Annotated in this window: 57 protein-coding genes (1 of these 57 only partly in view); 37 read left to right on the top strand and 20 right to left on the bottom strand. The window is 62.4% G+C overall.

The genetic code is table 11. The features are described 5' to 3' along the window. Positions 1 to 378: 378 nt before the first annotated feature. Entirely contained in the window at positions 379 to 2745 is a 2367-nt protein-coding gene (locus EET67_RS05920; RefSeq protein ID WP_128625295.1) for a hypothetical protein, read from the bottom strand. Positions 2746 to 2966: 221 nt separating this feature from the next. Between EET67_RS05920 and EET67_RS05915 the strand changes: the two genes are divergently transcribed. Beyond that, positions 2967 to 4148 (top strand): Fic family protein, encoded by a 1182-nt coding sequence (locus EET67_RS05915; protein WP_128625294.1) that lies wholly within the window; start codon positions 2967 to 2969, stop codon positions 4146 to 4148. Positions 4149 to 4685: 537 nt separating this feature from the next. Beyond that, a complete protein-coding gene (locus EET67_RS05910) occupies positions 4686 to 5567 on the top strand; it encodes an MBL fold metallo-hydrolase (RefSeq protein ID WP_128625293.1) in 882 nt (293 codons plus the stop codon). Positions 5568 to 5593: 26 nt separating this feature from the next. Here EET67_RS05910 and fdxA read toward each other — a convergent pair whose 3' ends face one another. Together fdxA and EET67_RS05900 are read right to left on the bottom strand one after the other, a co-directional pair. Next, positions 5594 to 5932: a ferredoxin FdxA gene (gene fdxA / locus EET67_RS05905; protein ID WP_128625292.1), complete on the bottom strand. Its 339-nt coding sequence runs from the start codon at positions 5930 to 5932 to the stop codon at positions 5594 to 5596. Beyond that, on the bottom strand, positions 5929 to 6363 hold the full coding sequence (locus EET67_RS05900; RefSeq protein WP_245450745.1) for a group III truncated hemoglobin: 435 nt from the start codon (positions 6361 to 6363) through the stop codon (positions 5929 to 5931). Before EET67_RS05900 ends, fdxA begins: the two co-directional genes overlap by 4 nt. A gap of 92 nt (positions 6364 to 6455) precedes the next feature. Here EET67_RS05900 and EET67_RS05895 point away from each other — a divergent pair, with 92 nt between their 5' ends. From EET67_RS05895 to sbmA, 3 genes are all read left to right on the top strand, one after another. After that, positions 6456 to 6935 carry an RrF2 family transcriptional regulator gene (locus tag EET67_RS05895; RefSeq protein ID WP_128625291.1) on the top strand — a complete coding sequence of 160 codons (480 nt, stop codon included), beginning with the start codon at positions 6456 to 6458 and terminating at the stop codon, positions 6933 to 6935. A 122-nt stretch (positions 6936 to 7057) separates the two neighbouring features. After that, entirely contained in the window at positions 7058 to 8224 is a 1167-nt protein-coding gene (locus tag EET67_RS05890; protein ID WP_128625290.1) for a YbfB/YjiJ family MFS transporter, read from the top strand. 119 nt (positions 8225 to 8343) lie between these two features. Further along, positions 8344 to 9606, top strand: a complete 1263-nt coding sequence (gene sbmA, locus EET67_RS05885; RefSeq protein WP_128625289.1) for a peptide antibiotic transporter SbmA — start codon at positions 8344 to 8346, stop codon at positions 9604 to 9606. A 60-nt stretch (positions 9607 to 9666) separates the two neighbouring features. Here the strand turns inward: sbmA and EET67_RS05880 are convergent, their stop codons facing one another. Both EET67_RS05880 and EET67_RS26580 read right to left on the bottom strand, forming a co-directional pair. Then, the gene (locus EET67_RS05880) at positions 9667 to 10674 is read right to left on the bottom strand and encodes a polysaccharide deacetylase family protein (protein ID WP_128625288.1); all 1008 of its coding nucleotides are present in this window, start codon (positions 10672 to 10674) and stop codon (positions 9667 to 9669) included. Positions 10675 to 10684: 10 nt separating this feature from the next. Then, a complete protein-coding gene (locus tag EET67_RS26580; protein ID WP_165899794.1) occupies positions 10685 to 10864 on the bottom strand; it encodes a hypothetical protein in 180 nt (59 codons plus the stop codon). A gap of 17 nt (positions 10865 to 10881) precedes the next feature. Here EET67_RS26580 and EET67_RS05870 point away from each other — a divergent pair, with 17 nt between their 5' ends. The 8 genes from EET67_RS05870 (at position 10882) to EET67_RS05835 (ending at position 17221) form a co-directional block, all read left to right on the top strand. Continuing rightward, positions 10882 to 11547, top strand: a complete 666-nt coding sequence (locus tag EET67_RS05870) for a tetratricopeptide repeat protein (RefSeq protein ID WP_128625287.1) — start codon at positions 10882 to 10884, stop codon at positions 11545 to 11547. A 9-nt stretch (positions 11548 to 11556) separates the two neighbouring features. After that, the gene (der, locus tag EET67_RS05865; protein ID WP_128625286.1) at positions 11557 to 12984 is read left to right on the top strand and encodes a ribosome biogenesis GTPase Der; all 1428 of its coding nucleotides are present in this window, start codon (positions 11557 to 11559) and stop codon (positions 12982 to 12984) included. 202 nt (positions 12985 to 13186) lie between these two features. Next, a complete protein-coding gene (locus EET67_RS05860) occupies positions 13187 to 14371 on the top strand; it encodes a cell wall hydrolase (RefSeq protein ID WP_425359506.1) in 1185 nt (394 codons plus the stop codon). 219 nt (positions 14372 to 14590) lie between these two features. Beyond that, the gene (locus tag EET67_RS05855) at positions 14591 to 15001 is read left to right on the top strand and encodes an AtpZ/AtpI family protein (RefSeq protein ID WP_128625285.1); all 411 of its coding nucleotides are present in this window, start codon (positions 14591 to 14593) and stop codon (positions 14999 to 15001) included. Between the two features lie 40 nt (positions 15002 to 15041). After that, positions 15042 to 15791 carry a F0F1 ATP synthase subunit A gene (locus EET67_RS05850; RefSeq protein WP_128625284.1) on the top strand — a complete coding sequence of 250 codons (750 nt, stop codon included), beginning with the start codon at positions 15042 to 15044 and terminating at the stop codon, positions 15789 to 15791. Between the two features lie 70 nt (positions 15792 to 15861). Further along, entirely contained in the window at positions 15862 to 16086 is a 225-nt protein-coding gene (locus EET67_RS05845; RefSeq protein WP_128625283.1) for a F0F1 ATP synthase subunit C, read from the top strand. A 65-nt stretch (positions 16087 to 16151) separates the two neighbouring features. Then, a complete protein-coding gene (locus EET67_RS05840; RefSeq protein WP_128625282.1) occupies positions 16152 to 16733 on the top strand; it encodes a F0F1 ATP synthase subunit B in 582 nt (193 codons plus the stop codon). A gap of 8 nt (positions 16734 to 16741) precedes the next feature. Continuing rightward, positions 16742 to 17221 (top strand): F0F1 ATP synthase subunit B, encoded by a 480-nt coding sequence (locus EET67_RS05835; RefSeq protein ID WP_128625281.1) that lies wholly within the window; start codon positions 16742 to 16744, stop codon positions 17219 to 17221. A 130-nt stretch (positions 17222 to 17351) separates the two neighbouring features. Here EET67_RS05835 and EET67_RS05830 read toward each other — a convergent pair whose 3' ends face one another. Next, positions 17352 to 18047 carry a ribonuclease HII gene (locus EET67_RS05830; protein WP_128625280.1) on the bottom strand — a complete coding sequence of 232 codons (696 nt, stop codon included), beginning with the start codon at positions 18045 to 18047 and terminating at the stop codon, positions 17352 to 17354. A gap of 208 nt (positions 18048 to 18255) precedes the next feature. Continuing rightward, positions 18256 to 19410 carry a PA0069 family radical SAM protein gene (locus EET67_RS05825; RefSeq protein ID WP_128625279.1) on the bottom strand — a complete coding sequence of 385 codons (1155 nt, stop codon included), beginning with the start codon at positions 19408 to 19410 and terminating at the stop codon, positions 18256 to 18258. A gap of 154 nt (positions 19411 to 19564) precedes the next feature. Between EET67_RS05825 and EET67_RS05820 the strand changes: the two genes are divergently transcribed. Then, a complete protein-coding gene (locus EET67_RS05820) occupies positions 19565 to 20071 on the top strand; it encodes a glycosyltransferase (protein ID WP_128625278.1) in 507 nt (168 codons plus the stop codon). Between the two features lies 1 nt (position 20072). Here EET67_RS05820 and moaB read toward each other — a convergent pair whose 3' ends face one another. The 7 genes from moaB to EET67_RS05785 form a co-directional block, all read right to left on the bottom strand. Beyond that, entirely contained in the window at positions 20073 to 20612 is a 540-nt protein-coding gene (gene moaB, locus EET67_RS05815) for a molybdenum cofactor biosynthesis protein B (protein ID WP_128625277.1), read from the bottom strand. 8 nt (positions 20613 to 20620) lie between these two features. Next, positions 20621 to 21511 (bottom strand): 4-(cytidine 5'-diphospho)-2-C-methyl-D-erythritol kinase, encoded by an 891-nt coding sequence (locus EET67_RS05810; protein ID WP_128625276.1) that lies wholly within the window; start codon positions 21509 to 21511, stop codon positions 20621 to 20623. Between the two features lie 9 nt (positions 21512 to 21520). After that, positions 21521 to 21706, bottom strand: a complete 186-nt coding sequence (locus tag EET67_RS05805) for a hypothetical protein (RefSeq protein ID WP_128625275.1) — start codon at positions 21704 to 21706, stop codon at positions 21521 to 21523. An 81-nt stretch (positions 21707 to 21787) separates the two neighbouring features. After that, positions 21788 to 22660: a S49 family peptidase gene (locus tag EET67_RS05800; protein WP_128625274.1), complete on the bottom strand. Its 873-nt coding sequence runs from the start codon at positions 22658 to 22660 to the stop codon at positions 21788 to 21790. A gap of 77 nt (positions 22661 to 22737) precedes the next feature. After that, complete coding sequence (locus EET67_RS05795) at positions 22738 to 23520, bottom strand: tRNA1(Val) (adenine(37)-N6)-methyltransferase (RefSeq protein WP_128625273.1); 783 nt, start codon at positions 23518 to 23520, stop codon at positions 22738 to 22740. Positions 23521 to 23523: 3 nt separating this feature from the next. Further along, entirely contained in the window at positions 23524 to 23748 is a 225-nt protein-coding gene (locus EET67_RS05790; RefSeq protein ID WP_128625272.1) for a putative signal transducing protein, read from the bottom strand. Between the two features lie 266 nt (positions 23749 to 24014). After that, positions 24015 to 25691: an alpha/beta hydrolase gene (locus tag EET67_RS05785; protein WP_128625271.1), complete on the bottom strand. Its 1677-nt coding sequence runs from the start codon at positions 25689 to 25691 to the stop codon at positions 24015 to 24017. Here EET67_RS05785 and EET67_RS05780 point away from each other — a divergent pair. From EET67_RS05780 to EET67_RS05745, 8 genes are all read left to right on the top strand, one after another. After that, positions 25679 to 26617, top strand: a complete 939-nt coding sequence (locus tag EET67_RS05780; protein ID WP_128625270.1) for a hypothetical protein — start codon at positions 25679 to 25681, stop codon at positions 26615 to 26617. The two genes, EET67_RS05785 and EET67_RS05780, sit on opposite strands and share 13 nt — an antisense overlap. 111 nt (positions 26618 to 26728) lie before the next feature. Beyond that, complete coding sequence (locus EET67_RS05775; RefSeq protein WP_128625269.1) at positions 26729 to 27745, top strand: polyprenyl synthetase family protein; 1017 nt, start codon at positions 26729 to 26731, stop codon at positions 27743 to 27745. A 146-nt stretch (positions 27746 to 27891) separates the two neighbouring features. Next, positions 27892 to 29895 carry a tetratricopeptide repeat protein gene (locus EET67_RS05770; protein ID WP_128625268.1) on the top strand — a complete coding sequence of 668 codons (2004 nt, stop codon included), beginning with the start codon at positions 27892 to 27894 and terminating at the stop codon, positions 29893 to 29895. A gap of 279 nt (positions 29896 to 30174) precedes the next feature. After that, positions 30175 to 31128: a glycine--tRNA ligase subunit alpha gene (locus EET67_RS05765; RefSeq protein WP_128625267.1), complete on the top strand. Its 954-nt coding sequence runs from the start codon at positions 30175 to 30177 to the stop codon at positions 31126 to 31128. Then, on the top strand, positions 31128 to 33335 hold the full coding sequence (gene glyS, locus EET67_RS05760; protein ID WP_128625266.1) for a glycine--tRNA ligase subunit beta: 2208 nt from the start codon (positions 31128 to 31130) through the stop codon (positions 33333 to 33335). Before EET67_RS05765 ends, glyS begins: the two co-directional genes overlap by 1 nt. A 50-nt stretch (positions 33336 to 33385) precedes the next feature. Then, entirely contained in the window at positions 33386 to 34369 is a 984-nt protein-coding gene (locus EET67_RS05755) for an L-threonylcarbamoyladenylate synthase (protein WP_128625265.1), read from the top strand. A 9-nt stretch (positions 34370 to 34378) separates the two neighbouring features. Continuing rightward, entirely contained in the window at positions 34379 to 35800 is a 1422-nt protein-coding gene (locus tag EET67_RS05750; protein WP_128625264.1) for an FAD-binding oxidoreductase, read from the top strand. Positions 35801 to 36149: 349 nt separating this feature from the next. Next, on the top strand, positions 36150 to 36716 hold the full coding sequence (locus tag EET67_RS05745) for a DUF6101 family protein (protein WP_128625263.1): 567 nt from the start codon (positions 36150 to 36152) through the stop codon (positions 36714 to 36716). Positions 36717 to 36996: 280 nt separating this feature from the next. Here the strand turns inward: EET67_RS05745 and ubiA are convergent, their stop codons facing one another. Beyond that, on the bottom strand, positions 36997 to 37980 hold the full coding sequence (gene ubiA, locus EET67_RS05740) for a 4-hydroxybenzoate octaprenyltransferase (RefSeq protein WP_128625262.1): 984 nt from the start codon (positions 37978 to 37980) through the stop codon (positions 36997 to 36999). Positions 37981 to 38120: 140 nt separating this feature from the next. Between ubiA and purD the strand changes: the two genes are divergently transcribed. Both purD and arsC read left to right on the top strand, forming a co-directional pair. After that, positions 38121 to 39395, top strand: a complete 1275-nt coding sequence (purD, locus tag EET67_RS05735) for a phosphoribosylamine--glycine ligase (RefSeq protein WP_128625261.1) — start codon at positions 38121 to 38123, stop codon at positions 39393 to 39395. Beyond that, positions 39392 to 39799, top strand: coding sequence for an arsenate reductase (glutaredoxin) (arsC, locus tag EET67_RS05730; RefSeq protein ID WP_128625260.1), 408 nt, complete (start codon positions 39392 to 39394; stop codon positions 39797 to 39799). Before purD ends, arsC begins: the two co-directional genes overlap by 4 nt. 162 nt (positions 39800 to 39961) lie before the next feature. On the opposite strand, the gene EET67_RS05725 is transcribed toward arsC, so the two are convergent. Next, entirely contained in the window at positions 39962 to 41077 is a 1116-nt protein-coding gene (locus EET67_RS05725) for a glycoside hydrolase family 25 protein (RefSeq protein WP_425359509.1), read from the bottom strand. 385 nt (positions 41078 to 41462) lie between these two features. On the opposite strand from EET67_RS05725, the gene EET67_RS05720 reads away from it, so the two are divergent. Together EET67_RS05720 and EET67_RS05715 are read left to right on the top strand one after the other, a co-directional pair. Next, positions 41463 to 43238 carry an acyl-CoA dehydrogenase family protein gene (locus EET67_RS05720; protein WP_128625258.1) on the top strand — a complete coding sequence of 592 codons (1776 nt, stop codon included), beginning with the start codon at positions 41463 to 41465 and terminating at the stop codon, positions 43236 to 43238. Between the two features lie 13 nt (positions 43239 to 43251). Further along, complete coding sequence (locus tag EET67_RS05715; RefSeq protein WP_128625257.1) at positions 43252 to 44001, top strand: crotonase/enoyl-CoA hydratase family protein; 750 nt, start codon at positions 43252 to 43254, stop codon at positions 43999 to 44001. Between the two features lie 65 nt (positions 44002 to 44066). Here EET67_RS05715 and EET67_RS05710 read toward each other — a convergent pair whose 3' ends face one another. Beyond that, positions 44067 to 44513, bottom strand: coding sequence for a BA14K family protein (locus EET67_RS05710; protein WP_128625256.1), 447 nt, complete (start codon positions 44511 to 44513; stop codon positions 44067 to 44069). Positions 44514 to 44632: 119 nt separating this feature from the next. Next, positions 44633 to 45250: a pyridoxamine 5'-phosphate oxidase gene (gene pdxH, locus EET67_RS05705; protein ID WP_128625255.1), complete on the bottom strand. Its 618-nt coding sequence runs from the start codon at positions 45248 to 45250 to the stop codon at positions 44633 to 44635. 41 nt (positions 45251 to 45291) lie between these two features. Between pdxH and EET67_RS05700 the strand changes: the two genes are divergently transcribed. The 4 genes from EET67_RS05700 (at position 45292) to EET67_RS05685 (ending at position 48325) form a co-directional block, all read left to right on the top strand. Continuing rightward, positions 45292 to 45765, top strand: a complete 474-nt coding sequence (locus EET67_RS05700; protein ID WP_245450744.1) for an RT0821/Lpp0805 family surface protein — start codon at positions 45292 to 45294, stop codon at positions 45763 to 45765. 97 nt (positions 45766 to 45862) lie between these two features. After that, positions 45863 to 46777, top strand: coding sequence for a DnaJ C-terminal domain-containing protein (locus EET67_RS05695; RefSeq protein ID WP_128625254.1), 915 nt, complete (start codon positions 45863 to 45865; stop codon positions 46775 to 46777). 111 nt (positions 46778 to 46888) lie between these two features. Beyond that, positions 46889 to 47707 (top strand): enoyl-ACP reductase FabI, encoded by an 819-nt coding sequence (gene fabI, locus EET67_RS05690; RefSeq protein ID WP_128625253.1) that lies wholly within the window; start codon positions 46889 to 46891, stop codon positions 47705 to 47707. 33 nt (positions 47708 to 47740) lie between these two features. Then, a complete protein-coding gene (locus EET67_RS05685) occupies positions 47741 to 48325 on the top strand; it encodes a histidine phosphatase family protein (RefSeq protein WP_128625252.1) in 585 nt (194 codons plus the stop codon). Between the two features lie 146 nt (positions 48326 to 48471). Here EET67_RS05685 and EET67_RS05680 read toward each other — a convergent pair whose 3' ends face one another. Both EET67_RS05680 and EET67_RS05675 read right to left on the bottom strand, forming a co-directional pair. Continuing rightward, a complete protein-coding gene (locus EET67_RS05680) occupies positions 48472 to 49605 on the bottom strand; it encodes a helix-turn-helix transcriptional regulator (protein WP_128625251.1) in 1134 nt (377 codons plus the stop codon). Positions 49606 to 49934: 329 nt separating this feature from the next. Continuing rightward, positions 49935 to 50183: a DUF1344 domain-containing protein gene (locus EET67_RS05675; protein WP_128625250.1), complete on the bottom strand. Its 249-nt coding sequence runs from the start codon at positions 50181 to 50183 to the stop codon at positions 49935 to 49937. Positions 50184 to 50366: 183 nt separating this feature from the next. Here EET67_RS05675 and aroC point away from each other — a divergent pair, with 183 nt between their 5' ends. From aroC to dxs, 7 genes are all read left to right on the top strand, one after another. Further along, complete coding sequence (aroC, locus tag EET67_RS05670) at positions 50367 to 51467, top strand: chorismate synthase (protein ID WP_128625249.1); 1101 nt, start codon at positions 50367 to 50369, stop codon at positions 51465 to 51467. Between the two features lie 144 nt (positions 51468 to 51611). Next, on the top strand, positions 51612 to 52706 hold the full coding sequence (gene ribB, locus EET67_RS05665; RefSeq protein WP_128625248.1) for a 3,4-dihydroxy-2-butanone-4-phosphate synthase: 1095 nt from the start codon (positions 51612 to 51614) through the stop codon (positions 52704 to 52706). Between the two features lie 94 nt (positions 52707 to 52800). Next, positions 52801 to 53727, top strand: coding sequence for a histone deacetylase family protein (locus tag EET67_RS05660; RefSeq protein ID WP_128625305.1), 927 nt, complete (start codon positions 52801 to 52803; stop codon positions 53725 to 53727). Positions 53728 to 53730: 3 nt separating this feature from the next. Further along, complete coding sequence (locus EET67_RS05655) at positions 53731 to 53991, top strand: exodeoxyribonuclease VII small subunit (protein ID WP_128625247.1); 261 nt, start codon at positions 53731 to 53733, stop codon at positions 53989 to 53991. Positions 53992 to 54053: 62 nt separating this feature from the next. Then, positions 54054 to 54326, top strand: coding sequence for a DUF2277 domain-containing protein (locus EET67_RS05650; protein WP_128625246.1), 273 nt, complete (start codon positions 54054 to 54056; stop codon positions 54324 to 54326). Positions 54327 to 54364: 38 nt separating this feature from the next. Next, positions 54365 to 55285 carry a pirin family protein gene (locus EET67_RS05645; protein ID WP_128625245.1) on the top strand — a complete coding sequence of 307 codons (921 nt, stop codon included), beginning with the start codon at positions 54365 to 54367 and terminating at the stop codon, positions 55283 to 55285. 96 nt (positions 55286 to 55381) lie between these two features. Continuing rightward, positions 55382 to 56816, top strand: the 5' portion of a protein-coding gene (dxs, locus tag EET67_RS05640) for a 1-deoxy-D-xylulose-5-phosphate synthase (protein ID WP_128625244.1). 479 nt of this gene lie beyond the right edge of the window; 1435 of the gene's 1914 nt are visible here — the first part of the coding sequence; it begins with the start codon at positions 55382 to 55384; the stop codon falls past the right edge of the window.

Raw genomic sequence — 56816 nt, 5'->3', positions numbered from 1 at the left:
CCGGCTCAAGCGCTTCAAACGCGTCGCCCTGCGCTGCGAAAAGACCGCACGGAACTTCCGCTCCATCGTAAGCTTCGCCGCCGGACTATGCTTGATCAAATTCGTCCACACGGCCTAGGAAAGCTTAACCTGTCCGGGCAACTACCCAGCCTGCGACCCGGGCAGAGCTAGGGTAAGTGCATCGCTGCGACAATGCCTGCTGATATGCACGGTCAATGGCTTCGCATCACCGCGCAGGCCCGGGAATCAGGTCTGCTCCGGTATTCAGCCGTGTCTGCTCAGGATGGACTTGGCCGATACTGGTACTCTATCGTCACTTCTCCCCAAAAGTAGTGGATCAAGAGGGACACGTGCTTCTAAATCCTCCTTGAAATCCGTCTACGCCGCTTCCCAGACCTGGTTCAGAATCCGCGCGGCGAGGGCCGCCTTGTCTTGCGGCAGGAAGCGGCCGTAGTGATGCGCGACCATGTCCGGTGTGTCCTGGATAGCGTAGCTCGCCTGCTCATAGGAACCGGTCCGCTTTAGGATATGTGTCGCCAGGACGTCGCGGACATTGTGTGGACCGTGAGGGAGGAGACCGGGAATCGCGCCCCGTTTTGTGTAGGGATTGTAGATCCCATATCGCTGGATCGTCAGACGCCAGGCCTCGTAAAACGTGTTCTGGTCGTACGAGGCGTCTTTGCTCGTCGTCTTCACTGTCTTGACGAAGAACGTGCCTGGATCCTCGGCACCGCCGAGAAGTACGCGTCTATGCCGATCGATATAGGCCTCGATGTGATCGTAGAGGCCGCCGAGGTCGGGCAGGATCAGTCGAAACGGCTTGCTCCCGAAATAGGACGAATTCGCGTTCTTAAAGGCGACCGACGGGATCAGCACTTCCCAGCCCTTGTCGCGTTCGCTCCATCGGATCTCGCCGCGCTTCATGTCAGCCAGCTGCCGCTCGGACCGTGGCAGGTTCCCGCGTTCGCAGACCATCAACTGACGCAGGTTCTTCTGCCGCAATCCAAGATGCAGCCCGAAGCGCAGTATCAGGAACGAGCGGATGGCTTCCGCCGCCGGGCGACGATAGCGCCGCTCGTCCGGCATTAGTCGGAGGATCTCTTCGGTGATCTTCCGATACTCGCCAACGGGACTTTCTGCTTCCAATACCGGCATGATCGGTTCGAACGGGTCACGATGGACGCGGGCGACGCGCTGGATCTCCTTCACGCGGGAGGAGGCGTGCTTGAAATAGACATCGCAGGCATCGTCCCAGTCGGCACAGGCGCGGTCGATGTCCGCCTGCGCAACCAGGCCCTCGATCGGTCGGAGCCGTGATCCGATACGAGGGTTCTGCCGCAGCCAGCCCGTTTCCCTCCGGGTAAGGGCAAGCGAAATGCGCAGCATGTCCACCTCCCAGGCGGTATAGAAACCACGCCGCTTTTCGCGCCACTGCACGTACCAGTCCCAGATCGAGGGGAAGACGAGCAGACCGAAAGTCAGGTGTTGCAACGGCACTCCGTAGCCGCGGACCGGGCCGCGCGGGTGGGCGGCTAACGCGCCAAACATCAGGCCGAGATGCTCGACCTTCTGCGATGCCGTCTCCTCGCCCCAGACACCGTTCCGCTGCAGGCCGAATGCGGTGAGCGTCGCGGTCTTGAACCGGATCAGCTCGGCCATTTCCATGGCCAAGACGGGTGGAGCGTCAATGACGCCGGATCGCAGGTCTGGATCGGTGAAGGAAGTGCTGTCTTCGTCCTGCTCCTCGTATTTGTTTCGATGGTGATCATCCGCAGCGTCAGACTGACCGTATGTGATCCCTGGAAAGCGGATGGCATAGCGCTGCTTCATCGCGGCCGCCTGGAACCGCCTGTAGTCGGTCGAGCCCCTGATGATGACGCGCTGAACCCATTCAAGGATTTCCTCCTGTTCCTGACGGGGGCGTGTGTTGAAATCATCGGGCAGGTGCCAGGCGAGCCGCCGTCGCTCGGCGGGGCCGATGTCATCGAGAACGTGGCCCGAGGCCGACCGCGTCTGATGCGGGAGCTTCGCCTTGAAATAGCCCGCCGGGAGGCGATAGCGGCGCTCAATGCGACTGAGAACCTCCATGCTGGCCACGCTGCGGGGCGCCTTCGATCCCTGCATCCAGTGGCGGATGGTCGAATGGTCGAGCTTTTCGTCATCGCGAACGACGGCCCGGTGGAGATGCCAATAGCTGTCGCCGTGGCGGCGCATGTGCAGCTCAAGCGCCTCCCGAAAGGTTGGTGGGTCGAGCCAGTCATCGAAGAGGGGTGTTGGGAACTCCTCGATCGCGCGCGGCTTGATGCCGGGCTTCCGCCGGTTCGTCGTGGGCGGCTGCTCCGATCGACCCTTCGCGCCAACTTGGCCGGCAGCACCTGGCTTTTCCTCTGGCTGTCGCGGAGGTCGGCCGCGTTGCGGACGCGGCTTTGTATCCTGTGTGCTTCGGATTGTGGTGGAAGGGCGTTTGCTTGGATTTTGCGTGTTCCGCACGATTGCATCCAACGCCGGCTCGATCACCGCTCTCGCACTCCGAAGGGCATCCTTATCGAGGCCGCATTGAAGGGCGATTTCGTCCCAATCATAGCCGCGCACCTTGCGAGGCGGTATCTGCGACTGGGCGATTAGACCGAGGAGAAACTCTTTGATCCGTGTGCTTTCCTGCGGGGGCAATGCTGGATCGAGACGGAGGCGGCAGAAGTCTGAGATCTTTCGGGCAAGCAGTTTGGTATGCGGAAGGTCAGGCATGTGGGTAGGCTATGAAGATTCTCTGCGGTGATTGATGAGGACGGCGGTCCTATCCGATTCGTCGCACCGAATGCCCCATCCAATGTTGATCGGACGGTTTTACCCTTCTGTTTGAGTAGTCGGAGTGCGACAAGCCTATTTAAGCGCGCTTACGCTAGTACGCCCGTTATTTAAGTGTCGGCAGCATTGTTTAAATAGCGTCATGCTGCCAAGATGGCGTTATGACCGATTCCAACGCAAATCAGCGCCTTGGCCGATATGTCGAAACTCCTGTCGCGGGCGAGATCGTACGCGCCTTCGTACCGCCGCCTCTGCCACCGAAGCCGCAGATCGACGTACTGGCGCTTCTAGACCGGCTGAGCCTAGCCGAGCGCGCGCTCGGACGATTGGATGGTATCACCATGCTGCTGCCGCGCCAGGAACTCTTCCTCTATATGTATGTGCGCAAGGAGGCGGTGCTTTCGTCCCAGATCGAGGGGACGCAGTCCACACTGACCGATCTTCTGCGCTTCGAGAACCAAGCCCAGACAGGGGAGCCGATCGACGACATCCGTGAAGTGTCGAACTACGTGGATGCGATGATGTACGGTCTGGAGCGGCTGGAAGAGCTTCCATTGTCGTTGCGTCTGATCCGCGAGATGCACGCCCGACTGCTGCAAAGCGGACGCGGTGGCACGAAAAGCCCGGGTGACTTCCGCCGTTCCCAGAACTGGATCGGCGGCTCACGTCCCGGAAATGCGCTCTACGTACCGCCGCCCGTCACCGAACTCGATGCCTGCCTCGATGCGCTGGAGCGTTTCATTCAGGAAGACGGATCGCAATTGCCGGCACTGATCAAGGCCGGACTGCTGCATGTCCAGTTCGAGACCATCCACCCGTTTCTCGATGGCAACGGCCGCATCGGTCGCCTTTTGGTGACGCTGTATCTTTGCGTCAACGGGGTGCTCCGCAAGCCGCTGCTCTATCTCAGCCTCTACCTAAAAACGCATCGTGCCGACTACTATCGTCTGCTCCAAGAGGTGCGAGAAAACGGCAATTGGGAGGCTTGGCTCGACTTCTTCTTGGCGGGTGTAGCCGAAACGGCGAACCAGGCCTTCGAGGCCGCTACGCGGATTGTCGATCTCTTCAGGGAAGATCGCGAGCGGATCACGAACGAAAGCGACCGCGCGGGCTCGGCGCTCCGCATCCACGATCTCTTCCAGCAGAACCCGTTCCTGACCTCCAACCAGCTTGTCCAGAAAACGGGCTTGTCGGCGCCGACAGTCAATGCGGCCTTGGCCGATCTGGAGAAGATGGGCATTGTCGAGGAGATCACCGGTCGCAAGCGGGGGAGGGTATTCAGCTACCGTCGCTATCTTGCAATCCTTAGCGAGGGGACCGATCCCTTGCCCGTTGGCTCCTGAAACTTCCTATGGCTGCCTCCTTCTCGGATGACAGGGGGCCAATCAGCGTATCGATTTCGTAGATGCTGACGGTACTTTGTTAGAAGAGCTAGCTTCGATTATCGCCGTTTACGACACCACGAGAATGGCCGATAGATCTCGATAGTTCACAGAATTTTTCCAGCAAGGTTGGCTCCTGAAAACCCAGCAAAATCAAAAGGCTAGGTTTTTGACGGTACCTTTCACGGTATATTCAGCCGCTGAAATTATTTTTTGTAGATATATCAGGTGCTTAGGGCGAGAAAAATATTCGAGTGGGAATGAACGGCTCGCCGTTCGGCTACTGTCTGGCGCGCCCTAAAGGATGGGGTTCCACCGGATGGCGGTGCTGCCTGCCGTTTTTGTCTCGTCGTGACAAAGGCGGATCGATTGCCATATAATTTCCAAAAATCGAAATCGGTTTCTTCGTAGAGTCGGTTTTTTAGGAAGATCGTGCACCGTGGATTGCGGCGTACTGGCGTGTTCGACCAACGCACGCCGCGATAAATAGGAAAAACCATGGCAGGCAGGCCGGATGTAACCGGGTTTTATGATCCTCGGACCTTTTCCATTCAATATGTCGTGGCCGACCCGGCAACAAAGACCTGCGCGATCATCGACCCGGTGCTTGATTTCGATGAGAAGTCCGGCGCTGTCGCCACCACCAATGCCGATCGGATCCTCGCTTTCGTCGAGGAAAGGGGCCTCCGTCTCGAATGGATACTGGACACGCACCCGCATGCCGATCACTTCTCGGCAGCATTCTATCTCAAGAGCAAGACCGGTGCTCCGACCGCGATCGGAGAAAAAGTCGTAGGGGTCCAGAAGCTCTGGAAGGATTTCTACAATCTGCCTGATTTTCCTGCCGACGGCTCTCAGTGGGACAGGCTCTTTGCCGATGGCGATAGGTTTCATATCGGCGAACTGGAGGGCAGGGTGATGTTCTCTCCAGGGCATACGCTGGCATCGATCACCTATGTGATCGGCGATGCTGCCTTCGTCCACGACACATTGTTCATGCCCGATAGCGGTACTGCGCGTGCCGACTTCCCCGGAGGCAATGCCGCCGATTTGTGGAATTCGATCCAGGCCATCCTGTCCTTGCCGGACCGGACCCGTCTGTTCACCGGTCATGATTACCAGCCCAATGGGCGTGAGCCCCTATGGGAAAGTACGGTGGCCGAGCAGAAGGCCCACAATATCCACATGGCCCGCTATCACAAGCAGGAAGAATTCATCGCCGCGCGCCAGACGCGCGACAACACGCTAACCATGCCCAAGCTGATCCTGCATGCCCTGCAGATCAACATCAACGGCGGACGCCTGCCGGAAGCCGAAGCCAATGGCAGGCGCTATCTGAAAATCCCCCTCGGGCTTTTCGAAGAAGACCGGCCCTGGTAGCGAGAGGGGCTCGATGGCCCGTAGCCTCAGTCGCCCTGGCCGGGATTGGGCGAGAAGTATTTCTCCAGCTTGCCTTTCTCGCCGTCGAATTCCTTGGCGTCTTCTGGCGGATCGCGTTTTATCGAAATATTGGGCCAGGCCGATGCATATTCGGCATTCAATTTCAGCCAGTTGTCCAGCCCCGGTACGGTATCGGGGAAGATCGCCTCGGCCGGGCATTCAGGCTCGCACACGCCGCAGTCGATGCATTCGTCCGGATGGATGACCAGCATGTTCTCACCCTCGTAGAAACAATCGACGGGGCAGACTTCCACACAGTCCATATATTTGCATCTGATGCAATTATCGGTGACGACAAAGGTCATCGTGCAACCTCGGGCGGCCAGGGACGATCCGGCCGGTAGAAAAGCGCCAGCTTGAAATTGCCGGCGATCCGGTGGGCCCTAATCAGGAAGGCTTCCGCGACCTCCGGGCCGAACAGTTCATGGCAGGTTTGTTCGAAAAGCCCGAGCCAGCGCTCGAAATGTCCGATTTGCAGCGTGTCGAGACGTTGATGGACGGCGAGCGGATTGCCCTTGTAGCGGCCGCTGGTCAGCATCAGGGACGACCAGAAATCATACATCTTGGTAAGATGCGGTCCCCAATCCTGGCCAAGGGCCTCTTCGAAAATCGGCCCGAGTTCTGAATCTTGCCGCACCTTGTCGTAGAATCCATCTACCAGGCAGCGGATCGATTCTTCGCTGACGATGCTGAAGGGCAGGGTTGCAGCGTTGCCCATCGCTTTGATATGGCTCATGCTATTCCACGCGAAACTTGCGGTCAGCCGAACCTATACCGGGCTTGCGAAAAAGCAATATACCAAATATATCTTTTCTTGGAGAATCTGACGTGCGGTTGACCGTTTATACCGACTATGCCTTGCGCATGCTGATGTACCTGGCCGTGAAGGAGGATGGGCTGGCGACGATCGCCGACATCGCCGAAAGCTACGGTATCTCGCGCACGCATCTCATGAAGGTCGCCCATCAGCTCGGCGTTGCCGGCTACATCGAGACTGTGCGTGGTCGGCAAGGTGGCCTTCGGCTGGCGCGGCCGAGCCGGATGATTGGCGTCGGTGAGGTTGTTCGCTGCACCGAGCCGGACATGGCGCTCGTCCCCTGCCTGGAGCCGGTGAACGGCCAGTGCACGATCCTGGCCTGCTGCCAGTTGCGGACCGCGCTGCAGCGGGCACGCATGGCGTTTGTTGCCGTACTCGATGAATATACGCTGCATGATCTGGTGGTGCAGGGCGCACCGATGCGCGATTTGCTCGGGATCACCGCCATACCAAAGCCACGGCAGCCCTCCGTCCACCACAACGCAAATTAGTTAGCTGTCCCGCAGCCGCGTTCTCCGATGGGGCTTGTCCAAAAGACCTACGACCAATTGGGTGCTCTGGCCTATCGAAAACCGGATTGTGACGGCCGCGATGCACAATAAAGTCCGTCGCGATGACAGCTGAATCGCTTCGCCCGCTTCGTTTCGCCTTTGGTGGCATGATCGCCCTGGCCGTGGCCATGGGTTTCGGCCGGTTTGTCTATACGCCGATCCTGCCCGGCATGATGGACGAACTGGGCCTGTCGGCTGCCGATGCCGGCCTGATCGCAGCCGCGAACTATCTGGGATATCTGGTGGGCGCGGTAGTGGCAGCCGGTGGCTGGGCGCACCGCCACGAACGCAACGTGATGCTTGCGGCATTGTTTGCCAGTGCGGCCCTGTCGGCGGTGATGGGGCTGACGGACAGCCTGTGGCTGTTTCTGGCAACAAGGTTTCTTGCCGGCGTGGCCAGCGCCTTCGTCATGGTGTTTCTGACCACGATCGTCTTTAGCCATCTGGCGGCCAGTCGCCGCAACGACCTGCAGGCGATGCATTTTGGCGGTGTCGGTCTCGGCATAGCGGTTTCCTCTGCCATGATGGCAGCGCTGATCCAGGCTGAAGCCGCCTGGCCTGCCGGCTGGCTGTGGTCGGCCGTTCTGTCTGCGGCGGGCTTTCTGGTCGCCCTGGTGCTTGTGGATGAGGGGCCGCTTGGCAACGGATCGGAGCACCGTGAGCCGAAATTACCCAAAAGCCTGCCGCTGGCAAAGGTCATCCTTGCCTATGGCATGTTTGGCCTCGGCTATGTGGTGACAGCCACCTTCCTGGTTGCCATCGTTCGGCAAAGCGAGGCCGGACGCTTGTTCGAGGCGATCGTCTGGCTGGTGACCGGGGCGGCCGCGGTTCCCTCGGTCTGGCTTTGGAACAAGATGGCGGCGCGCCGCGGCCTGACCGTCACCTTCGCGGTCGGCTGCGCCGTCGAGGCCGTCGGCGTCGCAGCCAGCGTCAGCGTCGGCGGCTATTGGGGCCCGCTTCTGGGCGGCCTGCTTCTGGGCGGCACATTCGTTGCCGTCACGGCGATCGGCCTGCGCGCCAGCCAGGTGCTCGCGCCGCTGGCGCCGCGCCGTGCGCTGGCGCTGATGACGGCCGCCTTCGGTCTTGGCCAGATTTTGGGGCCGATCATTGCCGGCTATGCGGCCGAATGGTCCGGCAGCTTCACCGCTCCATCAATCGGTGCGGCCATTTGCCTGCTTTTGGCGGCTTCTATCGCGTGGTCTGCCGGGCCCGCGCCAAAATCGCCATGATTTTCAGGTTGCTCGGGTCCAACCGCGCGGCAAAGGGCATTTTCTTTCCTTTCGAACTGTGACTTCATGCCGCCCCAGCGCAATGGCGCCCGACTGCGCCCGATGAGGAACCTGGCCACGTGTTCGTATCCTTCTTCCCCCAGCCGAGACTGTTTTTCACTTCCGTTGTGGCCTGGGCGGCCTTTGCCATGGCGGTCTGGTATCTGGGGGGAGAACAGGCCGGCGCCTTTTTCGGCCTCGCGCCGGCAGCGGCCGACACGCCGCCGATCATCGGCATTTCGGTATTCTGGTCGAAGCCTTTCCTGTGGTTTTATGTCTATTACGCCGCGGCGGTGGCGATTTTCTATGCGTTCTGGTCGTTCTACGCACCCAATCGCTGGCAGGTATGGTCGATCCTGGGCTCCGCGCTCGTCCTCTTCGTGACCTATTTCCAGGTCCAGGTGAATGTCGCCATCAACAATTGGTACGGTCCCTTCTGGGATATGGTGCAGGGCGCCATGGCCAGGACTGCGCCGATCACGCTTGAGCAATATTATACCGGCTTTGCCACTTTTGCCGGCCTTGCCTTTGTCGGCATGGGCGTCAGCGTGCTCACCGCCTTCTTCGTCAGCCACTACATCTTCCGCTGGCGCATGGCGATGAACGACTATTATGTCGACCATTGGCCGAAGCTGCGCCACATCGAAGGTGCTTCCCAGCGCGTGCAGGAAGACACGATGCGGTTTTCCACCATCATGGAAGGCCTCGGGGTCAATTTCATCGATTCCATCATGACTTTGATCGCCTTCCTGCCGGTGCTGCTGCGCCTTTCGGCAAACATCACCGAACTGCCGGTCTTCGGCCATGTGCCCAATGCGCTGGTGGTCGCCGCGATCTTCTGGTCGATCTTCGGAACGCTCAGCATCGCGCTAGCCGGCTTCAAGCTGCCGGGCCTGCAATTCCGCAACCAGCGCGTCGAGGCGGCCTATCGCAAGGAACTCGTGTTCGGCGAAGATCATGCCGACCGCGCTCAGCCGCCGACGCTGCGGGAATTGTTTTCCAACGTGCGGAAGAACTATTTCCGCATGTATTTCCACTACGTCTATTTCAACATCGTGCGCTACACCTACGGCCAGGCCAACGGCATCTTCTCTTTCTTCATCATGGGGCCGTCGATCGTGGCAGGAAAGATCACGCTCGGCCTGATGAACCAGATCGCCTTCGCCTTTTCGCAGGTGACGGCGTCATTCCAGTATCTGGTCAATTCATGGTCGACGATCGTGGAATTGCTCTCGGTCTACAAGCGCCTGCGCGCCTTCGAGGCGACCATCCATGGCAGCGAATTGCCGGCGATCGACGAGCGCTTCATCAAGGGCGAGGACGTGGCGACCGACCACTATTAGCATGGTCTCGAAAAGTTGCAGACTTTTCAGACAAGATCATGCCCAAAACACCAGCTGTCGTCAGCCCCCAACCTTCCCGGTGCCGGCGGTATCGGGATGGTCGGCAAGATAGTCGCCATAGCTGACGCATTTGACGTCGGCTTTCACGCAGACTTCGCCGGCAAAACGCTCCAGCGCCCGCCAATAGGCGCCGCCATTCATCAGCGTGAAGTGGAAACCCATCTCTAGCGGCGTGCGCCTGCCGCGATATTCCGCCTCGAAGGCCGAGCGGAAGGCGTCATAGCTGCGGTTTTCGAACTTCGCCTGCCTGTCTTCCTGTTCTTCGCCCTTCGTGTGGCGGACAAAAAGGTTGTAATCCATCGCAATGACGCGCCTGCCATTCGGGCCTTCCGGGATTTGCGGCAGGGCAAAGCGGGTGATGCCGTTTATCGTCTCGGGCTCGGCGGGCCCGCGCGAAACGCCGCTTGCATCATAGGAGAATCCCGCTTCCTTTAGCGCCGCATATAGGTTCTTGCCGGTGGAAAGATAGGGTGCACGAAAACCGGCAATCCCTGTTTCGGCAAAATGCTTCCAGTCCTCGGGTTCGTCCGAAAGACCGTTGATCGAATAGGCATCGCGCAGGATCGCGGAAAACTGGCCGAACTCGTTCAGCCAGTCGGCCTTGCTCCAGCCCTTGCCGTCGAAATGGCCGCAACCATGGCTGGCGATGTCATGGCCTTCGGCGCGCGCCAGCCATATCTGATCCAGCCGCGCCTGCACTTCGCCCCTGGACTGTGCAAAGCCGACATTGGACCTGCCGGCAGATTTGCCCGGCGCGTGATAGTGCCCGCGCGTCTCACGCGACAGAAGAAAGACGCATGACAGGAAATAGGTGAAGCGCGCGCCGGTGCGTGCGGCAAGATTGCGGCTGCGCTGCCATTGCGCCAGATCATGCGCACCATCGAAGGAAATGATCACATATTGCGGCTTGTCCGCTGCGGGCGCCTGCAGCGGTGGTTCAGCCGCAGCGGGAAGGATCAGGGAAGCAGAGACGCAACAGGACAGGAGGATACGCGGAAGGCAGGACATGTCGGGATTTTCATGAACGGGGAGGGGGCCGAACCGATAGGTTGCAAATGTGGCGCAGATGCGGGCAGGGTGAACAGGCCGCCACGATTTGACGGGCTCCACGATGCGTGGCGGCGAATTTGCTGCGCTGCCCCTTCCATGCCGGCGAATTTCCGCTAAAAGGCTGGCTAACGAAGCCCGTGTGGGCCAAGAATTGGTATTGGATGGATGTCGGACGACAGTTTTTTCCGCGAAGTCAATGATGAACTCCGCAAGGAGCAGGCAAAGGCGCTGTGGGACCGATTCGGCCCGCTGGCGATTGCGCTTGCCGTGTTCATCGTTCTCGCGACCGCCGCATTCGTTGCCTATGAATACTGGGTAGAAAGCCGTGCCAACCGTTCGGGCGATGCCTTTTCCCAGGCGCTGACGCTTGCCAATGACGGCAAGAACGACGAGGCGCTGGCCGCACTCGAGACGCTTGAAACCGACGGCTATGGCGCATATCCGCTGCTGGCGCGGATGCGCGCGGCAACCGTACTTGCCGAAAAGGGCGACTTCGACGGCGCGGTGAAAGAATTCGACGCCGTTGCCGCCGATGGCTCGATCCCGGCTTCCATTCGTGACATAGCCCGGTTGCGGGCAGCCTTGCTGCTGGTCGATCATGGCTCTTACGCGGATGTTTCGGCTCGTGTCGAAGAACTGACTGCCGACACAGCCACGCTGCGCCACGCCGCCCGCGAGGCGCTTGGGCTTGCAGCCTGGAAGGAAGGCAAATCCGCCGACGCGCTCAAGCTCTTCGAGCAGATTTCCTCCGACGACGGCGCACCGCGCAATGCACGCCAGCGCGCCACACTCATGTCCGAGCTGATTCGCAGTTCGGGCAATGCGTCGTGATGCGATCAGATGGGCTTCAAAGTAGCCATCATCGGCCGACCCAATGTCGGTAAATCGACGCTTTTCAACCGGCTGGTCGGAAAGAAGCTCGCACTGGTGGACGATACGCCCGGCGTAACCCGCGACCGCCGGGTTCATGCAGCCAAGCTCTACGATCTCCATTTCGACGTGATCGACACGGCAGGTTTCGAGACGGCCGCCGCAGCGACCTTGCAGGGCCGAATGCGCGCCCAGACCGAAATCGCCATCCGCGAAGCCGATCTCATCTTCTTCATGGTCGATTCGAAATCGGGCCTGATGCCGGACGACAAGGCTTTTGCCGATGTTGTCCGCCGCTCGGGCAAGCCCGTCGTTCTGGTCGCCAACAAGGCGGAATCGCGCGGCGCCCAGGGTGGAATGCTGGAGGCTTGGGAGGTCGGCCTGGGCGAGCCGATCCCGATCTCGGCCGAGCATGGTCTAGGCATGCCAGACTTGCGCGACGCGGTGGTCGAGGCCCTCGGCGAAGCGCGCGCCTTGGGCAAGGATGATGCCGAGGTCGAGGATGACCAGCTGGAAGTGCTGGTGGGCGAGGATATTGCCGATCCTGACGCCGAGCCGGAATATGACGAAACCAAGCCGATGCGCATTGCCGTGGTCGGCCGGCCCAATGCCGGCAAGTCGACCCTCATCAATGCCCTGATCGACGAGGAGCGGCTGCTGACAGGCCCCGAAGCCGGTATCACCCGCGATTCGATTTCCGTCGATTGGCAGTGGCGTGGCCGCCATATGAAGCTGTTCGACACGGCCGGCATGCGCCGCAAGGCCAAGGTACAGGAAAAGCTGGAGAAGCTTTCGGTTGCCGACGGCTTGCGCGCCATACGCTTTGCCGAGGTGGTTATCGTTGTTTTTGATGCGACCATTCCCTTCGAGAAGCAGGATCTGCAGATCGCAGACCTCATCATCCGCGAAGGCCGCGCGCTGGTGCTGGCCTTCAACAAATGGGACCTGATCGACAATCCGCAGGAGGTTCTGGCCGAGTTGCGCGAGAAGACCACGCGGCTTTTGCCGCAGGTGCGCGGGCTTCAGGCGGTGCCGGTGTCGGCGGAGACTGGACGCGGCCTCGACAAGCTGATGGAAGCGGTGGTCAAAACGCATCGTGTGTGGAACGGCCGCGTTTCGACCGGACGGCTTAACCGCTGGCTGGAAACCGTTCTCGCGCAGAACCCGCCGCCGGCGGTGGCCGGGCGGCGCTTGAAGATAAGATACATCACCCAGGCCAAGACCCGCCCGCCGGGCTTCGTACTGTCGTGCTCGCGGCCGGACGCGATGCCGCAATCCTATGTGCGCTATCTGGTCAACGGCCTGCGCGAAACCTTCGACATGCCGGGCGTACCGATCCGCATGATGCTGCGCGCCTCCGACAATCCGTTTGCCGGAAGAGCGAAAAAACGCGGCTGAAGCAGCCGCCTCCCCTGGATCGAGATTATTGCTGTGCCCGCATAGTCGGCGAGCGCAAAAAAATATGCCTAACTTATTGAATCCACAGACGATCTGGGTGCGTCGTCGATTACCATTTTCTCGTCGCCGTTAACGCTCCATCAAGGTTAATGCATCATTTTCGACCTCCAGTGGTGTCCTGGTTGCGTTCTGGAGAGTCTCTGTGCATCGACATTTGCCGACGAGCCGGCTGGGCGTCGCCAGCCTGAAAAAAAGCTCGTTCCTGCCTCCCTTCGTCCTGGGTCTGTGCATGTGGGTCGGCTTTCCCACCATGACCGCCTATCAGGACATGGGCAGCCTGGTATCCGGCATCGAGGCGCCGGGCACCCGCTGGAATTCATTCGTCGATAGTGCTGTTGCCGGCTCCGTTCATGTCGCCGAGATGCCTTTTGCTGCAGCGAATATGCCTGCAGGCACCATTTCCGGCTCGGGCGTGGATGCTTCGGGTATCGGTGCCGTGGCTTTCAAGTCAAAGAAGGCCGCGATTTCCGAAATCCCGGACGAGGACCGTGTCACGCGGGACCAGAAACAGGGCCGCATTGTCAATGTAGCGCCGGTGGCGCCGCCCAAGGCGTTCAATGCGGGGTCGGTGCTTGATCGCACCAGTTCGCTGCTGCGCCCCGCGCATGACGGCGATGTCAGGATGGCTTTTGCGAAATCGCCGATCAAGGGCAAGGAAATCGAGATCGCGACGGCTTTCTATCTCAAGAAGAACGAAAAGCCCGCCACCCAGGGCGTGCCGACGATGCTGGCCGACCTGGTCAACAACGACACGGCCGACATTCTGGCAACCGCCTATGCCCCGCCTGAGCCGGACTATGCCAAGGCTTCGCCCTTCGCCAGCCTGTTGAAGGATGAGGGAGCCGGCCGTTTCATTCCGCCCGTGGCTGAGGGCGATCATGACTGGATGCGCAAGCCGCTGCCGGCTGCCGTGTTTTCCAAGGGCGAACAGAAGTGCCTGGCGACCGCCATCTATTTCGAGGCGCGCGGCGAGAGCCTGAAAGGGCAGGCGGCCGTTGCCCAGGTGATCCTCAACCGGGTCCGCAACCCGGCCTATCCGAGCACCATATGCGGCGTCGTCTATCAGAACGACCATTGGCGCAACCGCTGCCAGTTCTCCTTTGCCTGCGACGGCATTAAGGATCGCATCACCAGCCGCAAGCATTACGAGATCGCCGAGGAGATCGCCATGGCCGTCACCGCCGGCAAGATCTTCCTCCCCTCGATCGGCTCCTCCACCCACTACTATGCCGCCTATGTCAGCCCGGGCTGGGCGCGCACCATGGAAAAAATGAAGAGAATCGGGCTCCATATCTTCTATCGAACCTATGGCGGCGGCTGGAGCTAGACGGCTGTGCGGCTCCCGGATTCCGGCAGGATTCGCCGCCAGCGGAGCCCACTATCGTGCGGGCAGGATGTCGCACTTTCATAACTATATGATTTTGCAGGATAAAGATCGTCCCAAGTCTCCTTACGCCGTGGCTTGACTGGGATAGGCTCGCTAACTATGTTGCCCGCGACTTTGAAGCGGATGGACGGGCACGTTCTGTCTGGGCAGGGGGTTGCGATGGCCGACAAGAAAAGGCCAGACGAAACCGGAAAAACCGGGCCTGGGGATCAAGACAAACCTGACCTCCGCGACGACGACCTTGAGCACCGCCGACGCCGGCTCGAAGCATCGCTTGCGACGAGACGACCCGGTGGGCCAACAGCAAAAGAGGGCGAAAAGTCGGGCAACCTGGCCGGATACGGTCAGGGGCTGAAGCTTTCCAGCGAATTCATCGCGGGAATAGCGGTCGGTGGTGGGCTCGGCTGGATGATTGATCACTGGGCGGGGACATCGCCATGGGGATTGATCGTCTTCTTTTTGTTGGGGTTCGGTGCGGGCGTTTTGAACGTCCTGCGCTCGGTGGGGGTCGTTGCCGATGCGGGTCCGAGGGCGCAAGACAAGCGTCCCAAGGGGCCGGATGAAACGTAAACTGCGCCTGCGGGCGCGATTGTCTTGAGGGGAGGCCGAATTGGCCAACGATCCGATCCATCAATTTCATATCACGAAATGGATTCCGATCGAGGTCGGCGGTTACGACCTGTCCTTCACCAATTCGTCTGCCTTCATGGTCGCGACGGTTGCCATTGCCGGCGCTTTCCTGTTCCTGACGACGTCCAGCCGCGGCCTGATCCCGGGTCGCCTGCAGTCGATCTCCGAAATGAGCTATGAATTCGTCGCCTCGATGCTTCGAGATGCGGCAGGCACGCAGGGAATGCGGTTCTTCCCATTCGTGTTCTCGCTGTTCATGTTCGTATTCGTCGCCAACTTCATCGGCCTGTTTCCTTATTTCTTCACCGTTACCAGCCACATCATTGTGACTTTCGCACTTTCGCTGCTCGTCATCGGAACGGTGATCGTCTATGGCTTCATGAAGCATGGGCTGGGTTTCCTGAAATTGTTCGTGCCGCAGGGCGTGCCGGTCATTCTCGTGCCGCTGGTGGTGATGATCGAGGTCATCTCCTTCCTTTCGCGGCCGCTCAGCCTGTCGGTTCGTCTTTTCGCCAACATGCTGGCGGGGCACATCACGCTCAAGGTTTTCGCGGGCTTCGTTACCGCGCTTAGCGCCTATGGCGCCGTAGGGATCGCCGGCGCTGCGCTGCCGCTGTTCATGACGGTTGCCATCACCGCGCTCGAAGTTCTCGTGGCCGCCCTTCAAGCTTATGTCTTTGCGGTCCTGACCTGCATGTATCTCAACGACGCATTGCATCCGGGCCACTAGGAACACGTCGCCGGCGGTTCTGCCGTCAAAACGGAAATCAAACAGAAATTCGATCCACAAGGAGTTGGACATGGAAGTAGATGCAGCAAAGGCGATCGGAGCGGGCATTGCCTGCCTCGGCATGGGTGGTGCGGGCATTGGCCTCGGCACGATCTTCGGTAACTATCTTTCCGGCGCTCTGCGCAATCCGTCGGCAGCCGATGGCCAGTTCGGCCGTCTGATCTTCGCCTTCGCCGTGACCGAAGCTCTCGGCATCTTCTCGCTCCTCGTCGCTCTGCTCCTCCTCTTCACGTAAGAACTGGACGTGAGTGATGCTGCCGGCCGCACCGTGCGGCCGGTTCGTGTGGACAGGGGAATGAGATGTTTGTGACACCGGGTTACGCGCAGGAAACTGCTCCCGCCGAAGGCGAGGTGCATACCGAAACCGGCACTCAGCACGAGGCCGGTGCCGAAGGTGCGTTTCCGCCATTCGACGCCTCGACATTCCCGTCGCAGATTCTGTGGCTGGCGATTACATTCGGCCTGTTCTACCTGTTCCTGAAAAAAGTGGTTCTGCCGCGTGTCGGTGGCATCCTTGAGGTTCGCCGCGATCGCATCGCACAGGACCTCGACCAGGCTGCGCTGATGAAGAGCGAGGCGGATGCCGCGGTTGCTGCCTATGAGCAGGAACTGGCCGAGGCCAAGCAGAAGGCGAGTGCCATCGGCCAGCAGGCGCGTGACGGCGCCAGGGCGGATGCCGAGGCCGAACGCAAGAAAATCGAGGCCAGCCTCGACCAGAAGCTTGCCGACGCCGAGGCGCAGATTGCAACGATCACCTCGGCTGCCATGAAGGAAGTCGGGACGATCGCGACCGACACGGCTGCGGCAATCGTTCAGGAACTGGTCGGCGGCAAGGTCGACAAGGCAGCGGTGAAAGCCGCCGTGGAAGCGGTGAGGCAGTAGGAGCGGCCATGGACGCGACATTCTGGGCGACAGTCGCCTTTATCATCTTCCTGGCTATCGTCTTCTATATGAAGGTTCCGGGGGCGATCTCCAAGTCGCTCGATGCGCGGGCGGATCGCATCCGTACCGAACTGGAAGATGCCCGCAAGCTGCGTGAAGAGGCCCAGCAGTTGCTGGCCGAATATCAGCGCAAGCGCAAGGAAGCCGAGAAGGACGCGGCCGATATCGTCGATGCGGCCAAGCGCGAGGCGGATATGCTGGTTGCCGAGGCTCGCAAGAAGACCGAGGACTATGTGACGCGCCGCACTGCCCTTGCCGAACAGAAGATCGGCCAGGCCGAACGAGACGCGGTCAACGAAGTTCGCTCGGCCGCCGTCGATATCGCGGTCGAGGCGGCGCGCAAGCTCCTTGCCGAAAAGGCGGGTGCCGCGAGCAGCGCGGATTTCTTCAAGGCTTCGCTGCAGGAAGTGAAGTCGAAGCTCAACTGAGCGAAATGTCGAGACTTTAGCATTGAAGCCGCCGGCTAACCGGCGGCTTTTTTTGTTTGCTGGGAACGAAGGGCCGGCGCCGCCCGGCCATAGGCCAATCGACGTGAAAGCTTGCAGCATCAGCGGCCGCTTATAGCACGCAGTCGTCCTGGATTTCATTTTCGGGCGGCGTGTCGACCAGGCGAAACGGCGCGAAGGAGATGCGGTGCCATCGGGTGACGGCACCGTGTAACTCGATGGCTGTGCGGTGGCGAACTGTGGCGTAGCCCATGTGGATCTCGAAGCCATAGCGCGCATCGGTGCGGCCGCAGCCGGCCATCATTCGGTCGCGCATGACTTTGGCGACGATTGAGGCGGCCGCGATGGATTGCGAGCGCTGATCGCCCTTGACCAGCGCCTGGCCCTCGCAGGCGAGGCCGGGCGGCACGTCGCGGCCGTCGGCCAGCGCCAGGATCGGCGTGAGTGGCAGGCCGTGCAGGGCGCGGCACATCGCCTCCAGGCTGGCTTTCCGGATATCGCTGCGGTCGATGGATTCGGCTGAAGCCGAGGCCATCGAAACGCCAAGCGCTGTCGCCAGGATTTCGGCGAACAGCTCTTCGCGCTGGGGTGCAGTGAGCCTTTTGGAATCGTCAAGCCCCGAGGGGATGCGCGCCGGATCGAGAATGACGGCGGCCGCGACTACCGGACCGGCCAGCGGCCCGCGGCCGGCTTCGTCCAACCCCGCGACCGGCCATTGCCCGCGCGCGATCGCCCGTTTCTCGATGGAGAAATCGGGCCGTTCGATAATTTCGAAGAGGGGCGGAGAATCGGAGCGCTGGCGAGCCATGGTGCGGCAATGCTCGCATCGTCCCCGATTCTCCGCAAGGCCTTCCGGCCCGTTGGGGCGCGGTTCCGGAAGGCGCCGTCGGCTGTCGGGGGAGAGGCCGGACGGATTTCTTGAAGTGGCTGCCCACTCCACCCGAGCGTCGAATTCCTCCGACGCTCACTTCCTTTGTCGAAGCATAATCCTGAACCGAAGGTCCGAGGGCCGTGCTCTACAGCAGCATCAATTGTTCGCTGCCTTTCTGGGCACCGATGAACAGATCGGTGCGCAGCCGCTGCTTCTCGATGTTAAGGCCAAGCTTGCGCGCCGCGATCTCGAAGCGCCGGCCGATCTGCCAGGCATAGGGGCCACTGCCCTTCATGCGCTTTCCCCATTCCGAATCGTAATCCTTGCCGTCGCGCATCGAACGCACCAGCGACATCACGTGGCGGTAGCGGTCCGGGTAATGGCGCAGCAGCCAGTCCTTGAAGATCGGGCTGACCTCGAGCGGTAGGCGCAATATGACATAGCCGGCCTCGCGCGCACCGGCCGCCCGGGCTGAATCGAGTATGCGCTCGACTTCCGGATCGGTCAGGCCCGGGATGATCGGCGCCACCATCACCGAAGTCGGAATGCCGGCCTCGCTGAGCTGCCTGATCGTTTCCAGCCGCTTCGTCGGCGTTGCCGCACGCGGCTCCATCGTGCGGGCGAGCATGCGGTCGAGCGTCGTCACCGACAGGGCCACCTTGGCCAGTCCGCGTTCGGCCATGCGCGCTAGAATGTCGATATCGCGCGCCACCAGCGCCGATTTGGTGACGATGCCGACCGGATGCTGGCGCGCCTCCAGCACTTCCAATATCTCGCGCATGATGCGCCAGTGCTTCTCGATCGGCTGATAGGGATCGGTGTTGGTGCCGATGGCGATGATGCGCGGCTGGTAGCCTTCCTTGGAGAGCTCCTTGTCGAGCAGCTTGGCGGCATCCGGCTTGGCAAACAGCTTCGATTCGAAATCGAGCCCCGGCGACAGGCCCATATAGCTGTGGGTTGGCCGGGCAAAGCAATAGACGCAGCCATGCTCGCAGCCGCGATAGGGGTTGATCGAACGGTCGAAGGAAATATCGGGCGACTGGTTGCGCGTGATGATGGTGCGCGGCTTTTCCGTCTGCACCTCGGTCTTGAAAGGCGGCAGTTCCTCGATCGTGTTCCAGCCATCATCGAAGACATGGCGGGTCACCGGCTCGAAGCGGCCGCTCGGATTAATGCCGGCGGCACGCCCGCGTCGGCGTTCGTCCTGGATCCTTATCCCGCTTTCTTCGATCATTGCATTGGCCATCGCGGAGCTACCGTTTCTGAAGGCTGCAACATCGGCGCGCACTATCGGTTCCATTCGGATCATCCCTGGAGATCGGCATTCCTGTCCGGCGAATCGCCGCCGCTCATGAAATTATTCCTATTTCAAAAATCAGAACAAATCAAGAACAATATTGCTGTGCAGATGGGTCCGGCTTGCGGTTTGGCGGCGGCTGTTCCAGATAATGGGGATGCTGAGTGTCCTCATCGAAACCAAGAATGATGAAGAAGCGCTGGCACGCACGCTGGATTCGCTGGTCAGCGCGGCCGGGGATGGCACCATACGCGAAGTCATCGTCTGCGATCTCGGCTCGACCGACCAGACCCATCGCGTGGCCGAGCAGGCAGGCTGCGAATTTCTGGCCACTGGCAGCATCGCGGCAGCTATAGGACAGGCCAAGGGCGACTGGCTGTTATTGCTGGAGCCGGGCGCGCGACTCGGCGAGGGCTGGACGCAAGCGGTTCGCGATCATGCCGAAATGATGAAGATGCCGGGGCGTTTCACCCGCGCCAGGGCCGACCGGCCCGGGTTCCTGGCGCGGATATTTTCGTCCGACCGGGCCCTGCGCGAAGGGCTGCTGATCAGGAAGGCGCAGGCCGAGCCGCTTTCGCGTCGTGCCAAAAGCGCCGAGGCGATTGCGCGCGGCCTGGCGACCAAGCGGCTTCATGCCGAAATCCGGATTGCGCCGCCGCTCTGATCTACTTCCCGCTGCGCCGCAGATGCTCGTCGAGCCGCGGCATGATCTCCACGAAGTTGCAGGGCATGTGGCGATAGTCGAGCTGGGCTTTCAGAATACCGTCCCAGGCATCGCGGCAGGCACCGGGCGAGCCCGGCAGCACGAAGACGAAGGTGGCGTTGACCACGCCGCCGGTGGCGCGCGACTGCACGGTGGAAGTGCCGATCTTGTCGTAGGAGAGGCGGTGGAACGCTATCGAAAAGCCGTCCATGCGCTTTTCGAAGATCGGCTCCAATGCGTCCGGCGTGACGTCGCGGCCGGTGAAGCCGGTTCCTCCGGTGGTGATGACGACGTCGATCGCTTCATCCTGCGACCAGGCAAGCACGCGCTCGCGGATCTTGTCCTTGTCGTCGGTGACGATGGCGCGGTCGGCAAGGATGTGGCCAGCCTCCGCTATGCGATCGACCAATGTCTGGCCGGACCGATCGTCGGCAAGCGCGCGGCTGTCGGAGACGGTGAGCACGGCGATGCGGACGGGGATGAATGGACGGTCAGTGGCCATGGATATTTCTACCTCTTGGTGTTGCTGGCGGCAACGAACCAGCCAGGCCGGCTGTGGCGGATGGCTGCGGCGGCCGATTGGGCTTGCGCCTGCGTCTCATAAAGGCCGAAACAGGTTGCGCCCGAGCCCGACATGCGGGCAAAGGCAGCCTGACTGGCGCGCAGAGCGTCAAGGCTTTCGGCGATAGCAGGCGCAATTGCCGTGGCCGGGGCTTCGAGGTCGTTGCGGCTGATGGCAAGCCAGTTTCGCAATGGCTCGAAGGCAAGGCGGGGCGGCAGCGGCGGTAGCGGCTGATTTTCCTTTTGCGCGAGAGCCGCAAAAACGGAAGGCGTCGAAACTTCGACGCCGGCATTGACCAGAACCAGATGCAGTTCGGGCAAATCCGAAACCGATCCGACGATCTCGCCGATGCCGCGGGCAATCAGCGGGGCCGCGTGAAGGCACATTGGCACATCGGCGCCGAGCCTGCTGCCGATGCCGGCGAGGGTATCGGGGGCGAGGCCGCATCGCCACAGGTGGTTCAGGACCTTCAGCGTCGCCGCCGCGTCGCTGGAACCGCCGCCAATGCCGGAAGCTATGGGCAGGTGTTTTTCGAGGTGGATGGAGACGGGGAGCAACGTGGAGTGCAAACCTTCCCGCAATCGGCCTCCCACCGCCTCCCGTAACGCATCGCGGGCGCGTGTGACCAGATTGCCACTTTGGCCGCACAAACTCCCGCCGAAGGGGCCGTCTATCTCGAAGCTGTCCGCCTCCGCCGCTTGCGCCTCTATGCGATCACCAAATGCAGTGAAGACGACAAGGCTTTCCAGGGTGTGAAAACCATCGGCGCGGCGGCCGGTGATGTGGAGCGCAAGATTGATCTTGGCCGGCGCGTTCTCGGCAAGCGGTGCGCTATCCACGATCTGCCGTCAGTCCTTGGCCAGGCGGTATTCGCCGGTCTTCGGGTCCTTGACCAGCGTGCCATTGGCGCCGGTTGCCGCCTGCTTCTCTGCGCGGCGCACCTTTGCCGTCACCCGCTCAGCTTCCCTCACAAAGGAGCGGTAGCCGTAATAGGCTGCAAGGCCAACGAGCGCGAAGAAGATCAGCTGAGGCATTTTCCTTGTCCTTCCCGAAGATACGGGCGTCAGGCAGCCGGTGCAGGTGCAAGCCTGATCATAGGCGGTTTGCCGCAAATTTCAAAGGCCGAAGCGGCTCCACAGCGAGCGCTCCTCGGCGGCTTCCAGCAGGCCGCGCGCCGCGCCGGCGGCGATGTCGGGCGCGGAAAAGCCGTCCCCGCCCGAGCCGAACAGGCCAAGCCGGCGTCCGAACAACCCGCGCGGCGGGGTGATGAGGCGAAGCCGCGTCTTTTCGCCGTAGCGCTCCTTCAGCACCGTGCGCATGTCGCCCAGCGCATCGACAAGGCCGAGTTCCAGCCCCTTTTTGCCCGACCAGAAGAGGCCGGTGAAGAGGTCGGGATCGTCCTTGAGCTTCACGCCCCGCCGCGCCTTGACCAGGTCGATGAAAGTGTCGTGGACTTCCAACTGCAGCGCTTTCAGCCGCTCGACATCCTCTTTCCTTTCCGGCTTGAAGGGGTCGAGCACGGCCTTGTTCTTGCCGGCGGTGTGGACACGTCGCTCGACGCCGACTTTCTTCAACAGTTCGGTGAAGCCGAATGAGGCCGAAACCACGCCGATTGAGCCGACGATGGAGGAGGGATCGGCGATGATCTCGTCGCCGGCGACCGCGATCATGTAGCCGCCGGAAGCGGCGACATCCTCCACGAAGACCAGCACGCGCTTGTTCTTTTCAGCGGCGAGGTCGCGGATGCGCTTGTAGATGAGGCGCGATTGAACGGGTGAGCCACCCGGCGAATTGATGGAAATGGCAACTGCCGGTGCGTCGGCGTCGGCAAAGGCCTTTTCGATGACGCCGGCGGTGGAGGCGAGCGACAAAGTCGGCCGGAACTGGCCGCCGCCGGTCATGATGGTGCCGTGCAGGCGGATCACCGGGATCGTCACCACGCCCGAGCGCATCGATTTCGGCAGCAGGCGGTTGAGAAGGCGTCTCACTGATGTCTGTCTCCGGTCTGTCGCGGTAAAATCGCATGTAAGCATTCACGGTGAAACCACAATCCTGCTGCAGCGCGTCAATCGTCGAAAAGCGATGCGCGGCCATTGCTCACGGCGTCGGCGCGCGCCGACAGGGCATGGCCGTCGTCGTGGAGGATGAGCGGCGGGCGCAGCACGAGGCCGCCGCGCGCCGCGCATCTTGCCCGCACCACGATGCGGATGGCGGCGCGGTCGGCGCGGGGATGCACCGGCACGATTTCGGCCGAACCGAAGCGGCCCTCGAGTGCTACGAGGATTTCGGGCAGCGAGGCGGGGCGGGCGATGATGCCAAGCCCGCCGCGCGGGCGGGTGATGGCGGCGGCACTTCGCAGCCAAGCCTCGAACAGCCCGTCCTGCATGACATGCGCCTCCTGGCGCAGCGCATCGGGCGTGTTGCGGTCGATTGCGGCGTTGAAGGGCGGGTTCATCAGCACGAAGTCGCAGGAATTGTCGGCAAGGCCGGCCGTCGCGCGCGCCCGCCCGGCAAGGGTGACATCGGCGACCAGCAGCTTGAGTCGATCACGCAGATGGGCGTTGCGAGGGTCGGCGAGGCTCTTGGCGGCAAACTCGGCCATGGTCGGCGACTGCTCGACCAGAGTGATGCGGGCGCCTTCGCAACGCGAGGCGACCGCCAGCCCGACCGCGCCTGCGCCGGCGCCGAAATCGATCAGTTCGCCGGCAAAGTCCGAAGGAACCGCGGCGGCCAGCATCAGCGCGTCCATGCCGGCGCGGTGGCCGGCATCGCGCGGCTGCACCAGCCAGAAATTGCCGCGATGGAAGGCGTCAATGGTGGAGGAGGGCTCCGCCTCAGCGCAGGACATGGCTCAGCCCCGCCGGATTTCGTGCGCGATACCGGCATCGGTGAGGATGCTTCGGGCTTCTGCCGCATCGTCGTCGGGCACCAGAATGCGTCTTGGCAGAACGCCGATCGAGCCGTCCAGCACGCTCATATTCTGGTCGGCGACGAGGCAATGGATGCCGGCATCGCGCAGCAGCGATTCCACGAAGGAGATGATGACGGCATCATTGGTGCGCACGAGTTCGATCATGGCGCGAAAGTCGCAGTTTGCAGCAGCGATGTAAACGGCTTGCGGGCCACTGGAGCAGCGGGCATTCTGACGAACGCGTGTCCGCTGCTCCAGTTGGTTTCTTTAGAGCATGTTGCAGCCAAGTGGAATCACTTGGCGTCGCACACATGCGGCAAAATCAATTAGATAGACCATGATGTCGTCCGAAAACCGTTTCACACTTTTCGGCATCATGGTCTAGCCGCATTTGTGCAACGTCAGACGATTCCGTCTGACTGCAAAATACTCTATCGCCGTTGCGTGAAATGGGCTTTGAGCCTGTCGATCTCGGCTTGCGGCCAGTCGATGCCCATCACCTGCACCCAGCCGTCGATATAGTGCTCGGGTGCATAGACATGGCCGTGGCCCATCGGGGTGGTGGTGGCCATGGCGACGTCGAGCGTGAGTTGCAGCAGGGTCACGATCGGATACCAGCGCAGCGATGGCGATACGTCTGGGCCGCGCGGCGCGTACATCCAGGCCGGTTCGCGGTAAAGCGACTGATATTCGAAGAAGGTGATGGGGTCGCTGGCATATTGCAGATAGACGATGCGCATTGGCCCCCAATGGGCGCCGGGCAGGTCGAGCGCATTCTCCTGGGCGGTGAAGCGCACGAAGGAGCCGTCGCGAAAACGCGGCAGCCAGGCGGGTGAGCCCGGATCGCGGCCGTCAGTCACCGTGCGCCACGACCTGGTGGCAAAGGGCGGGCCGCTCCACAGCGCACCGGCATAGGGATCGCCCAGCACCTCGAACAGGTCGGTCGACTGGGCTGAATTCATCGCGCCGAGGCTCAAGCCGTGCAGATAGAGCCTGGGGCGATGCTCCTTCGGCAGTGTCGTCCAATAGCCGTAGACTTCCGAAAACAGCGCCCGTGCAGTTTCGGCGCCATAGTCCGGCTCGACCAGCAGCGCCAGCCAGCTTGCCAGATAGGAATATTGCACGGCGACGCTGGCGACGTCGCCGCCATGCAGATATTCCAGCGGGTCCATTGCGGAGGGGTCGACCCAGCCGGTGCCGGTCGGCGTCACGACCACCAGCGTGGAGCGCTCGAAGGCGCCGACGCGCTTGAGTTCCTCCAGCGCGAGCCTGGCGCGTTCTTCGACGGTTTCGGCCGAGCGCAGGCCGACATAGACCCGGATCGGCTCCATCGCCTCGCGGTTCAGAAAGGTCTCCAGATCCTGCCGGGAAGGCCCCTGGGCAATGAATTCACGGCCCGCGCGGCCAAGCTCGTCCCAATGCAGCAAGGACGCCTGGCTGCCGGTCTTGGCCGAGTCTGCCGGCTGCAGGATGCCGTCTTCGATCAGCTCATCGAACTTCTGGTAGGAAGAATCGGCGACATGCAGCGCAAAGCGGAAGATGACGCCGTTGAAGATCGTGGCAAACAAGACGGCGGCGACGGCAAAGCTGATGACGTTGGACACACGCCGGGGCATGAAACGATGGGTCCGGCGCGAAGAAAAGCGATAGATGATCTGAAAAAGACGCGAGATCGCGATCAGGATGATGAAGGTGCCGATCGCAATCAGCCCGACCTTGGTGGGATGAGCGCTATCGACCGGTTCCAGCTGCATGACAGTGCGGATGGAATTCTGCCATGCGGCGGCCTGCCAGAGGAAAATGATGGCAATGGCCGCGCAGATGGCAGCGGCGGCGAGTTTGATCACCCGTGCGGTGCCGGGTCGAGGCTGGTGCAGTTCGAGATAACTCCACAGCCATGAGACGAAGACGCCGACGCCATAGCCGGCGGCAAGGGTGACGCCTGAAAGGACACCTTGCGTGACATAGGTGCGCGGCAGCAGCGAGGGCGTGAGCGACAGGGCAAAAAACAGCGTCCCGACCGCGAGGCCGGTGGCGGAGAAGGAAGACCACAGCCTGTCTGCCCATGACGGCAGCAAGTGCGATCTTTCGTGTGATGAACTGGCCATTGCGGTCCGCCCCGGCAAAAACAGGCAATGTTCAGGGACTTAGCACAATTGTGCCGGATCGGCGTAGCCTTCAGGGCGCATGGTCAAGACAAAATCCACCTGCGATTGAAACAATCTGCCATGCAACGTTATTGAGCCGGCCAAGCTTTTGCCATCCTTGCACAATCTACCGGGGGCACATGCCACCACAGGAGGCAAGGATGCGCCATAATACAGCGGCAGGAAATCACGGCGGTTTCAGCAGATCGGACGGCGTTCTTCTGTCAGTTCTTTCCCGTGCCCAGGTTTACCAGCGCGAGGTTTCGCAGCAGCCCTGGGGATGGTTCTTTCTGGTCCTGGCGATTAATCTCGCTCTCGTCGGCATAATGGTGCTTTTGGACCGGCTATATGGCATCGATTACTGGTATTTTGTCCGCGATCCCGCCGCTGTTGCCGATCAGCCAGCCTATTTCGGCTTCTATTCCAATCTTGGTGTCCTGCTGTGGGCGGCGGCTGCGTCAACCGCACTCCTTGCCGCTGCATGCCTTCGACAGTCCGGATCGGCGGACCGGCGCATCCGCCCGCTTTTCCTTGGCGGTCTGTTTTGCTTGGTGGCATGTCTGGATGACCTGTTCATGCTGCATGAACACAGCTACCTGATTGGAATTCCGGAAATGGTGACCATGGCCGCCTATGCGCTGTTTCTGCTCGCCTTCACGGCGGCGGCATTGCCGATCGCCCATCTCACCAACTGGATTCTGCTTGCCATGTCTCTGGTTTTCCTGGCGTTTTCAACGCTGGTGGACATGGCCGACCTGACTATGCCTGGAAGCGTCCTGATGGAGGAGGCGTTCAAATTCTTCGGGATTGCCTTTCTCTGCGCATATCTGGTCACTCTGTCATTCTCGGCGCTTGCGAGTGGGCTTGGACGCAATAAGTTGCGGTGACAAAAGCCGGATTTTGCACGCACCGCGCCAATTCGCCTCTTGCCCACCAAGGCGCTGCCGCCCTAAATCATCAGTTGGGATGGGTATGGCCGAGGAACGGAGAGTTCGCGAGTGGGTGTCGTTGTCAACATCGATAATGGGAAGCGTGAGGGCGCCTCCATCAAGGAACTGATCGGGTTGACGGCAGCCGATATGGGCCGGGTCAACAAGCTGATCCTGTCCAAGGCCGGCTCCGATGTCGAGATGATACCGGAGGTCGCCAATCACCTGATCTCGTCTGGCGGCAAGCGGCTGCGGCCGATGTTGACGCTCGCTGCCGCCCAGATGTTCGGCTATGAGGGCGAAAGCCACATCAAGCTGGCGACCAGCGTCGAATTCATGCACACGGCAACCTTGCTGCATGACGACGTAGTCGATGAAAGCGGCATGCGGCGCGGCAAGAAGACGGCACGCATGATCTGGGGCAACCAGGCCAGCGTGCTGGTGGGCGATTTCCTGCTCGGCCAGGCGTTTCGGCTGATGGTCGATGTCGGCTCGCTCGATGCTCTGGATATCCTGTCCACGGCTGCTTCCATCATCGCCGAGGGCGAGGTGATGCAGCTCGCTGCGGCCAAGAACCTCGAGACGACCGAGGACGAGCATTTCTCCGTGATCAAGGCCAAGACCGCCGCGCTGTTTTCGGCTGCGGCCGAAGTCGGGCCGGTCATTGCCGGGGCTTCCAAGCCTGAACGGGCCGCGCTGCGCTCCTACGGCATGAATCTCGGCCTCGCCTTCCAGCTTATCGACGATGCGCTGGACTATGGCGGCAATTCCACCGATCTGGGCAAGAATGTCGGCGACGATTTCCGCGAGGGCAAGGTCACGCTTCCCGTCATCCTCGCCTATCGGCGCGGCACGCCGGCCGAACGCGAGTTCTGGAAACACTCCATCGAGGAAAATGTCAGCGACGATGCCGCCTTCGAGAAGGCCACCGGCCTGATGGCGCGCCATGGCGCAATTGCCGATACGATCGGCCGCGCACGCCATTTCGGCGAGATTGCGCGCGATGCGCTGGCGCCGCTGGAGGCGACGCCACAAAAGGCAGCGCTGATCGACGTGATTGATTTCTGCATCAGCCGTGTGGTCTGACGGGCTTTCCGACGCTTGCCCGGCAGCCCAAACAGTGAATGCAGACGGCACGGATTGAACCGCGACCGCAAAAAGGCCATGCTTTTGCGCTCTATCGTCCAATGAGTCATGCGTCCGAGCAAGCGGCGCGGCGGGAAGGGATCATAATGCGGCAAAGACGCGTTGCCTGGCTTGCAGGTGCTTCGATACTGGCCGGGCTGCTGGCGATGGCGCCGCCCGCACTTGCCAAGCAACCCGACCAGCCGGTCAAGATCAGTTCGCTTTCGGGCGCCTATCTGGCGGCGCGCGTGGCCGAAGTCGACAATGACCTCGACAGCGCCATCGCCTATTACAAGCGCGCGCTCGCCTTCGACACCGAGAACGAGCAGTTGCAGCAAAGCCTGATGCTGGCCCTGATTGCGCAGGGGCGCTTCGAAGAATCGCTGCCCTATGCCGAAAAGCTCAAGAAGGTGCCCGACATCGAGCGCTTCTCGCGCGTGGCGCTGGCGGTCGAGGCCTTCCGCAAGAAAGACTATGCGGCGGCCGAAACCCTGCTCAAGCTCAGCCTCGAATCGGATCTCGACCGGCTGATCTCCAGCGTGATGACGGCCTGGGCCAAGACGGGCGACGGCGACAGCAAGGACGCAATGAGCTATCTGGAAAAGCTCAAGGGTCCGGAATGGTATCAGCTGTTCACGACCTATCACCGGGCCCTGATTGCCGATGTCGCTGGAGATACGGAAGCAGCGGACCGCATTTTCGGTGAGGTGATCGACAACGTCCAGGCCGGCGGGGCAGCACCCGAGACCTGGCTGCGGGCCGCCGAAGCCCACGCCCGCTCGCTAGCCGCGCGCGGCGAAAAGGACAAGGCATTGGCCGTGCTGGACAAGGCGGAAGGCTTCGTGTCCGGCCGGGTGCCGCTGATTGCCCTGCGCGCAAGAATTGAAAGCGGCGAGGCGGTTTCCCCGCTTGTTGCCGATCCGGCGACAGGTTCCAGCGAAATCCTGCTCGATCTGGCCAGCGCGCTCAATCGCGGCGGCGGCGAGCCCTTCGTGCGTATCTATCTGCAATATGCGCTGGCGCTTAAGCCCGACAGCGACGCCGTGCTGTTGCAGCTTGCCGGGGTTGCCGAGCAACAGGAGAAGGCCGAGGAGGCGATCGCGCTCTACCAGCGCGTGCCGGCGGATTCGCCGCTGAAGCGCGCCGCCGAATTGCAACTCGGGCTCAACCTTGCCGATCTCGACCGGCATGAGGAGGCGATAGCCCATCTCAAGGCGCTGCTCGACCAGGACCCCGAAGACATGCGCGCCTATCTGGCGCTGGGCGGGGTCTATTCATCGACCGAGAATTTCCGCGCCGCCGCCGATGTCTATGACAAGGCGGTGGCCAAGCTTGCCGAGCCGGAGACGTCTAACTGGAATATCTTCTACCAGCGCGGCATCGCCTATGAGCGGCTGAAGGAATGGCCGAAGGCCGAGCCGAATTTCCGCAAGGCGCTGGAGCTTCAGCCCGACCAGCCGCAGGTGCTGAACTATCTCGGCTATTCCTGGGTCGACATGGATTTGAACCTGGAAGAAGGCCTCGACATGATCCGCAAGGCGGTCGAACTGCGGCCAAGTGATGGCTACATCGTCGATTCGCTCGGCTGGGCCTATTACAAGCTCGGCCGCTTCGACGAGGCCGTGACCGAACTTGAGCGCGCCGTTTCGCTGAAGCCCGACGACCCGATCCTCAACGATCACCTTGGCGATGCCTATTGGCGCGCCGGTCGCAGGCTTGAGGCGACGTTCCAGTGGAGCCATGCGCGCGACATGAAGCCGGAGCCAGACGTGCTGGCGCAAGTGCAGAAGAAACTGGCCGAGGGCCTGCCGCCACTGGAAGGCAAGAAGGCAGCAGAAACGCCAACTGCCCCAGCCGCGCCTGCTGCGGAACCGGCACCCACGCCTGTGCCGGACAAGAAAAGCGAGCTCGGCCAGCCGCCGGAAAAACTCGGTGCGACGCCCGCGGCCTACAAGGTGCTGCCCGGCCAGTCGCTCTGGTCGATCGCCACCGAAGTGCTGGGCAGCGGCAATCGCTACCAGGAGATATTGCATCTTAATCCGCAGCTTCAGGGCGATCCGGGCCGCATCGTGCCGGGACAGCAGCTCATACTACCGGTAGTGGCCGACTGATCATTCAGCGATCTTCTTCGTCATCCCGGAACGCTGCGTAGCGATAGCAAGCAGCGTATCCGGGATCCATTCCGCCTACCTTCGAGATCAATCACGGAATGGGTCCCGGCTCTTCTCTCGCTTCGCTCGATCGGCCGGGATGACGCGGGTCTGGTGCGCTCGATCGGCCCGGATGCCGCGCTGATGTTTCCCCGTCTCTTCTACTTTGGCAAAACTTGACGCTTCCGGCCGGCCGGAATAGGACGGGCCATCTTTTGGCCCGATCCGCCGAGGCTCCCCGTGACCGTGAAATTGCCCGCCCATATGCATCCCAGCCGCTCGTTCCAGGGGCTGATCCTGACGCTGCATGAATATTGGGCGAATTACGGTTGCGTGGTGCTGCAGCCCTACGACCTCGAAGTCGGCGCCGGCACCTTCCACCCGGCGACCACGCTGCGCGCGCTGGGGCCGAAGCCGTGGAACGCTGCCTATGTCCAGCCCTCGCGCCGGCCCAAGGACGGCCGCTATGGCGAGAACCCGAACCGGCTGCAGCACTACTACCAGTATCAGGTGATCCTGAAGCCCAACCCGGTCAATCTGCAGGAGCTCTATCTGGGCTCGCTCGACGCCATCGGCGTCGATCCGCTGCTGCATGACATCCGCTTCGTCGAGGATGACTGGGAAAGCCCGACGCTGGGTGCCTGGGGGCTGGGCTGGGAATGCTGGTGCGACGGCATGGAAGTGTCACAATTCACCTATTTCCAGCAGGTCTGCGGCATCGAATGTGCGCCGGTGGCGGGCGAGCTGACCTACGGTCTGGAGCGGCTGGCCATGTATGTGCAGGGCGTGGACAATGTCTACGATCTGAATTTCAACGGCCGCGAAGGGGCCGAGAAGGTGACCTATGGCGACGTGTTCCTGCAGGCCGAGCAGGAATATTCGCGCTACAATTTCGAGCATGCCGATACCGCCATGCTCTTGAAGCATTTCGAGGATGCGGAAGCCGAATGCGAGGCGTTGCTGAAGGCCGGCGCCGATAGGGTGGACGGCAAGCCGCACCAGATGGTGCTGCCGGCCTATGACCAGTGCATCAAGGCAAGCCATGTTTTCAACCTGCTCGACGCGCGCGGCGTCATCTCGGTGACCGAGCGGCAGAGCTACATTCTGCGCGTGCGCAACCTGTCGCGCCAATGCGGCGAGGCATTTTTGCAGACCGAGGCCGGCGGCTTTGGTTACATTGGCGAGGCCGCGTAATGCCTGATCTTCTGCTTGAACTTCGTTCTGAAGAGATTCCCGCGCGCATGCAGCGCAAGGCGGCGGGCGACCTGAAGAAGATGGTGGCCGACGGTCTGGTGGAGGCCGGGCTGACCTATGAGGCGGCGCGCGAATATTGGACGCCGCGGCGGCTCACACTCGACATTCGCGGTCTGACGGCGCGCTCGCGCGATGTGCAGGAAGAACGGCGCGGCCCCAGCACCAAGGCACCGGAGCAGGCGATTGCCGGCTTCCTGCGCTCGGCGGGCCTGAGCGATATCGGCCAGGCCGAGATCCAGTCCGATCCCAGGAAGGGCGATTTCTACATTGCCCGTATCTCGAAGCCGGGCAGGGCGGCCGAAGAGATCATTGCCGAACTGATACCGGCGGTAATCCGAGCCTTTCCCTGGCCGAAATCCATGCGCTGGGGGCCGGCTTCGGCCAGGCCCGGCAGCCTGCACTGGGTTCGTCCGCTGCAATCGATCGTCTGCACCTTCGGCCCGGAGACGGAAGAACCGATGGTGGTCGATTTCGAGGTGGGCGGCATCCGCTCCGGCAACGTCACCTATGGCCACCGCTTCCATGCCCCGGAGGCAATCAGCGTGCGCCGCTTCGAGGATTATGTAGCGAAGTTGGAAGCGGCCAAAGTCGTGCTCGATGCAGACCGGCGCAAGGAGATCATCCTTGCCGATGCGCGCAACCTCGCCTTTGCCAATGGGCTGGAACTGGTCGAGGACGAGGGGCTGCTGGAGGAGGTTTCCGGGCTGGTCGAATGGCCGGTGGTGCTGCTTGGCGAGTTCGAGCAGGACTTCCTCGATATCCCTGCCGAAGTGATCCGGCTGACCATCCGTGCCAACCAGAAATGCTTCGTGACACGGGTTCAGGACGAGGCGGAAAACCTCTCCAATCGCTTCATCCTCGTTGCCAATATCGAGGCGAAGGACGGCGGCAAGGAAATCGCTCACGGCAATGGCAAGGTGGTTCGCGCCCGGCTGTCGGACGCCGTGCATTTCTGGAAAACGGACCAGGCAAACGTGCCGGACCTTGGCCTGCTGACGGCATCGGCGGAAAGATTCGGGCTCGATCTTGCCAAGCCGCTCGACCAGCGCATGGCCCGGCTCGATCATCTCGGCGTGACCTTCCATGCCAAGCTCGGTACGCAAGGGCAGCGCGTGGAGCGCATTGCAAGGCTGGCGCGCGAGATCGCGCCGATCGTCGGTGCCGATCCTGAATTGGCTGCGCGCGCGGCGGTGTTGGCCAAGGCCGATTTGCAGACCGAGATCGTCGGCGAGTTTCCCGAACTGCAAGGCGCTATGGGGCGCAAATATGCCGCTCTCCAGGGCGAGGATGCCAGCGTCGCTGCAGCGATCGAGGAGCATTACAAGCCGCAGGGCCCGTCCGACCGTGTGCCGGCCGATCCGGTTTCGGTGGCGATAGCGCTGGCCGACAAGCTCGACACGCTAGTTGGCTTCTGGGCCATCGACGAGAAGCCCACTGGTTCCAAGGACCCGTTCGCCCTGCGCCGCGCCGCGCTTGGCGTGATCCGGATCGTGGTGGAGAACGGGGTGAGGCTGGGGCTGAGCGATCAGTTCTCGCATGCCGCAACTCCCATCCTGCAGGGACGCTTGCTCGATCTCCCGACCGTCGACCTCCTCTCCTTCTTCCATGACCGTCTGAAGGTCTATCTGCGCGACCAGGGCGCGCGGCATGATCTGATCGACGCCGTGCTGGCGGCGGGCTCGCACTTGATCTCTCCCTCAAGGGGGGAGATCGCGCTGTCATCCAACGACGACCTTCTGATGATCGTGCGTCGCGTCGAAGCGCTGGGCAAGTTCCTCGACAGCGAGGACGGCAAGAACCTTTTGGCTGGCACCAAGCGCGCGGCAAACATCCTGGCCGCCGAGGAGAAGAAGAAGACGCGCATCGCGGATGCAGTCGATCCGGGGCTGCTTGCCGAAAATACCGAGAAAAAGCTGTTTGCGGCGGTGAATCAGGCTGAGAAGGAAGCCGGCCAAGCGATTCAGAATGAAGACTTTTCGGCCGCCATGCTGGCGCTTAGCGCATTGCGTGAACCGGTCGATACCTTCTTCGAAGACGTGCTGGTCAATGCCGAGGACGAGGCGGTGCGGGCCAACCGGCTGGCGCTCTTGGCGCGCATCCGTGCAGCTACCGACCAGGTGGCGGATTTCTCCAGGATCGCCGGATAGGTGTTTCGCCCCGCCGGCTGGAAGGCTATAGGCGGGCAGGTCGAAACGGGATGGAAAGCGTGGCGGATATTCTTGAAGGGGCGGCAGCTTTGGAGCGGGCGCTGGACCTGTTGGCGCAGGGCGAAGTGGTCGCCATCCCGACCGAGACGGTCTACGGGCTTGCCGGCGACGCCACCAATGGCGAGGCGGTGGCGCGGATTTTCGAGGCCAAGGGAAGGCCGCGCTTCAACCCGTTGATCGCCCATGTCGCCTCGCTGGAAATGGCCGAGAGCTTCGCTATATTCGATCCGCTGTCACGCCGGCTGGCGGAAAAATTCTGGCCCGGTCCGCTGACGCTGGTGCTGCGGCATCGCGAGGGCAGCGCGATCCATCCGCTGGTGCGCGCCGGCCTCGACACCATCGCGGTGCGCATGCCGCGCGGCTTCGGTGCGGGTCTGATCGGAAAATTCGGACGCCCGCTGGCCGCTCCCAGTGCGAACTCCTCAGGCCGCATCAGCCCGACTTCGGCTGCGGCCGTGGCGGTCGATCTCGGCGGGCGGATCAAGCTGGTGGTCGATGGCGGGGCAACGCCCGTTGGGTTGGAATCCACCATCGTCAAGGTCGAGGATGGCAGGCTGCATTTGCTGCGACCGGGCGGCATCACCGGGCCGGAACTTGTCGGCGTGGCGGGCACGCGGCTGCATCGCGGCGTGGAAGCCGGCATCCAGGCGCCGGGCATGATGGCCTCGCACTATGCGCCGGGGGCTGCGGTGCGGCTGGGAGTGGGAGAGGTGAGGCCCGGCGAGGCGCTGCTCGCCTTCGGGCCGGAGCGCGCCAAGGGGGCGGAGCATGCCGTCGCCATACTGAACCTGTCGCCCCGCGGTGACCTGCGCGAGGCGGCGAGCAATCTTTTCGCCCATCTCCAGGCGCTTGACCGCAGCGGTGCCGCCGTCATTGCCGTGGAGCCGATCTCGGCGGAAGGACTGGGAGAAGCGATCAACGACCGTCTGGCGCGGGCAGCCGCGCCGCGTGACAACGCCGCCGCCGCCTCGTAGGCTGGTCTTATGACCGGTACACTCGACCCTGCCTTGCTCGACCGTTTTGCGGCAATCGTCGGCGAGCGCCATGCACTGCGCGATATAGCCGAAACCGCGCCCTATCTGACCGAGCGGCGGGCCTTGTTTGCCGGCATCTCGCCGCTGGTGCTGCGGCCCGGCAGCGTGGACGAGGTGAGCCGCATCATGCAGCTTGCCACTCAGACGCGCACGCCGATCGTGCCGCAGGGCGGCAATACCGGACTGGTCGGAGCGCAGATGCCGGATCGCTCGGGCGGGCAGGTCGTCCTGTCGCTGTCGCGCCTCAACCGCATCCGCGAGATCGACACGCTGTCCAATACAGTGACAGCCGAAGCCGGCGTCGTGCTGGAGGCGCTGCATGCGGCGGTCGATGCCGCCGACCGGTTGTTTCCGCTGTCGCTCGGTTCGCAGGGCTCATGCGAGATCGGCGGCAATCTGTCGTCCAATGCCGGCGGCACCGGCGTTCTGGCCTATGGCAATGCGCGCGAACTGTGCCTTGGCCTCGAGGTCGTGCTGCCGACGGGTGAGGTGTTCGACGATTTGCGCAAGCTGAAGAAGGACAATACCGGCTACGATCTGAAGAACCTTTTTATCGGCGCGGAAGGCACGCTGGGCGTCATCACCGCCGCCGTGCTGAAGCTGTTCGCTAGGCCGAAGGGCAGAGAGGTCGCCTGGGTGGGGCTTAAATCGCCGCAGGCGGCCCTTGACCTGTTTGGCCGCGCCACGGATCAGGCCGGCGGCAGCCTGACCGCTTTCGAACTCATTTCCGACATGGTGCTCAGCTTTGCCGTGCGGCACATCGCCGATACGCATGCGCCGCTGCAAGGCGAGTGGCCCTGGCATGTGCTGATCGAGATTTCATCGGGGCGCTCGGCAAAGGATGCCAGGACCCTGATGGAGGAGGTGCTGATTGCAGCCTTGGAAGAGGAGATCGCCGGCGATGCGGTGATTGCCTCCAGCTTGGCGCAGGCGAGCGCGTTCTGGCGGCTGCGCGAAAGCCTGTCGGATTCGCAGCGGCCCGAAGGCGGCTCGATCAAGCATGATATTTCCGTGCCGGTGGCCTCGATCCCGCAATTCATCGAGCGGGGCGCGAAGGCGGTCGCTGCGGTCTGCCCCGGCGCACGCATCGCCTGTTTCGGCCATATGGGCGACGGTAATCTGCACTACAATATTTCGCAGCCGGTGGGCATGGAGGCGGAGGCCTTCCTGGGGCTCTATCCGCAGATGAACAAGGCGGTGCACGACCTGGTGCGCGAGATGAACGGTTCGATCTCGGCGGAGCACGGCATCGGCCAGATGAAGCGCGCCGAACTGATCGCCACCAGCCAGCCCATCGCCATCGACCTGATGAGGCGCATGAAAGCCGCCTTCGATCCGGCCGGGATCATGAATCCCGGCAAGGTGATTTAGGCGCTATCCACGTCATCCCGGAATGCTGTGAAGCGCAGCAAGCAGCGTATCCGGGATCCACTCCGTGACGCTGAAAATCCGCGGAATGGGCCCCGGCTCGCTATCGCTTCGCTCTCTTGGCCGGGATGACGAGCGACGGTGGATTCACCCCTCCTTCAGACAGGTTTACAACATGTTGTGGCAGGTCGGATTCCGATAACCATGCTGTAGATCAGGAAAATTTAACCGACTTTTTTAAGCCCGGCGGTAAGAACCCCGCGCTACGCTTCTTCCCATAACGAGACCGGGAAAACCGGTTCGGGGAGACCGGAAAACCGGCTCTCGGAAGTAACAGGAAGAAGGCACCAATATGAGCACCGGACTGAAGCCAGTCTGGGCGGGGCGCAATATGCGCCTCGACCCGTTGCGTCTGCCCCAGATGGTCAGCTACGCCACTTGCGACGATTTCGGCGATGTCACTTTTACCATCGACCAGCGCGGGGCGACCGTGCGGCGCATCCTGCAGAAGAGCCATCTGCCGGCGACTGTCGTGATGCCGGCAAATGCCTTCCGCGGCGTGGCAGCCCGCGCCATCGAGGATGACACCTATCAGGTCACGGTGACGCTGGAACTGCTGCACAACGACCCGATGCTGTCGGTGCCGCTGCTGGTGGCCGACAATCTGGAAGATGTCGCCGCCGACTGGCGCGCCTGGGCAGAAGCCTACCGGCTGCCGATGCTCTTGATCGAGGCCGACGGCGTTGCCCGCACGCTGGACGAATCCCTGGGTGCGGCCATCGGCACGCTGCCGCCGCAGGAGCGCCGCAAGGGCAGGCCGACCGTGGCCCGCCGCTCGCGCTTCCAGGCCCGCCGCAAGACCGGAAATCTCGGCCTGCGTCTGGTGGTGAATGGCGAGGAAATCATCGCCCGCGAGTAGGCGATTGCAAGCATTTGGTCTTTGCCGTCCGCGGGTGATGCTCGTGGACGGTGAAGGCTGTTGGCGTTCAAGAACGTTCGAAAGCGAGTTTTGAAATTCCCCTCTCCGGCTCGGCTTCGCCTCGCCACCTCTCCCCCGCAAGCGGGGGCGAGGAACGGCACTCGCCGAAGTCGCGGCATCCCAGAACTTGGGTTCCTCGCCCCCATGAAAATGGGGGAGAGGTGCTGAGCGAAGCGAAGCGGAGAGGAGAGGGGGTTAGTGAAAGGTGGGTGCAGCCACCTCACACCAACGGCTTCAACGCCACCCAGACACCACCACCGACGAGACCGAGGAAGATCAGCCAGCCGACGGTGCCGTTAGACTTGAACAAGGCAAGGCACTGGTCCGGGTTGTCGATGTCGAGGACCCGGATCTGGCGCAGCATGTGGGCGCCGGCGGCAAGCAGGCCGGCCAGCGCCGGCATCGGCGCTTCCGCCAGGGCGAAGGCGGACGCAAAGCAGATCAGCGCGCCGCCATAGAGCCCCATCAGCCAGCTTTTGGTATTCTCGCCGAACAGCCTTGCGGTGGAACGCACGCCGACAAGGGCGTCGTCCTCCTTGTCCTGATGGGCGTAGATCGTGTCATAGCCGATCACCCACATGATCGAACCGGCATAAAGCAGGATCGCCGGGCCGTCGATATCGGCGAATTCGGCTGCCCAGCCCATCAGCGCGCCCCAGGAAAATGCAAGTCCCAGAACGAATTGCGGCCAGTTGGTGATTCGCTTCATGAAGGGATAGGCGGCCACGATCACCAGGGAGGACAGGCCGAGCAGGATGGCGAAGCTGTTGAATTGCAGCAGGACCACAAGGCCGACCAGCGCCTGGGCGACGAGGAACAGCCACGCCTGCCGGCGGGTGACCTGGCCGGAAGGCAGCGGCCGCGAACGCGTGCGCTCGACCTGTGCGTCGATCTTCTCGTCGACGAGGTCGTTATAGGTGCAGCCTGCGCCGCGCATCGCAATCGCACCGATGAGGAAGAGCACGAGATACCATGGGTCGGGCAGCAGGGTCATAAGCGGCTCGCCCGGACGGGCGAAAGCGCTGGCCGCAAGGGCTGCCGACCACCAGCAGGGCCACAAAAGCAGGATCCAGCCGATCGGCCGGTCCCAGCGCGCAAGCTGGGCATAGGGCCACACCGCGCGCGGCAGCACCCGGTAGACCCAATGGCCGCTTGGCGCGTCGGCGACCCGGCCCTGCGCCTCTTTCGACTGAATATTTTCCATGAAACTGACGTGACAGCAGCCGGCGCAGGCGTCAAGACGATGAATTGTCCTTGATCAGTCAAAGCGTGAGGTTGACCTGCGCTTCCATGCGCCATACCGGAAAGCTGTGAGGTCGTGACAGGAAGCGGAGCACAGCAAGCATGAATGTTCTTCTGGTCGGTTCGGGCGGGCGCGAACATGCGCTGGCATGGAAGATCGCCGCCTCGCCGCTGCTGACGAAGCTTTATGCCGCGCCGGGCAATCCAGGCATTGCCAGGGAAGCCGAGATCGTCGCGCTCGACGTCAATAACCATGGCGCTGTAGCGGCCTTCTGTCGCGACAAGGCGATCGATCTGGTCGTGGTGGGGCCTGAGGCACCGCTTGTCGCCGGCCTGGGGGATGATCTGCGTGCCGCCGGCATTCGCGTCTTCGGTGCTTCGGCCAAGGCCGCGCAGCTCGAAGGCTCCAAGGGCTTCACCAAGGATCTATGCCGCGAATACGGCATCCCCACCGCCGCCTATGAGCGCTTTTCCGATGCGGCTGCCGCGCGCGCCTATGTGGAGGCAAAGGGTGCGCCCATTGTGGTCAAGGCCGACGGGCTGGCGGCCGGCAAGGGCGTCACCGTGGCGATGACGCTGGACGAAGCACTGGCGGCCATCGATGCCTGTTTCGACGGCACCTTCGGCGGCGCCGGCGCCGAAGTCGTGGTCGAGGACTTCCTGACCGGCGAGGAGGCGAGCTTCTTTTGCCTGTGCGACGGAACGACGGCGCTGCCCTTCGGCACGGCGCAGGACCACAAGCGGGTGGGCGACGGCGATACCGGTCCCAATACCGGCGGCATGGGCGCCTATTCGCCCGCCCCGGTGATGACGCAGGAGATGATCGACCGCACCATGCGCGAGATCATCGAGCCGACCATGCGCGGCATGAAGGAGATGGGCGCGCCCTTTGCCGGCGTGCTGTTTGCCGGGTTGATGATCACCGATCAGGGGCCGGAGCTGATCGAATACAATGTCCGCTTCGGCGATCCTGAATGCCAGGTGCTGATGATGCGGCTGAAGGACGATATTCTGGTGCTGCTGAATGCGGCCGCCGACGGCCAGCTTGCCCATATGTCGGTGCGCTGGCGCGACGAGGCGGCGCTGACGGTGGTGATGGCCGCTCCGGGTTATCCCGGCACGCCGGAGAAGGGCTCGGTGATTGGCGGGCTGGACGATGCAGGCGAGGGCGCCGAAATCTTCCATGCCGGCACCGCCTCGAAGGAAGGCGCGATCATCGCCAATGGCGGGCGTGTGCTCAACGTCACGGCACTCGGCAAGACGGTGAGCGCGGCACAGAAGGCGGCCTATGAGGCGATCGGCCGGATCGATTGGCCGGAAGGCTTTTACCGGCGCGACATCGGCTGGCGTGCGGTGGAAAGGGAGGAGCAGCAATGACGGTGACGATCTATCACAATCCGGCCTGCGGCACCTCGCGCAACACGCTGGCGATGATCCGCGCCTCGGGCGAGGAGCCGGAAGTCATCCTGTATCTGAAGACGCCACCCTCGCGCGAGACGCTTGTGAAGCTGCTTGGCCGGATGAAGATGAAGCCGCGCGACTTGCTGCGGCGCCGCGGCACGCCCTATGACGAGCTTGGGCTGGACGATCCCAAATGGAGCGACGACGAGCTGATCGATTTCATGATCGCCCATCCTATCCTGATCGAGCGTCCCATTGTGGTGACGGACAAGGGCGCGATGCTGGCGCGGCCTTCCGAGAAGGTGCTCGAAATCCTCGACAATCCCGAAATTGGCAGCTTCACCAAGGAAGACGGCGAAGTGGTCAAGGGGAAGAAGTAGGCTTCTTTTCCGCAGCCCTCGACTAGCCGGCATCCCGGAACGGTGCGTAGCGTAAGCAAGCAGCGTATCCGGGACCCATTCCACTTGACCTTCCAACTTCACGGAATGGGTCCCGGCTCGCGTGTCGCTTCGCTCCCTTGGCCGGGATGACTCGCGTGCGGCTTACGGCAATTCCGTCCGGCCCGGGATAGTCGCGGTGGTGATCGGGTCTACGCCGATGGCGATTTCCTGCTGGCCGAAGGGCCAGGCGATCAGCGTCTGCTTGAGGCCCACCAGATAGCTGGCAATGCGGGCGAAGAACTTCGAACCCTTCTCCGCAGCGGCGGCATAGGTAGCGCGCTCGGGGTAGTGCTGGCCGCGCACCTGGAAGGCGTTTTCCAGCGCCACCAGCGCGCTGGCCTTTTCCACCGGCGCATAGGCAAGCGTGACTTCGCCCGCCAGGCCCTCGGCGCGCGCAATCGGCACCGGTACACTGGCGATCATCTCGACCGGAACGTCGAGCAGCCCGCCGAACGGCCATGCCTCGCGCAGTTCCTTTGCATCCATCGAGGCGACATTGACGTCGATGTCGGTCGGCGTGCCGGGCACGCGGTAGGGGCAGCTTTTTTCATTGCAATTGGCCCGCGCGGAAAACTGCCACAGTGCATAGCCCTGCCAGTTACCCTTGGGGAAGTGGATGCCGATCTCGGGCTTGTAGCGCGCATACCAGAGCGGCAGGCGCGACAGCAGCGAATATTTTTCGCGGTTGTCGGCAATGTGCTGGGCGGTCGCGCCGTTGGTGTAGAGGATCGGGAAGCGGCCTATGCGCCGATGGACGTGACGCACGAATTCCTCGGCATCTTCCAGCGACATCCATTTTTCCGGATCATTGTCCTCGATATCCAGCGCCAGCAGGTCGTCAGGGCCGGGTTCGGCGAAATCAATGAAATTATTGGCCTGGTCGATGGGGTTGCCGGGGCGGGCGAGATGATAGGCGCCCCATTCGAGCCCGAGTGTCTTGGCCACCGTCTTTCTCGTATGGAAAAGCTCGCGCGCTACCGCATGGCGCTTCCACAATGCCTTGCAAAGGCTGACTTCCGTGTCGTTGCCCTTGCAGGCATAGGGTGGCGACAGCCCGTCCGAAGCCTTGTTGATGAAGCCGACGATGCGCTTGTCGGTGACGAGCTTCTGCCAGTCGATCGAATTATATTCATAGGCATCGACCACCAACGCCCGGTCGCTGCGCTTCCAGGGCTGGGAGAAATCCGACGCTGAGCCGGGAGCGACCCAGGCGCTCAGCGCGACACCGACCGCGCAGAGCAGGCGGCGAAGATTGCGGGGAGCAAAAAGCGTCAAATCGAGGTTCCGTGCACAGCGTTGATCGTCGGCATGTCGTGATTGCCCGGAACCGCGTCCCACTCCGGGTACGACACTCAAGGCTGCAATCTTGAAGCTTTTATGGTTAACGAAATGGCCTAATTGGGACCGGGAGAATGCGCTCTATCGACGCGGCCGGGAAAATGGGAAGCGAGGCCCGACGCACTTCTTCATTGTTTGACGTTTACGTCAAAAGTAGGTAGGCACAGCAGGCTGATTTTTTGGTTTTGCGGTAGCCGGGTGCGGCGGATTTCGCATAAGCTCGGCGCGCATTCCCTGCACGAAAGCGGATCGAGGAAGGATCAAGATGTATCGCGCACCCGTTGAGGATATCGCCTTCACGCTGAAGCACATTGTCGGGCTCAAGGCGGCGCTGGAAGAAGGCATCTTCAGCGATCTGGACGAGGATGTGGTCGACGCGATCCTTCAGGAGGCAGGGCGGTTCGCAACCGACGAGGTGGCGCCGGCGCGCGAGGCGGGCGACCGCAACGGTTCCGTCCTCGAAAACAAGGCGGTGACGACGCCGCCCGGCTGGAAGGAGCTTTACCGTCGCTGGATCGAGGGCGGCTGGAACGCCCTTCAGGGCCCCGAAGCCTATGGCGGCCAGGGCCTGCCGGCCATGCTAGGGGTGGCAGCGCTGGAGATGTGGAATTCCGGCTCGATGGCTTTCGCGCTCGGGCCGACCCTGACCATGGGTGCTGTCGAGGCGATCGAGAAGCACGCCACCGAAGCCTTGAAGCGGACCTATCTGGAAAAACTGGTGTCCGGCGAGTGGATGGGCACCATGAACCTGACCGAGCCGCAGGCCGGCTCCGATCTTGCAGCGCTTCGCACTCGCGCCGAGCGCAGGGACGACGGCAGCTATCGGATTTTCGGCCAGAAGATCTTCATCACTTATGGCGAACACGATTTCACCGACAATATCGTCCATCTGGTGCTGGCCCGCCTGGCGGATGCGCCGGAAGGCACGCGCGGCATCTCGCTGTTCCTGGTGCCGAAATTCCTGGTCGAGCCGGACGGCTCGCTCGGCCGCCGCAACGATTTGTTCTGTGCCGGGCTGGAGGAAAAACTCGGTATCCACGCCTCGCCGACCTGCACCATGATTTATGGCGACGGTTCGGTGGAGGGCGAGGAGGCAGGCGCCGTCGGCTGGCTGATCGGCGAGGAAAATCGCGGCCTCGCTTGCATGTTCACGATGATGAACAATGCGAGGCTCGCGGTCGGCATCCAGGGCGTGGCGATTGCCGAGGCGGCGTTCCAGAAGGCGCTGGCCTATGCCAATGAGCGCCGGCAGGGCAAGGCGTCGAGCTATCATGGCGAAGGCATGGCGCCCATCGTCCACCATCCCGATATCCAGCGCACCCTTTTGACAATGCAGGCGCTGACGCAGACCGCCCGTGCCATCTGCTATGCCTGTGCCTATGCCACCGACCGGGCACGCGCGGCCGAAGGCGACGACAAGCAGCATTGGCAGGAGCGCGCCAATCTGCTGACGCCGCTGGCCAAGGCGTTTTCCACCGATATCGGCGTCGAAGTCGCCTCCATGGGCGTGCAGGTGCATGGCGGCATGGGCTTCATCGAGGAAACAGGAGCTGCGGCCCTGCTGCGCGATGCCCGCATCGCACCGATCTATGAAGGCACCAACGGCATCCAGGCGATCGATCTGGTGACGCGCAAGCTGCCGCAGAGCGGCGGCGATCACGTGCTGACCTATATTGCCGAACTGGAGGCGATTGCCGCCGAACTGCGCAACTCCAACCTGGCCGGCTTCGGTATCACCGCCAATGTGCTGGACGAGGCGCTGGCCGACCTGATCGAGGCGACGCAGTTCCTGCAGCAATGCGTAAGCGAAGGCCGCATGGACGAAGCGCTGGCCGGCGCCACGCCTTATCTGCGCCTGTTTTCGCTTGCCGCCGGCGGCGCCTATCTGGTGCGCGGCGCACTGGCGGCGGGTGGAACCCGCACGGCGCTTTGCCGTTTCTTTGCAGAGAACATGCTTGGCGAGACGGCGGCGCTCAAGCGCAGCGTTATGGACGGCGCCGATAGCCTCGCCGATGCGGGCAAAGGCTTGATTTCAGCCTGATGGGATTAGGGCAATGACCGATCATATCCTCATCGAACAGCGCGACTTCGTGCAGATCATCCGCATGAACCGTCCGGACAAGAAGAACGCCATCACACGCGCCATGTATGCCGCCATGGCCGGCGCGCTGACCGCGGGCGACGCCGATCCGCAAATCCGGGTGCATGTGTTCCTCGGCTCGCCCGGAGCATTTTCGGCCGGCAATGACCTCGCCGATTTCATGGCGGTCGCGATGGGCGGCGTGGCCGGCGACGAGGTCTGGGATTTCCTGCTGGCGTTGGCCGGCTCGCAAAAGCCGATTGTTTCAGGTGTGGACGGGATCGCGGTCGGCATCGGCACCACGCTCAACCTGCATTGCGACCTGACCTTTGCCACGCCGAGCACCATCTTCAAGACGCCCTTCGTCGATCTCGGCCTGGTGCCGGAGGCGGGCTCCAGCCTGCTTGCGCCGGCAATCCTCGGCAGGCAGCAGGCCTTTGCCCTGCTCGCTCTGGGCGAGGGGCTGCCGGCCGCTCAGGCCAGGGCCGCCGGCCTGATCTACAAGGTGGTGGATGAAGAGCTGCTGGAGGCGGAAGTGCTGGCCGCCGCAACCGCTATTGCAGCCAAGCCGCCGGAGGCGATGAAGATCACGCGCGATCTGATGCGCGCACCGCGCGAGGAACTGATTGCGCGGATCAGGCTGGAGGGCGAACATTTCCGTGAAAGGCTGACCTCTGACGAGGCCCGAAGCGCCTTTGCCGCCTTCATGAACCGGAAGAAATAGCCTTCCCGCCCATGCAAACGAGGTGATCCCGCCGAAGCGGGATCATCGGTTGGTTGAAATGTGCCTCACCGATAGGGCGAGTAGCACTGCTGGCGCGGGCCGTGATAGGGCTGGAACGTGTTGTCGTAGGCCCGGTAGGAGCGGTAGCGGTTGTAGCACCACTGCACATGCGCATTGCCGTAGCGTGGCGCGCGGTAGACGGGCGCCGGCTGGTTGGCGATGGCGCCGCCGACGATTGCGCCGAGCGCAAAGGCCGCAGGCGGGAACCACCAGCCATTATGGCTGCGCCAGCCCGGCCGATGATGGCGATAGCCGCGATGGCCGTTATAGTAGTGGCGGCCGTTGTGGCGATAATAGCCGCGGCGATGCTGCACCTGCTCGACATTGCTGTCGGCCGACGGGACGGCGATGCTGGCGCGCGGCATCGGAGCCGCCTGGGCGGGCACGGCTGCGGTTGCAACGGCGGTGATCGTCATTGCCGCAGCGCAAAGGGATGAAATCAGCTTCTTCATGGTTTCCTCGCTTTGGTTGATAACCGAAGCGCAGTCTTGCAACTGGCGGATGAACCCAAACTGAATAGGCCCATTAAAGTTTCGTAAGCTTTTCCTCCCGCTGTGGCCGGAATTTCGTCTTACGGATAAAGCCGCGACTTTTCCCAAGCGCCGCTTTCGGTGCGGCTGAAGACGATACGGTCGTGCAGGCGGAAGGGGCGGTCGTGCCAGAACTCGATCGTCTGCGGCAGGATGCGGAAGCCTGACCAATGGGCAGGCCGGGGGATTTCGCCGATAGCGTAGCGGGCGGTGTATTCGGCAACCGCCTTTTCCAGCGCAAAGCGGCTTTCTAGCGGGCGCGACTGTTTCGAGGCCCAGGCGCCGATGCGGCTGCCGCGCGGGCGGGTTGCGTAATAGGCGTCGGCCTCCTCGTCGCTGACGATTTCGACCGGCCCGCGCACCCGTACCTGCCGCCTGAGCGACTTCCAGTGGAAGCACATCGCCGCCTTCATGCTGCCCAGGATCTCACGGCCCTTGGCGCTCTCGAAATTGGTGTAGAAGACAAAGCCGTGCTCGTCGAAGCCCTTGAGCAGCACCATGCGCACATCCGGCATGCCCTGATCGTCCACCGTGGCGAGCGCGACCGCATTGGGATCGTTGGGCTCGGTCTTGCCTGCGTCGCCAAGCCACTCCGCAAAAAGCCGAAACGGCTCCGAACTCTGTGTAAAGTCACCGTCTGTTAAGGCTGATTCGGCCATAATTTTACTCGATTTGTTGTTGCTGCTGCGGAGATTGCCGATTGTCGCGCGTTGCGCAACCAAGGGGAACCAGCCTGTTGCGCCTTTCGCAAGGGCCACGCCATCTCGCAACCGCCATTTCGGTGGCCGGGCTTGCCCTGCTTTGTGGCTGCGCGGCAGGCGGCTTCAGCCTGGAAAAGGCTGCAGTCGACCAGAGCCTGATCACCGGCACCGTGCCGGCCAATACCCAGGCTTCCGTCGATTTCGAGCGGACGTCCGACGAGGCGACGATCCGCAATGCCGTTTCTTCGGTCGATATCGAAACCCTCGGCAGCACGCCGGTGCAATGGGCCAATGCCGCGACGGGCTCGCGCGGCGCCATCAACAATCTGGTCGAACACCGGCAGAACGGCTCGCTTTGCCGCAAATTCACCGCCTCGCGCGAGAGCTTCGACGGTGTCGGCCTCTATAATGGCGAAATCTGCATGGCGGGTCCCGGCGCCTGGCGAATGCTGGCCTTCCAGCCGGCGGCATAACCAGGCATCCATAATGGCACCACTGGAATTTCTTCCTAGTCGGGCGCATATAAGGGCCGAACCCTTATCGGCAGAAAATTCCGGCCAGGCATAAAGCATGCGCGATCCCTATGAAGTGCTGGGCGTTGCGAAGGACGCATCGGCCAAAGAGATAAAATCGGCATACCGTAAGCTCGCCAAGAAATATCATCCGGATCAGAACCCGGACGATCCCAAGGCGAAGGACCGTTTTGCCGCGGCCAACCAGGCCTATGAGATTCTCGGCGAGGAAAAGACCCGCCGTGCCTATGATCGCGGCGAGATCGACGCCGAAGGCAAGCAGAAATTCCACGGCTTCGAAGGCCGGCCCGGTGGCGATCCCTTCGCGGGCTTCCGCCGCCAGAGCCAGGGTGGCCCGGGCGGTGCGCATTTCGAGTTCCGCAGCAGCGGCATGGGCGCCGACCCTTTCGCCGACAGCGATATTTTCAGCGAGCTGTTCGGGCAGGGATTTGCCCGGCAGGGCGGCGCGCAGCGCGCTCCGGCCGGCGGCGACCTCAACGCCACGCTCGATGTCTCGATCGAGGAAATAGCCACTGCCGCCAAGGTGACCGCGCTGTTTCCGGGCGGGCGCAAGATCGCTGTGAAACTGCCGACCTATGTCGAGGAAGGCCAGACCATCCGCCTCAAGGGGCAGGGTGAGCAGGGTCCGGGGGGTGCTGGCGACGCGCTGGTGAAGATCCGCTTCAGGCGCCATCCGCGCTACCGGGTCGAAGGGCGCGACCTGCATGCCGATGTTCCGGTATCGCTGGCCGATGCCGTTCTTGGCGCCAAGGTTGCGGTGGAGACCCCGACCGGAAGGCTGGCGGTGAACGTTCCGGCCTGGTCGAGTTCCGACAAGGTGCTTCGGCTCAAGGGCAGGGGGCTGCCGGTGAAGACCGGCGGCCATGCCGATCTCTACGCCCATATCCGCGTCATGCTGCCGGAGGGCGGCGATCCGGAGCTGGAATCGCTGATGCGCAAGAAGGCCGAGTAATGCGGACCGTCCGGCAGGGCGGTGAAAGGCTGTGTTTCAATCAAGCTTGAAGGCACCCTGCCGCTATGCGATAGGGAGCATTCCCTGATTGCAGAGCGCGGAGAGTGATCGATGACGGTTGGACAGGGCCTGATGGCCGGCAAGCGTGGCCTGATCCTGGGTGTCGCCAACAACCGGTCGATCGCCTGGGGCATTGCCAAGGCATGTGCCGACCAGGGCGCCGAAATCGCGCTGACCTATCAGGGCGAGGCATTCCGCAAGCGCGTCGAGCCGCTTGCCACCGAACTTGGCGCCCATGTCGTCGGCCATTGCGATGTCACCGAGGCCGAGACGCTGGATGCGGTTTTTGCCAATGTCGCCGCCAAATGGGGCAAGCTCGACTTCCTCGTCCATGCCATCGCCTTCTCCGACAAGGAGGAACTGGACGGCCGCTATGTCGAGACCACGCGCGACAATTTCCTGCGCACGATGGACATCTCCGTCTATTCCTTCACCACCATTGCCAAGCGGGCCGAAGCTCTGATGCCCGATGGCGGCTCGCTTTTGACACTGACCTATTACGGTGCCGAGAAGGTGATGCCGCATTACAACGTCATGGGCGTGGCCAAGGCGGCCCTTGAGGCGAGCGTGCGCTATCTGGCGGTCGATCTTGGGTCGAAGAATATTCGCGTCAACGCCATTTCCGCCGGCCCGATCAAGACGTTGGCCGCTTCAGGCATCGGCGACTTCCGCTACATCCTCAAATGGAACGAATACAACTCGCCGCTGAAGCGGACGGTAACGCCCGAGGAAGTCGGCGATTCCGGCCTCTATTTCCTCTCCGACCTGTCGCGCGGCGTCACCGGCGAGGTTCACCATGTCGATGCCGGCTATCATGTCGTGGGCATGAAAGCCGTCGACGCTCCCGATATTTCGACCGTCAAGGACTGACGCCGGCCGTCAATCGGGGAGGTAACACGCCGCATGTCTCCGCTTGTCTATTTTGTGCGCCATGGTCAGACCATCTGGAACGCCGAGAAGCGTTTTCAGGGCCAGGCCGATACCGATATGACCGAGCGGGGCCGCTCCCAGGCTGACCGCAACGGCCGCAGGCTTGCCGAACTGATCGACAGGCCCGAGGATTTCGATTTCGTCGCAAGCCCGCTACGGCGCACGCGCGAAACCATGGAACGCATTCGTATTGCCATGGGTCTGCCGCCCGAGGGCTATCGCACCGATCCGCGGCTGATCGAGGTGCATTTCGGCGACTGGCAGGGCCTCACCTTTGCCGAGCTGGAGGCCCGTCACCCAGGCTCCACCAAGGTGCGCGCGCTCGACAAATGGCGCTTCGTGCCGCCGGGGTTGGGCGAAAGCTACCAGATGCTGCTCGAGCGCGTGCAGCCATGGTTCGAGAAACTGGAAAGGCCGACCGTCTGCGTCACCCATGGCGGGGTGATCCGCGCCATGTTCAGGCTGGTCGAAGCCATGCCGTCGGATGAGGCCGCGGCACTCGAAGTGGTGCAGGATCGTGTATTGCGGTTTCAGGACGGGAAACTGACCTGGCTGTAGCCTCGGTCGTTTTATCCTCTTACGCCCCATGCCCCTTACTCTCTCCCGTGAACGGACGAGGGCACAGGCGTTGCGGCAGGTCCCGGAAGGGCGAGGGGGCGGTTCGGCGCCGAACCGCCACAGAGACGGGCGACACAGTCTCGCGCTCAATCCGGCACGTCGCCCTGCAGTTTTTGTGCAAGAAGAATAAGTTCGGCCTGCCGCCCTGTCCCGGTCTTGGAAAAGATCGCCTTGAGGCGTGTGCGCGCGGTTTCCTTGGTGATTCCTTCCAGGGACGCCGCGTCATTCAGGCGCTCGCCCTGGGCAATTCTTGTGGTCAACCGCTGTTCTGCCGGCGTCAGCCCGAAACGCTGCCCGAATATCTGGCTCAGATTCGGCAGCGATGACCCATCTCCGATCGACTGGACCTTCGAGCGATCCGGTTTTACCGGCTCCATCAGGAGGATGACGGTGGGGCCTTCGAAATAGGCCGAGCAAAGATCCTTGTTGACCTTGACCAACGTCAGTTTGACCGAACCGGTAAGGACGGAATTGGTTTTCTCTCCCGCATAGGTCCTGTCGAGCATGTTTTGCAGCAGCGTGTTGGCTTGTGCGCAGCAGAGCCTTACCGTTCCGAGCGGGGTTGTGGTGACGCATCCCGATTGCTCGATGATGCGCTCGCCGGCTGGCGATACAGATTTGGCGATTGCGCCCTCTCCAATGACCATGAAACCGATGTCGATGGCATTGAACAACGAGCTGCCAGCCTCGCTGATTTGGACCGCCCGGCCCCGATAATAGTTGAAGGCGCGCCGCAGGTGAGGAGCGATCGTCGTGAGACGGTCGGCCACCGCCTTGTTTTTCTCGGGGTCCGCGCGGCTTGTCAGCGTCGACAGGAGGAAGGAGCAACCCTCCTCGCGCATAATCGTCACGCCGACGGCCGTTTCCCCACCGATCGGCCGGAAGAGGTCGTTATAGAATTCGCTTTGCCTGAAGGTCTCGGCCGGCAGCATCTGTTCGGCGACGACACCGATGCCCACCGGCCTGATGGATGCCTTGGGCATCCATGGATTGATGCGGGCATAATAGGCCGAGTAATTGGCGAGCGTGCGCTCATCCAGGCCGTGGTTCAGCTCCCACGCCCCTTTTTGCTGCGATATGTCGTGGTAGAAAAGTGTCGAACGCCCATCGGGCAGGGCGCTGCTCAATTCGGCGAGGAAATCCGTCCAGTCGGATTCGCCCAACACGGCAGCATAGATAAGATCAACGAGCTGATCGTCGATAAGGCTCGCATGGGTCATGGCAATGACCACGCAAGCTTGGTGTCCGCAGCCATCGTGCCCCCATGGCCCTGCATCAGCTGTTCGCGGGAACCTCCTCCCCAGACGCAACCATAGGTCATATTGCCGCTGTTTGACAACGGTGATGGGTGGCGCCCTGGAGCATTTTGCAGCCAAGTGGAATCACTTGGCGTCGCACAAATGCGGCAAAAACAAACAGATAGAGCGGCAGCCTGGATTTATCCGGGCGTCAGCCGCTCTAGCTCGCGCCCGGCATGGGAAATTGCGCTATTCGTGCCCCTTCGGGCCCCTGCGCGACAGTCGGGATATCGCGGGCAGGCGCGTGTGCCTTACTGCGGCAGCTCCATGTCGGTGATCAGGTTGACGCCGCTCACTTCGTCATAGGCGAGCAGGACTTCCATGCCCTCCTTGATCGCATCGACGTCGAATTCGCCGGGAAGCTTGTAGGACTTGCCGTCGTCAAGCGTGATCGTCATCTGATCGCGGTCGATGGCCTTGACCTTTCCTTCCGCTTCGGCGGCAAGGGCGGCGCTTGAAATCATCACCATGGCGGCAAAAGCGCTGATCAGGATGCGCATCGTCGGCCTCTTTCTTCCTGCGCGGCCCGGTGGCCACACGACAGTTTCTAAGCTGGGCGAAAGAGAGCAGTATCCCAAGGAATATGTCAAAACTAAAACGAGACCGCCTGCGTTTGACCACCGCAAAAAACGCCAATAGAAGGCCAGCATGAACCGGCGTTCTGCCGGACGGGACCGTTTTCGATGTCGCACAATACGTTCGGGCACCTTTTTCGGGTCACCACATGGGGCGAGAGCCATGGGGCGGCCCTGGGCTGCGTGGTGGATGGCTGCCCGCCCGGTATCCGCTTCACCCGCGCGGAAATCCAGCATGAGCTGGACCGGCGCCGCCCCGGCCAGTCGCGTTTCGTCACCCAGCGCCGGGAGCCCGACGAGGTCAAGGTGCTTTCCGGCTTCGTCCTTGATGACGACGGCGAGACCATGATCACCACCGGCACGCCGGTTTCGATGCTGATCGAGAATGTCGACCAGCGCTCGAAGGACTATGGCGAGATCGCCAGGCAGTACCGGCCGGGACATGCCGATTATACCTATGACGTCAAATATGGCTTGCGCGACCATCGCGGCGGCGGCCGTTCCTCGGCGCGCGAGACGGCGGCGCGCGTGGCGGCAGGCGCGCTGGCGCGCAAGGTGGTGCCGGGCATGGTGGTGCGCGGCGCACTGGTGTCTGTCGGCGTCAAGGATATCGACCGCAGCCGCTGGAACTGGAATTTCGTCGAGGATCCGGAAAATCTCTTCTTCACGCCCGATCCGGAGTCGGTGGCGATCTTTGCCGACTATCTCGACGGCATCCGCAAGGCGGGCTCGTCGGTCGGTGCGGTCATCGAGATCGTGGCGGAAGGCGTGCCGGCAGGCCTCGGCGCACCGGTTTATGCCAAGCTCGACCAGGACATTGCAGCGAACCTGATGTCGATCAATGCGGTCAAGGGCGTGGAGATTGGCGACGGCTTTGCCGCAGCGCGCATCACCGGCGAGGAGAATGCCGACGAGATGCGCATCGGCAATGACGGTAAGCCGGTCTTCCTGGCCAACCATGCCGGTGGTATTCTAGGCGGCATCTCGACGGGGCAGCCGGTCGTCGCACGCTTTGCAGTCAAGCCGACTTCTTCGATCCTGACGCCGCGCAAATCCATCGATGTGGATGGCAAGGATGTCGATGTCAGGACCAAGGGCCGGCACGACCCATGTGTGGGCATCCGGGCGGTTCCGATCGGCGAGGCCATGGTTGCCTGCGCCATTGCCGATCACTATCTGCGGCACCGGGGGCAGACGGGGCGAGATTAGGGGAGTAAGGGAATAGGGGAGTAAGGGAATAGGGGAGTAAGGGAATTGGCAGTTGGCCCTGTGTGCTGACACTTGCCCCACCTACCAGAATTCCCTATTCCCCTACTACCTTGTTCCCCTACTCCCCTGTGAGCGAAGCGAGCCATGTACGACCAGAAGAAGATTGTCGAAGCCCTTCGCGCCTTCGAGCGCGGCGAGATCGTGGTGGTCATGGACGATGACGGACGCGAGAACGAGGGCGACCTGATCGTGGCGGCGGTGCATTGCACGCCCGAGAAGATGGCCTTCATCGTGCGCCATACGTCCGGCATCGTCTGCACACCGATGACCCGCGAGGATGCCAGGCGGCTCAATCTGGCGCCGATGGTGGCCGACAATGATTCGGCCCACACGACGGCGTTTACCGTCAGCGTCGATTTCAAGCACGGCACCACCACCGGCATTTCGGCCGACGACCGCACCCTGACGGTCCGCAACCTGGCCAACAGCAATGTCGGCGGCTCGGATTTCGTGCGCCCCGGCCATATCTTCCCGCTCATTGCGCGCGAGGGCGGCGTGCTCATGCGCTCCGGTCACACCGAGGCGGCGGTCGATCTGTGCAAGCTTGCCGGCCTGCCGCCGGTCGGCGTGATTTCCGAACTGGTCAATGACGACGGCACAGTGATGCGCGGGCCGCAGGTGCAGGCTTTTGCCGAGAAGAACGGGCTGAAGCAGGTGTCGGTCGCCGACCTCATTGCCTATCGCCAGCGCCAGGAAACGCTGATCGAGCGCGTGGACTGCTTCGACATCGAAACCCCCGGCGGCAAGGCCAAGGCCTTCACCTACACGCTGCCATGGGACGTGATGCACCATCTGGCGATCGTCTTCGGCGATATTCGCGATGGGGAGGAGGTGCCGGTGCGCTTCCACACCGAGGATGTGGTCACCGACGTCTTCGGCACCACGGGCGGCCTTGCCCGTATCATGAAAACGCTCGGCGAGCGCCAGCGCGGCGTCATCGTCTATCTGCGCGAAGGATCGGTCGGCGTGGCCGAACAGGGTCGCAACCGGCCCCGGGTCGATCAGGAAGACCATGAGGAGGCGCGGCGGCGCGAGGACGAATGGCGCCAGATCGGCCTTGGCGCGCAAATCCTCAAGGATCTCGGCATCTCCTCCATCGACCTGATCGCCTCACGCGAGCGCCACTATGTCGGCCTGGAGGGATTCGGCATCAGGATCGCCAGGACCGAAATCCTCTAGATCAGAGTTCTGCCGGGGCCAAACCCTGTTGACCGTTGCCCCGGCGCTTGCGCAAAACCATGGTCAAATCGACGCCATGCGCCTATATCGGGGCATGGTCACACGCCTTTATTCCCATCCGATCTATCTGGAACATCTGACGCCTGCGGGACATCCTGAGCGTCCAGACCGGCTGCGCGCCATTGCGCGCGCGCTGGAGGACGAGGCTTTCGCAGCCCTGGAGCGCGTCGAGGCGCCGGAGGGCGATGAGGCCACCATCCTCTACGCCCATCCCGAGCGCCATGTCGAAAAGATCCGGGCGGCAATCCCCGAAGAGGGCATCAGGGGCATCGACGCCGACACCTCGGCCAGCCCGAAGAGCTGGCAGGCGGCATTGACGGCGATCGGGGCGGCCAATGCCGCGGTGGACGACGTGTTTTCCGGCAAAGCCGACAATGTCTTCGTTGCGGCGCGCCCGCCCGGCCACCATGCCGAAAAGACGACGGCGATGGGCTTTTGCCTGTTCAACAATGCGGCCATCGCCGCCCGTTATGCGCAGAAGAAATATGGGGCCGAGCGCGTCGCCATCGTCGATTGGGATGTGCATCACGGCAATGGCACGCAGGACATTTTCTGGGATGATCCTTCGGTGCTGTTCTGTTCCACGCACCAGATGCCGCTTTATCCGGGCACCGGGGCCAAGGACGAAACCGGCGCCGGCAACATCGTCAACGCGCCGCTGTCGCCGCAATCGGGCAGCGAGCTGTTCCGCGAGGCGATGCGCTCGCGCGTGCTGCCGGCGCTCGATGATTTCGCGCCCGACCTCATCATCATTTCGGCCGGCTTCGATGCGCATCATCGTGATCCGCTGGCCGAGATCAATCTGGACGAGGGCGATTTCGACTGGGCGACCGGGCAATTGATGGACCGGGCGGCGCGCCATTGCGGCAACCGCCTCGTCAGCCTGCTGGAAGGCGGCTACGATCTGCAGGGATTGTCGTTTTCGGTGGCGGCGCATGTGAAGCGCCTGATGAAAGGATAGGACATGACGGGTGAAACCACCGAGACGGCCGACGACATCAAGGCCATGAGCTTCGAGCAGGCGCTCAAGGCGCTTGAGGACATTGTCGATCATCTGGAGCGCGGCGACGTGCCGCTCGACCAGTCGATCCGCATCTATGAGCGCGGCGAGGCGTTGAAGGCGCATTGCGACCGGCTGTTGAAGGCGGCCGAGGACAAGGTGGAAAAGATCCGGCTCGCCCGCGACGGCAAGCCCACCGGCGTGGAGCCGCTCGACGGGGAGTAGCTTGACGTCGTTGCCCTCGTGCCCAGTTATGGAAAGGGCGATGGAAAATCCGGGAGCAGACGATGTGCCGCAATATCAAGACGTTGTTCAATTTCGAGCCGCCGGCGACACGTGATGAGATCCGCGACGCCGCGCTGCAGTTCGTCCGCAAGCTGAGCGGTTCGACGAAACCTTCCAAGAAGAACGAGGAAGCATTCTACCGCGCTGTCGATCAAATCGCTGAGGTGGCCCACGAACTGCTGCATTCGATGGAAACGCACCAGCATCCACGAAACCGCGAGGAAGAAGCCGCTAAGGCGAAGGCTCGTTCGGCGCTACGTTTTGCAAACGCATAACAATTGTCGTGCGCTTGTATCGTTCCAGGAGGTGGTAAATGAGCTTCTTTCCCTGCCCGGATCCCGAGCTTGGCGATGCATCCTCCTGCGATGCCGTCGAGCTGATGGTGATTGCCAACGCCAAGGACATTGACGGTTTCGAGGTGCGGCGCGCGCTCCCGACGGCCAAGCGCCGGCTTGTCGGGCCGTTCATCTTCTTCGACCGCATGGGCCCGGCAATATTGCGGGCCGGCAAGGCGCTTGATGTGCGCCCGCATCCCCATATCGGCTTGTCCACGGTCACCTATCTGTTCGACGGCAAGATCAGGCACCGCGATTCGCTCGGCACGGAAATGGTGATCTCGCCGGGCGACGTGAACCTGATGACGGCAGGCCGCGGCATTGTCCATTCCGAGCGCACGCCCGAGGAACTGCGCGGCGCGCCGATGTCGGTTTCCGGCTTGCAGACCTGGATTGCGCTGCCCGACCACAAGGAGGAGATGGCGCCGGTGTTCGAGAATACCGCCAGCGCGACACTGCCCGAATTCAGCGCCGATGGCGTGACGGGGCGCGTGGTGATCGGCGATTTCGAAGGCATGCGCGCGCCCGTGACCACCTATCACGATACGCTCTATGTCGATCTGCGACTTGCGCCCGGCGCGCGGGCGCGCATCCCGGCCGATGCCGAGGAGCGCGCGATCTATGTGCTTGAAGGCGAGGTGACGATTTCGGGCGACCGCTTCCCCTCCGACCGGCTGCTGGTATTCCGCCCCGGCGACGAGATCGTGGTGTCGGCCGAGAACGGCGCCCATTTCATGCTGTTCGGCGGCGCCTCGCTGGGCTCGCCGCGCCATATATGGTGGAATTTCGTCTCTTCGTCGAAGGAACGCATCGAGCAGGCCAAGCAGGAATGGAAGACCGGACGTTTCGACATCGTTCCCGGTGACGAAACAGAATTCATCCCGCTGCCGGGAAGCTGAAGTGCACAGGCAAAACCACGCGGCATTGCGCGCGTTTACTTTCGCCGGCCAAGGCTTTATCTCGGGGCATACAAAGGTGCAGACAGGCTGATTTACGTGACATTGCCGCCCCCCACGCCGCTCCTCGACAAGGTGAAGATTCCGGCCGACCTGAAAAAGTTGCCGGAAAGCGACCTGCCGCAGCTCGCCTCCGAGCTTCGCGCCGAGATGATCGATGCGGTGTCGCATACGGGCGGGCATCTCGGTGCCGGTCTCGGCGTCATCGAGTTGACGGTTGCCTTGCACTATGTTTTCGACACGCCAAGCGACCGTATTGTCTGGGATGTCGGTCACCAGGCCTATCCGCACAAGATCCTGACCGGCCGGCGCGACCGCATCCGCACGCTGCGCCAGGAAAACGGCCTTTCCGGCTTCACCAAGCGCGCCGAAAGCGATTATGACCCCTTCGGTACCGCGCATTCCTCGACGTCGATTTCCGCCGGTCTCGGTATGGCCGCGGCGCGCGACCTTGCCGGGGGCAAGAACAATGTCATTGCCGTGATCGGCGACGGCGCCATGTCCGCCGGCATGGCCTATGAGGCGCTGAACAATGCGGGTGCGCTGGATGCGCGGCTGATCGTCATCCTCAATGACAACGACATGTCGATTGCCCAGCCGACAGGGGCGATGAGCGCCTATCTGGCGCGGCTTGCCTCCGGCAAGACCTATCAGGGCTTCCGCGATCTCGGCAAGAAGCTGACCTCCTATCTGGGGGCGCGCATCGACCGTGCCATCACGCGCGCGGTGGAGCATGCGCGCGGCTACATGACCGGTGGCACGCTATTCGAGGAGATGGGCTTTTTCCACATCGGCCCGATCGACGGGCACAATCTGGAACATCTGATCCCGGTCCTGAAGAATGTCCGCGACAATGCCCACGGCCCGGTGCTGATCCATGTCGTGACGCAGAAGGGCAAAGGCTACGCACCGGCCGAAGCGGCAGCCGACAAATATCACGGCGTCAACAAGTTCGACGTCATCACCGGCGCACAGGCCAAGGCGCCTGCCAATGCGCCGAGCTATACCAAGGTGTTTGCCGAAAGCCTGGTGCAGGAAGCGCGCGAGGACGAGCGCATCGTCGCCATCACCGCTGCCATGCCATCGGGCACCGGGCTCGATCTGTTCGGCAAGGAATTTCCGCAACGCACCTTCGATGTCGGCATTGCCGAGCAGCATGCGGTGACCTTTGCCGCCGGTCTGGCGACCGAGGGGCTGAAGCCGTTCGCGGCGATCTATTCGACCTTCCTGCAGCGGGCCTATGACCAGGTCGTGCATGACGTGGCGATCCAGAACCTGCCCGTGCGCTTTCCCATCGACCGTGCCGGCTTCGTCGGCGCCGACGGCCCGACCCATTGCGGCGCCTTCGACACGACGTTCCTGGCCACGCTGCCCGGTTTCGTGGTGATGGCGGCAAGCGACGAGGCCGAGCTTCGGCATATGGTGCGCACGGCAGCCAGCTATGATGAAGGCCCGATTTCGTTCCGCTATCCGC

Origin of the sequence: Borborobacter arsenicus (assembly GCF_003934165.1) — a bacterium.
Taxonomy (GTDB): Bacteria; Pseudomonadota; Alphaproteobacteria; order Rhizobiales; family Rhizobiaceae; genus Pseudaminobacter; species Pseudaminobacter arsenicus.
The sequence above is the reverse complement of the archived record's forward strand: the minus strand, read 5'-3'. Positions and strand labels throughout refer to the sequence as shown.

Bases quoted from the DNA above. Each gene is read 5' to 3' on its own strand.
- EET67_RS05855 (WP_128625285.1), top strand. From the start codon at position 14,591: ATGGCCGACAAGAAAAGGCCAGACGAAACCGGAAAAACCGGGCCTGGG.
- pdxH (WP_128625255.1), bottom strand. From the start codon at position 45,250: ATGGCCGAATCAGCCTTAACAGACGGTGACTTTACACAGAGTTCGGAG.
- EET67_RS05785 (WP_128625271.1), bottom strand. From the start codon at position 25,691: ATGGCCAGTTCATCACACGAAAGATCGCACTTGCTGCCGTCATGGGCA.
- EET67_RS05825 (WP_128625279.1), bottom strand. From the start codon at position 19,410: ATGGAACCGATAGTGCGCGCCGATGTTGCAGCCTTCAGAAACGGTAGC.
- EET67_RS05830 (WP_128625280.1), bottom strand. From the start codon at position 18,047: ATGGCTCGCCAGCGCTCCGATTCTCCGCCCCTCTTCGAAATTATCGAA.
- glyS (WP_128625266.1), top strand. From the start codon at position 31,128: ATGCCTGATCTTCTGCTTGAACTTCGTTCTGAAGAGATTCCCGCGCGC.
- fdxA (WP_128625292.1), bottom strand. From the start codon at position 5,932: ATGACCTTTGTCGTCACCGATAATTGCATCAGATGCAAATATATGGAC.
- moaB (WP_128625277.1), bottom strand. From the start codon at position 20,612: ATGGCCACTGACCGTCCATTCATCCCCGTCCGCATCGCCGTGCTCACC.
- EET67_RS05685 (WP_128625252.1), top strand. From the start codon at position 47,741: ATGTCTCCGCTTGTCTATTTTGTGCGCCATGGTCAGACCATCTGGAAC.
- arsC (WP_128625260.1), top strand. From the start codon at position 39,392: ATGACGGTGACGATCTATCACAATCCGGCCTGCGGCACCTCGCGCAAC.
- EET67_RS05820 (WP_128625278.1), top strand. From the start codon at position 19,565: ATGCTGAGTGTCCTCATCGAAACCAAGAATGATGAAGAAGCGCTGGCA.
- EET67_RS05710 (WP_128625256.1), bottom strand. From the start codon at position 44,513: ATGAAGAAGCTGATTTCATCCCTTTGCGCTGCGGCAATGACGATCACC.
- EET67_RS05890 (WP_128625290.1), top strand. From the start codon at position 7,058: ATGACAGCTGAATCGCTTCGCCCGCTTCGTTTCGCCTTTGGTGGCATG.
- EET67_RS05715 (WP_128625257.1), top strand. From the start codon at position 43,252: ATGACCGATCATATCCTCATCGAACAGCGCGACTTCGTGCAGATCATC.
- ribB (WP_128625248.1), top strand. From the start codon at position 51,612: ATGTACGACCAGAAGAAGATTGTCGAAGCCCTTCGCGCCTTCGAGCGC.
- EET67_RS05910 (WP_128625293.1), top strand. From the start codon at position 4,686: ATGGCAGGCAGGCCGGATGTAACCGGGTTTTATGATCCTCGGACCTTT.
- EET67_RS05695 (WP_128625254.1), top strand. From the start codon at position 45,863: ATGCGCGATCCCTATGAAGTGCTGGGCGTTGCGAAGGACGCATCGGCC.
- purD (WP_128625261.1), top strand. From the start codon at position 38,121: ATGAATGTTCTTCTGGTCGGTTCGGGCGGGCGCGAACATGCGCTGGCA.
- EET67_RS05880 (WP_128625288.1), bottom strand. From the start codon at position 10,674: ATGTCCTGCCTTCCGCGTATCCTCCTGTCCTGTTGCGTCTCTGCTTCC.
- EET67_RS05655 (WP_128625247.1), top strand. From the start codon at position 53,731: ATGACGGGTGAAACCACCGAGACGGCCGACGACATCAAGGCCATGAGC.
- EET67_RS05720 (WP_128625258.1), top strand. From the start codon at position 41,463: ATGTATCGCGCACCCGTTGAGGATATCGCCTTCACGCTGAAGCACATT.
- aroC (WP_128625249.1), top strand. From the start codon at position 50,367: ATGTCGCACAATACGTTCGGGCACCTTTTTCGGGTCACCACATGGGGC.
- fabI (WP_128625253.1), top strand. From the start codon at position 46,889: ATGACGGTTGGACAGGGCCTGATGGCCGGCAAGCGTGGCCTGATCCTG.
- EET67_RS05920 (WP_128625295.1), bottom strand. From the start codon at position 2,745: ATGCCTGACCTTCCGCATACCAAACTGCTTGCCCGAAAGATCTCAGAC.
- EET67_RS05840 (WP_128625282.1), top strand. From the start codon at position 16,152: ATGTTTGTGACACCGGGTTACGCGCAGGAAACTGCTCCCGCCGAAGGC.
- EET67_RS05845 (WP_128625283.1), top strand. From the start codon at position 15,862: ATGGAAGTAGATGCAGCAAAGGCGATCGGAGCGGGCATTGCCTGCCTC.
- EET67_RS05835 (WP_128625281.1), top strand. From the start codon at position 16,742: ATGGACGCGACATTCTGGGCGACAGTCGCCTTTATCATCTTCCTGGCT.
- EET67_RS05675 (WP_128625250.1), bottom strand. From the start codon at position 50,183: ATGCGCATCCTGATCAGCGCTTTTGCCGCCATGGTGATGATTTCAAGC.
- ubiA (WP_128625262.1), bottom strand. From the start codon at position 37,980: ATGGAAAATATTCAGTCGAAAGAGGCGCAGGGCCGGGTCGCCGACGCG.
- EET67_RS05645 (WP_128625245.1), top strand. From the start codon at position 54,365: ATGAGCTTCTTTCCCTGCCCGGATCCCGAGCTTGGCGATGCATCCTCC.
- EET67_RS05660 (WP_128625305.1), top strand. From the start codon at position 52,801: ATGGTCACACGCCTTTATTCCCATCCGATCTATCTGGAACATCTGACG.
- EET67_RS05790 (WP_128625272.1), bottom strand. From the start codon at position 23,748: ATGATCGAACTCGTGCGCACCAATGATGCCGTCATCATCTCCTTCGTG.
- EET67_RS05650 (WP_128625246.1), top strand. From the start codon at position 54,054: ATGTGCCGCAATATCAAGACGTTGTTCAATTTCGAGCCGCCGGCGACA.
- der (WP_128625286.1), top strand. From the start codon at position 11,557: ATGGGCTTCAAAGTAGCCATCATCGGCCGACCCAATGTCGGTAAATCG.
- EET67_RS05915 (WP_128625294.1), top strand. From the start codon at position 2,967: ATGACCGATTCCAACGCAAATCAGCGCCTTGGCCGATATGTCGAAACT.
- EET67_RS05680 (WP_128625251.1), bottom strand. From the start codon at position 49,605: ATGACCCATGCGAGCCTTATCGACGATCAGCTCGTTGATCTTATCTAT.
- EET67_RS05745 (WP_128625263.1), top strand. From the start codon at position 36,150: ATGAGCACCGGACTGAAGCCAGTCTGGGCGGGGCGCAATATGCGCCTC.
- EET67_RS05870 (WP_128625287.1), top strand. From the start codon at position 10,882: ATGTCGGACGACAGTTTTTTCCGCGAAGTCAATGATGAACTCCGCAAG.
- EET67_RS05780 (WP_128625270.1), top strand. From the start codon at position 25,679: ATGAACTGGCCATTGCGGTCCGCCCCGGCAAAAACAGGCAATGTTCAG.
- EET67_RS05755 (WP_128625265.1), top strand. From the start codon at position 33,386: ATGGAAAGCGTGGCGGATATTCTTGAAGGGGCGGCAGCTTTGGAGCGG.
- EET67_RS05805 (WP_128625275.1), bottom strand. From the start codon at position 21,706: ATGCCTCAGCTGATCTTCTTCGCGCTCGTTGGCCTTGCAGCCTATTAC.
- EET67_RS05795 (WP_128625273.1), bottom strand. From the start codon at position 23,520: ATGTCCTGCGCTGAGGCGGAGCCCTCCTCCACCATTGACGCCTTCCAT.
- EET67_RS05770 (WP_128625268.1), top strand. From the start codon at position 27,892: ATGCGGCAAAGACGCGTTGCCTGGCTTGCAGGTGCTTCGATACTGGCC.
- EET67_RS05750 (WP_128625264.1), top strand. From the start codon at position 34,379: ATGACCGGTACACTCGACCCTGCCTTGCTCGACCGTTTTGCGGCAATC.
- EET67_RS05900 (WP_245450745.1), bottom strand. From the start codon at position 6,363: ATGAGCCATATCAAAGCGATGGGCAACGCTGCAACCCTGCCCTTCAGC.